Here is a 49,390-nt window from a genome sequence, read left to right as displayed (position 1 = left end):
ATCAACAATACAAAAAATTTCTGTAAAATCGTACATGGTAGTTAGAGCCTTTGGGTTGTGTCGTAACTTTCTAAATGGCTCTAACTACCTTTTTTTCAAGGGCTTTTCTTATCCGTAATTCGGGTTACTATAATGATTGTAAAATTATGTAATTAAAATGTGTCATATTATTAATGCATTGACCAATTAAAAAAATTTTGCGTCTCTCTTTAAATATGAAACTGGGTTGTTTTTATGAATTTAATAGAAACAGTTTTTGACTTTAAAGCGCTTTCAATGCAGCAGCAATCGTATTTTTTTGAAAAAATTTATCAATTCGATCAAAAAATCTTTCCAAATTCGAGTTTAGAAGAATTTAAAGCCTTTGTTTATGACCCCGATGCAATCGCAGTCACGGTTATTCAATATCATGATCGAGATCAAGTGGTTGGGCAAAATGTTATTCCTTTTATTTTGATTCATTATAATGAACAGCCTATGCATGTGGTCAATTCTCGAGCGGGTTTTTTGTCTGAATATCAAAAACAAAATTTGACGATTCCAAGTGCAGTCAAAGCCATGTTGAATCGACGCTTAAAAAATCCATTTATTCCATTGTGGTTTGTGATTAGCATTAATCAACCGAAGATTTATTCTTTGTTTGCTTCGCGTTCTAAAAGTTTTTTCCCAAGAGTCGGGAAAACTATGCCTAAGGAATATCATGAAGTTTTGCAGCTTATGGCGGCACGGTATCCTGAAATTCAAAAGCGCGGTGAAGGCGTATATGTGCATGAAACTCATTCTCCAGCACGAAGTTTTGAGCAACTGATGCATTTGAGAATTCCGCAAGATGTACATTCCAATTTCTTTTTGCAGCACGCGCCTGATTATTTTGATGGTTGGGGCATTATGTGTATTTGTAAATTAGACGGTAAAACTTTATCTGAAACGGCACTCAATTTAGCACTAAACAGAAAAGTGGATTAGGTGCTTATCACATCGAAAAACTGTAATCCTCTGTACGTATCCTGTTGACTCTATACTGCAGTAGATGATGAATTTGGGCAGTGATGGGGTGTAACCATCATCTTCACCAAAGTTTTATTGAGTGAAATAATGATCTTGATGTTTGCAGTTGCGACAAAATAAGGACACATAATTTTCTGCGTCATAATCGACAGTCAGTTCATCCGATCCGCAGTGCATACAGCGTTTAAGTGAATAAAATTTAAGTCGTGCTTCAATTTTTCGCCAAGAACGCCACACAGGTTGAAAGAAAATCCTTTCGTCATAACCCAAAAAGCGGAAGAATAAAATTTCGCTCATATAGCTGAAAGGCAAATTAGGCGGGCGTGGCAGGGTAGAGGTCTCCCATTTTTCAGCCACTGACCGTTCTCGGTATTGCTGCACAGTCTTTTTCAGTAAATTGGTATTAATAAAGTTTTCATTACGCGGTTTGAGTGCTTTTTGTTGGTATAAAAATTCCAAAGCAGTTTGCACCAAGTAATAAATTTGCCCAACCGCCAAGACATCTAAAAGTCGGTAGCAAAAGCTCTGAAAACTATGGTTGCCCGCAATTTGTATTCCCCAAGTCCGACAATAAAATTGCATAAACTGCACAATCTCTTGATACAGCAATAAATACAGCGCATCTTTGACTTCATCTGCTGTTTTGAACGGTGTGCCCATACTCAGATTTTCATAAAACCAATAACGTAATTGTTGTGCAATGCTGAATAAGCTTGGTTCAGAATAACCATCTAAACGGACATTGATATAATATTGCTGCGCATTTTCCGCAAAATCTTTGGCAATTAATATTTGCTCTTTTAGCAAATGTTTGATCATGCCGTGCTGGAAAAAATAGTTGGGGGTAATATTTAAATACTTGATTTTTTCCCAATCTATAAATTCTTCATGTGGAATATGTTCCTGTGCATGCTGATCTAAAATACTCAATAAAAATAATTTATCTATAAAACGCAGCTGATTTAATTCGCGTTCAGGTGCATCCTGTTTTTTGAATTTTTGTTGTTCTTGCAAGCGGGTTTCCGCCATGATTTTTTTGCGTTGTTGGGTACAGCTTGCGCAATGACAGTTTTGTTGTTGGCTATTTTGAAAGATGCGATGTTCACAATGACTACATTGGTGAAAATTTAATTCCTGCTCATATTGTTCTGCTTCTACCCAATACATAGATGCCTGACACAAAGGGCATAATGTGCTTTCATCTAATTGTTTTTGCAGAATTTGTAGCATTGTGAAATAGAAGCTCAAGTAAATCGTGATATGTCATTATACATGGCTTGTGTACTGAAAAGTGGAAGCTTCTGTGCTTTTGATCATCATCAAAATTAGCCTGTGTTGGTCGTATTTGAAGTGAAGTTGCATATCAAAATATTAAATTTACGCGTAATAGCAATACAGGTATTGATTTAAACAGTCTGCTTTTATGTTACTTGTACAGGATTAATCCGGATAGGATTGAAAAGCTTGGGTTGAGCGCCCATATAAATCAGCATTGTTGAATAAGACTGAAATAGATTGTGCGCAGACAGATGTTGAAAGTTGTCGTATGATCATTGCAACTTTACAAAAACAAGCGCATCGCCACAAAGAATGAGGACAAGATGAATATTGCAGCAAATCCTATGGTTGAAGCCAGCCAAACTATCTATTTAAAAGACTATCAAAAACCTTCATTCTTGGTAGATGCTGTAGAGCTAGATATTCAAGTCTATGCAGATTACACCCAAGTGGGTGCAACATTGAAAATGCAGCGTCAGACTGCAGGCGATTTGGTGTTATTGGGCCGTGATTTAGAATTGAAATCTATTATTTTGAATGGCACGGAATTATCGGAAAGTGACTATCAATTAGATAGTGAGCAGCTTCGCATTGCAAATGCACCTGATCAAGTCACGTTAGAAACCATCGTGATCATTCATCCTGAAAGCAATACGCAACTTGAAGGCTTATATCAGGCAAGTTCTGATTTATTTGTTACCCAAAACGAGCCTGAAGGTTTCCGTAAAATTACCTTCTATCCTGACCGCCCAGACGTATTGTCGGTATTTACCACACGTGTTGAAGCCGATAAAAAATATCCTGTGTTATTGGCAAACGGCAACTTGTTAGAAACAGGTGAAGCAGGCGAAGGTCGTCATTATGCGATTTGGCAAGACCCGACCAAAAAGCCAAGCTATTTATTTGCTTGTGTGATTGGCGATTTGGCAGTCATGAAAGACCATTATGTGACATCTGAAGGGCGTAATGTTGCACTGGAAATTTATGCAGAAGAAAAAGACATTCCAAAATGCAAAATTGCTATGCAAGCGTTAAAACATTCGATGCGTTGGGATGAAGAACACTATGGTCTGCCGTATGATTTAGATAATTATATGATTGTGGCGACCAGTGCCTTCAATATGGGCGCAATGGAAAATAAAGGTCTGAATATTTTCAATACGTCATGTGTATTGGCCGATGAAGAATACACCACAGATGCCGCAATTATGCGCGTACAGTCCGTGATTGCGCATGAATATTTTCATAACTGGACAGGTAACCGTATTACTTGCCGCGATTGGTTCCAGTTGTGTTTAAAAGAAGGTTTAACGGTGTTCCGTGACCAATCTTTCTCTGAAGATTTACAGTCTGCCGCAGTACAGCGTATTGATGATGTGGCGGTGCTCAAAGCACATCAATTCCCCGAAGATTCTGGCCCGTTATCGCACCCACCACGTCCAGATCATTTTGTAGAAATTAATAACTTCTATACCGCAACAGTCTATGAAAAAGGTGCGGAAATTAACCGCATGATGTCGACTTTACTCGGTAAAGAAAAATTCCGTAAAGGTAGTGATGAATATTTCCGTCGTCATGATGGACAAGCAGTCACGGTTGAAGATTGGGTCAATGCTTTAAGCGCAGGTTCAGGTGTTGATTTATCTAATTTCCTGACTTGGTACAATCAACCAGGCACACCAAAGCTTGAAGTGCAGGGCGAATACGATGCGGCTGCGCAGGTTTATCGTTTAAATTTAAAACAAAGTCTGAAAAGCAATGCCAAATATCCAAACTTAAAAGCATTGCCTATTCCTGTTGCATTGGCATTGTTCAATGCAGAAACAGGCGAGCAATATATTTTGCAGTCTGAAGCTTTGGTTGAAAACTCAGTAAAAGATGGTGTGTATTTGTTTGATCAGGCACAAGCAAGTATTGAATTTAGCGGTATAACTGCGCATCCCGTTGTTTCTTTATTGCGTAATTTTTCTGCACCTGTGAATTTAGAATTTAACTATTCTAATGATGAATTGGCATTTTTAATGCAGCACGAAACCAATGGCTTTAACCAGTGGCAGGCGACTCAGACTCTATTGGAACGTATTTTATTGGAAGAACATGCAGCAGATACTTATTTGCAAGCCATGAAAAATACAGTACCTGCTTTAATTGAAAAAGATCCTTTGTTGGCATCACGTATTTTTGATGTACCTTCTGAAGGCTATTTGGGCAGCCGTATTGATCAAAATTATCAACCTGAAAAAATTCAGCAACAACGCAATGCGCTGTTAGATACATTGGCGCGCGAACTTGGTGCATTCTGCAAAGAAACCTATTTAAGCCTTGATCCAGACATGCAGCAAGATTTCTCTCAGGCAATGGGTGTACGTGCTTTAAAGAATATCATGTTGGCGTTAATGGCACGTCAGGGCGATGCCGAAGCGTTTGAGCTGGCAAAGCAGCAATACCAAACAACTCGAAATATGTCTGAGCGTTTAGGGGCATTGCGTGTCTTGGTGTGGAATGATGCACCGCAAGCCAAAGCTGCTTTGGAAGATTTTTATACACGTTTTAAAGATGAAGCTTTAGCACTTGATCAATGGTTTATGGTTCAAGTTTCACATCCAAAAGCGACAGCTGAAACCATTCAGGCTTTAACTGCACATCCTGATTATGATTTGGGTACACCTAACCGTATTCGTTCAGTCAGTGGTGGTTTAAATAGCAACCCTGTGAATACATGGAGTTTTGGTGTTCAGCATTTTATTGACTTAGCCAAGTATTTAGATGAGAAAAACCCAATTGTAGGTTCGCGTTTATTGCAGGTGTTGTCGCGTTGGTACACTTTGGCAGAGCCACAACGTAACCAAGTGCAAGCAGCGTTGCTAAATTTGCAGTCTGTGGTGAAATCTAAAAACGTGGTTGAAACCCTAAATAGTATGTTAGAGGTTTAAGTTAAAAAACTAAAAGCCATTTCATCAATTCGTTGAAATGGCTTTTTTGTGGCTGGAATACATTAAAATAATCTAGCTTAGTCACAGCGAATTTGATATTCATTTTTATAGTTGGTGTAAGTTTCATTTAATTCAGCAAGTAATTTTTTCTCGTTATATTGCCGATCTTCAGGTTTAGAATTTTTAAGTACAATTGGCATATATTCATGTTTGTAAATCTGCGTATATTCTTCACAAATAATATGTTTGCGCTCATCTGCAGAATAGTTATCTAAATCGCGAAGCAAAATTTCATTCATTTTGGTATTGATGAGATCGAGTTCATCAAACATGCTTGGGGCTTGATCTGACGGTTGGGATGGGGAACAGCCGAAAGTGATAAAGCTACATATCAGAACGTAAACCCACTGCTTCACATTGACCCCAATGATAAAAAATCAAATTTATATTATAGCCTTAAAAGCGTAAAATTTAAGTGAATAGTCAGTTTTATTGGCAGTGAAATCAATTGAATGACAGTGTGTCGATTTTGTGTATTTAGACAATATGGCTGACTTGGGAAATGCAGTTTTATGTGTTAGTTTTGATGAAAATGAATGTTTTTCTGCGCTGAATTTCTGCAGATGAGTATCTAAAAAATCACGAAAAATTGAGGCATGAAATGGCTAAACATTATGACTATTTGGTAATTGGGGCAGGAAGTGGTGGTATTGCTTCGGCCTATCGCGCGGCGCAATATGGTAAAAAATGTGCATTAATTGAAGTTGCAGATTTGGGCGGGACTTGTGTCAATGTGGGGTGTGTGCCTAAAAAAGTGATGTGGTATTCTGCGCAAATCGCCGATGCTATTCAAAAATACGGCCCAGATTATGGTTTTAATACTGAATTAAAATCGCATGATTGGAATACGTTAATTCAAAATCGTCAAGCTTATATTCAGCGTATCCATGCATCGTATCAATCAGGTTTAGCTAAAAACAATGTTGATGTGATTCAGGGCTTTGCTCGTTTTGTAAATGAAAAAACAGTTGAAGTAAATCAGCAGCAATACACTGCAGATCACATTTTAATAGCCACAGGAACTGAGCCAACACGTCCAGATATTGAAGGGGCAGAGCTAGGAATTGATTCAAACGGTTTCTTTGAATTGCAACAATTACCAAAACGCACGGCAATTGTCGGTTCGGGTTATATTGCCGTAGAGTTAGCAGGTGTTTTAAATGGGTTGGGTTCAGAAGTTGGATTGTTTATTCGTAAACAATTGCCGCTGCGTAGTTTAGATCAATTTTTAGGTGAAACATTACTTGAATGTATGCGTGATGAACATATCCAAGTGCATACGCAAGCCATTCCAAAGAAAGTCACTCGCCAAGCGGATCAGTCTTTGTTATTACATCTTGAAGATGGTTCACAGCATGAGGTCGATTGTCTGATTTGGGCAGTTGGACGTAAACCAAATACACAAGCATTGAACTTGGCTGCTGCAAATGTGCAGATTGATGAAAAAGGATATATCGCAGTAGATCAATTCCAAAATACCAGCCAAGCAGGTATTTATGCGGTGGGCGATATTATTGGAAAAATTGAGCTGACACCCGTTGCTGTTGCCGCAGGACGTAAATTGTCTGAACGTTTATTCAATCACAAACCAAATGAATATTTAGATTATCAAAATGTTGCCACGGTGGTCTTTAGTCATCCGCCTATTGGTACGGTGGGTTTAAGTGAAGCGCAAGCCATTGAACAGTTTGGGCAAGATCAGGTCAAAGTCTATCAATCTTCTTTTACCTCAATGTACACGGCTGTAACTCAGCATCGTCAAGTGTCTAAAATGAAATTGGTCTGCGTTGGTGATGAACAGAAAGTCGTGGGCGTGCATGGTATTGGCTATGGCATGGATGAAATTTTGCAAGGTTTTGCAGTCGCGGTCAAAATGGGCGCGACCAAGCAAGATTTTGACAATACTGTCGCAATTCATCCAACTGCTGCAGAAGAATTTGTGACTATGCGCTAATGGAGTAGCGTAGTCGCACACAAAGAGTATGGGTTAAAAAAATCCATACTCTTTTTTATTTTTGAAATTTGTAGATAAAAAATCAGAAGATAAACGTCAGAAAGATAAAGTTTGTTATCGTTATTTAGTTAGCCTAATAAGAAACCCACCGAAGTGGGCTTGTGCGATCAAACACCATCCATTGTGTCTGGGGTAGATTATCTCACGAAAATGATTAAGGTTTGATTAAGAAATTTTTGTTTTATTAAGTTTATCTTTACAACTTTGTAGTCCATGCTGCAAAGACTTTAAATCTATGTTATAATATAACTTGTACAATAAAAATATCTCTATTCTCTCGTAGTTATTCATCATCATGCTGTGCTGCATTTATTTTCTATGCACTGCAAATTAAGTGTGATGAATGTTGTTGTATTAAAAACTATGCTCAAAATTTTAATTTGAGCTTGATTTGTAAGTTATAAATGAATTGGTGTAAATATTGAAAAAAATGCAAACAATGCTTGCGAAAGCAGTGAATGGTCGCGAAATTATGGTGTCTTTGGTGGCATCAAAGAAAAAGCAAAATACCCGTGATGGTTTTAAATGGGTCGAAGTCGGAAAACATGTGTTGTTGGAATGTGGTCAGGAAATTGAACTGAATTTAGATGGTCGCAGTTTTTATACCGATACGCATGAAATGTTCCGTTTACCGCATCGGGTTAATTAAGTTTTGGTCTGAAATGAATATTCAACCTAGCTAAACTGGATTGCATAATATGTAATTTAGAAAAGCTTTTAAAAGTTTTATCCAGAAAAATCCCGTTCATTGGCGAACGGGATTTTTTTATTTTATCTTTTACTGTGGCAGAGCACAGTTGGTAATGAATTAAACCTTAACAATCAAAACAGGAACAGGAGACTGAGTCAGTACGTTTTGGGCAACGCTACCGAGCATCATCTTTTTCACTCCAGTACGGCCATGCGAACCCATAATAATCAGGTCAGCACCAATTTCATTGGCAATTTGTACAATCCCTTCAGAGGCTGCAACACCGCGGATAATTTTGGTATCTACCGAAATACCTTCACGGCTAAAGGATTGCTGAATTTCAGCCAAACGATTTTGTGCATTTTGTTCAGCCTGCATGAAATAATCGGTAATTGCTGGTGCAACTTTGTAGAAGTCCACGCCTACAAAAGGATCAACTGCAATTACACTCATAATAGTAACAGGGCAATTTAGATCTTTTGCCAATGAAAGTGCTTGTTCGGCTGCAGCATAAGACATAGGTGACTCATCTACTGGAACAAGTAAGTGTTTATAAGTTGTCATGGCAAATCCTTATTAAAAATTTATGATGAAAATATGGCTTAAAATAGTGATTAAGCTTTAACTACAAGCACAGGTAATTCTGTATGACGTAATACGTCTGTGGCAAAGCTACCCAATAATAATTTTTGGAAACCTTTACGACCATGTGAACCCATCACAATCACATCGGCATTTAAGTCTTTCGCAGTTTTGATTACACCTTCAGCAGATACCAAACCCTCAACCACGCGAGTTTCTGCATTTACACCCACTGCTTTCGCAATTTCATCTGCTTCTTTTAATGCCTTTTGTGCATTGGCTGTCGCTTGCACAAAGTATTCTTTCATAATGGCAGATGAATAATTATAGTAAAAGTCAGAATCAGTAAATGGGTCTTCCGCAACAAGGCTAATTAAGGTGAGTTTACTGTTAAATACTTTGGCAATTTCAGCTGCATGTTTGACCGCTGAAAAAGAAATTTGTGAACCATCTACAGGGACTAAAATATTTTGGTACGACATGCGGGTAACTCCAGAAATTATGATTATTCGCCTTACACTTTATTGATAGCATATAGTCTATATAGGTTCAATTTAAAATCTGAAAAAAGATTGATAATTCATTTAATTACCCGCCAAATTTGCTGAAAGAAAAGATAAGCTGAAGATGATGAATTTACTCAACTCAACGGCAAAGCTATACGATAAAATAAGATGCTAAATTTGCAAAAATAAATAGACCTTCATAATTTAATTTTAAATTACTTGGGTTTGAATTGGGCGTATGAATCTTGAGGGAAATGTGGTTTGAAAATAATTTGGATGTTGCTGTGTTTTATGTTGTTAAGTGCTTGTCAAACCACGCAGCAGAACAGTCGAATCATTGCTAGTGCATTTAATCTCACCACAGGCTTGCAGCAGAAAATCATGGATCGCTATGCACCCAAAAATATACAAGTGCAACATGATATTGTGTATGCAACGCAGCCTAATTTGAGTTTTGACTTGTATCAAAACAGTCAATTGCAAGATTTAGCCGCACGCCCGACAATTGTCTGGATTCATGGTGGTGGCTGGATTGCGGGCTCAAAAGCACATGCACGTGGCTATTTTAAATTATTAGCCGCGCAGGGCTTTAATGTAATTGCAGTACAATATCAATTCGCCCCGCATGCAACTTATCCTACTCAGTTGCAACAAATTGATCAGGCTTTAAATTACATCACGCAACATGCAGAAAAGTATCAGCTTAATCCACAACAATTATATTTGGCAGGTGATTCTGCAGGGGCGAATTTAGCTAGCCATTATGCCGAATTATTGAGTAATCCTGCATTTGCACAGCAGTCTAATTTACAACCGACTATTCAGCACAAACAACTTAAAGGGCTGATTTTGCACTGCGGGATTTATGATCTAAAAGCGTTTGTTGAAACTGCGCCAGATGAAATGAATATCGTAGAGTGGGGTGTTTATAATTTGGTGCAGGCTTACACGGGAGATCGGAAACAGGACAGTGAATTTCTGAAGAATATTTCGCCTATTCAACATTTAACGGCAAACTATCCTGCGGTATTTATCAGTGGTGGTAACAAAGACTTTTTAACAGAAACTCAATCTATGCCGATGCTGCATGCTTTACAGCAACAGCAGATTCCTGTGACGACAGCATTTTATCCAGATACAAAAGCATGGTTAATTCACGAATATCAATTTTTTATGCACCAAAAAGAAAGCCAGCAAACTTTTGCTAAAACAGTAGAATTTATCCGAAGCACAGCAGACCCTAATGTATCGCGCATACAATAAATCAATACGATGCTTCAGAAAAAGTGTTTTTTAACTGCTTAAGTTATTTAGCTTTTGCTTTGTTTAAACTTTAAAACTGCCAAAACCACACAACCAAAAATCAGTCCCCAAAATGCAGAACCAATACCAAAAAACTGCACCCCAGAAGCACTAAATAAAAAGGTCAATAAAGCGGCTTCACGCTCTGCAACGTGCTGAAAGGCGAGGGCGATGTTGTGTCCAATAGTGCCAAGCAGTGCAATTCCTGCCAAAGCAGTAATAAAAACAGCTGGGAATGACATTAACAAACTGGTGAGCGTTGCAGCAAAGATCCCCATCAAGATATAAAACAAACCGCAGCTAATTCCCGCAATATAGCGCTTACTGGCATCGGGATGCGATTGATCATCTAAGCTAATCGCAGCACTGATGGATGCGATATTGACACTAAAACATCCAAATGGTGCAAAAATAGCTTGTGCTGTGCCTGTCCAACCAATTAAGTGACGTACATTTGGGTTAAAACCATAGCTTTTGATCATGGCAAGACCGGGTAAATATTGCGATGCCATATTAATGACAAACAAAGGCAGGGCTAAACCTAAAATAGCAGACCAACTTAATTCAGGTTGCATCCAAACTGGTTGTGCAATACTCCATTGCACACTCGGCATTTGAAATTGCAAGAAGATTGGGCATAGTGCGACCCCAATCAATACAGTTAAAACAATGCTATAACGCGGGCTAAATCGTTTTGCCAATACATAGGCTGCCAATAAAGACAAAATAAATGCCCATGCTTCTTGCAGACTGGTAAATAAGGCAATCCCAAATTTAAGCAGCACACCTGCCAACATGGCGCTGGTTAAGCTTTGTGGAATATAAGTCAGTACCTTTTCAAAAATACCCAAAAAGCCAAGCACTGCTGTGAGTACGCCACAAAACAAAAATGCGCCAATTGCTTCGTGTAAGCTATAACCGCTGCCCGTGGCGATAATCAGTGCCAAGCCTGCGGTAGACCATGAGGTCGCCACAGGATATTTAAATTTCCAAGATAAAATCAGCCCGCTTAGACCAATACCTAAACTCAACGCCCAAAACCAAGAGCTGATTTGCTCAGCACTTGCGCCTAAAATTTGTGCTGCCTGAATGACTAAAACCGCGGAAACACTAATACCGACCAAGAAGGTAATAAAACCTGCAAATACTGCAGGCACAGAGAAGTCATTTAAAAGTTTTTGCATGCTTTCTTAGACATATTTTCTATAATTTATGAACAGATCATACACATTTGAACAAATAGTCAAAAGTGTTTTTTATACTTTTTTTATAGCGTTGAGCTTGCCAGTCTAAAGCCAAAACCGCAGAACAAAATACCAATGCTTGCAACGCAAATGGCTGCAATTTTATAGCGTTGATTGAAATAACTGGCTAATTTGACTCCTGAAAAAATCAAGATAGATAAATAACCCATGCTAATGATTTGTAGGACGATGGCTAAAACAGCAAAGCTCAGCATCGGGTAGGTGTAATCAGGATTGACGAATTGCACAAAAAAAGACAAATAAAACAAAATTGCTTTTGGGTTAATAACGCTAATCATTAAAGCAGTTCGGTAGGGATGAACCCGTTCAGTTGTATTGCTCGTTGCTGTTGTAGAAAGATTGGCGTGCGAAGTTCTGGTTTGTGGAAACCATGTTTTATAGGCTGCAATCAGTAGTTTAATACCTAAATAGCCTAAGTAGAGCGCACCAACTACTTTTAATAAGGTGAATAGCCATGGAAAAGCATGCAATAATGAGGCTGCCCCTAAAATGGTGCACACAATTAAAATCAGATCACCCGTAAATACACCGAAAGCAGCTGCATAGCCTGTGCGTATCCCAAAGCGTGAAGCCACTGACATGACATAGAGTGAGTTTGGGCCAGGCAAGAGCACAATTAAGGTTGTGCCAATTATAAAAGTGCTGAGGTCACTAATACCAAACACGCAAACTCACCTAAATAAAAACCGATGTTGCAGTATAACAACATCGGTTTTGTGGCTTAGTAAAAATTTTGGAATTTTACTGGGATAGGTTAAAGCTTAAGCTTTAATCTCTGCATCTAAGCCGAAAGACTGGCGTAATAGGGTGGCAAGTTGCTCACGCGCTTTAATAAAGCCATCAATGCCGCCTTGTAACAATTGGAACGCCATCAAATCTGCCTCAAGTTGCGCTTTGAATTGTTCCTTTTCAATTGCTGCCAGTGGTTCAGCTTGAACTTGAATGCCATTGGTCGATAACGCTGCAGCGACTTCTCGTTCATCAGCTTCAAGTTCTGCCAATAAATTTGGTGCAACGGTCAATAAATCACAACCAGCTAAAGCCAAAACCTGATCTATACTACGGAAACTCGCGCCCATAATTTCAGTTTGTACTTGATGCTGTTTATAGAATTGATAAATTTTCTTCACCGAAAGTACACCCGGATCTTTTTCAATAGGGTAGTACATGACATTTTCAGCTTTTTTATACCAATCTAAAATACGACCCACAAATGGTGAAATCAACGTCACTTTGGCATCTGCACAAGCATGTGCCTGATGTAAACCAAACAATAAGGTTAAATTGGTGTGAATGCCTTCGGCTTCCAACACTTTCGCCGCTTGAATGCCTTCCCATGTCGATGCAATCTTAATCAAAATGCGGTCTGAATGAACACCATAAGCTTGGTACAGTGCTAAAAGTTCTTTGGCTTTGGCAATGGTCGCATCAGTGTCATAAGACAAAGAAGCATCCACCTCAGTCGAAACACGACCTTCAATCAGCTTTAAAATTTCTACACCAAATTTGACCGTTAAAATATCAATGCTGCGCTCAACCAATAGATCATTTGTATAACCTTCAGCTTTGGCTTGCTCAAATGCAGCTTCAATCAACGCTTTATTTTCAGGTTGATTTGCAGCCGCCGTAATAAGTGATGGGTTGGTGGTCGCATCCAAAGGACGAAACTTTTCAATCGCAGCCAAGTCACTACTATCTGCAACAATGGTGGTTAAGTTTTTTAGTTGATTTAAGGCTGTCTGTGTCATTCGAGATCTAGTTCTTAGGTTATTGCTTATACATTCAGTTATATCACAAACAGCTTTTAACCCAAGTACCAAGTAAGAGGGTTTGTGGATTATTTACCAGTTTTTCTCAGATTTCGGACGTGATTAATCAAAAAATGAGCAGCAGCGCCCAATTGATGTTCTCGGCTCCAGACCAAATCGACAAAATATTCAAATTTTGGGGTGAAATCTAGCAGCTGTAAAATTTTTAATTCGTGTTGTAGTTCAGGATGTTCATTCAGCATTTCCAAGGGCAAGACACCCCAGCCTAAACCCTGCTTAATCATACTGCAGGCAGAATGATGATTATCGGTACGCCAATAGTGCTTAGAAAATAGCAACTCGGGTTTAATCTGCCGATCACGGCTCGCCACTACAATTTGCCGATTTTGTAAAATCTGTTCAAAACTGACTTGATCAGATTCAGCCAGCGGTGAATGTCGGGCAGCGACAGGCACTAAAATTTCACGTTTTAATTCCACAAATTGTTCACTGCTTTGTAATTGTTCGCGTTCAAACATAAAGGCCAAGTCCGCTGCTTGAGTCATGAGTAAATGCAGTGCATCTTCTTGTGGCGCAGAGAAAATATTGATCTGCAATTCAGGAAATTGCTGTTCTAGCAGCACAATATAATCTGTCCAGCGAGTGTGTAGTAATTCAGATACCACCACAATATTTAAGTGTGCTTCCAGCCCAGAACTGAGTGCAAAAGCATGCTGTTTCCACTGCTTCATTTCTATGAGCAGTTGTTTACTTTTTTCGTAAAGACTCTGTGCTTGTGGGGTAGGCAGAGGTTCACGCCCAACCCGTTCAAACAGTTTTAAGTCTAAATCAATTTCTAAATTGGCAATTGACATACTAATTGCCGAAGGCACCTTGCCCAATTGGCGTGCAGCTGCAGAAAAAGAACCCGTTTCCATGACGGTGATAAAAATAATCAGCTGATCTTGATTGATATTCATGACAGAGGTTGGCTTTTATCTTTCAATATTATTGATGGATTCTAACTCGATTGGTCAATTAAATGAAAATAAAATAAGCGGGGAAGGATAAGTATTTGAGTAAGCAGATGTTGATTTCCAAAAGAAGATGGGTACATGCCCTGAGTTATGAAGTGATTTTATTGGTCATCATTGCTTTGGCATTAAGTTATGTGTTTGAAATGCCAATGCAAGTGACAGGTGGTCTAGGCATTGCGATGGCGGTGACTTCGGTGCTGTGGAATATGCTGTTTAATCATTATTTTGAAAAGTTTGAAGCGCAACACCAATTACGCAGAACTTTTAAAATCCGCGTTTTACATGCAATCGGTTTTGAAGGTGGCTTAATGCTCGCCACTATTCCCATGGTGGCGTATGCCTTAGAAATATCCCTGCTGCAGGCAATTTTGATTGATTTGCTGATGACGCTCAGCATTTTGCTCTATACCTTTATTTTTCAATATTGTTATGACCATATTGAAGCGAAACTGGGTTATGCCCCGCAACATTCAGTCAGATAAAGCGCTAGTAGCTAATTAAAAGTTGGCTGCTATAAATTTAGGGTTATAAAAAAGCCACCTGAATGAATCAAGTGGCTTTTATCTCTATCTAAATTAGAACTAGGCAGAATTATTTTTCAATAATGGCTGTTACACCTTGACCGCCTGCTGCACAGATTGACACCAATACGCGACCTGAACCTTTTTGATTCAGAAGTTTCGCCGCAGTGGCAATAATACGTCCGCCTGTTGCTGCAAATGGGTGACCTGCTGCCAAAGATGAACCTTTGACGTTCAGCTTGCTACGATCAATTGATCCTAAAGGTGCATCTAAACCTAAACGCTCTTTACAGAAGTTCGGATCTTCCCATGCTTTTAAGGTCGACAAGACTTGTGAAGCAAATGCTTCGTGAATTTCGTAATAGTCGAAGTCTTGTAATGTTAAACCAGCACGTTCAAGCATACGTGGGACAGCGTATGCAGGTGCCATCAACAAACCTTCTTTTTTGCCTACAAAATCAACTGCTGCAGTTTCTTGGAAAGTCAAATATGCCAAGACTTCGTGACCATTGGCTTTTGCCCATTCTTCAGAGGCAAGTAATACGCAAGATGCACCATCGGTTAGTGGAGTCGAGTTACCCGCCGTCATAGTGCGCGCGTCGCCTTTACCAAAAGCAGGTTTTAACTTCGCTAGTTTTTCTACAGTAGAATCTGCACGTAAGTTATTGTCACGTTCTAAACCTAAGAATGGCGTGATGAGATCATCAAAGAAACCTTCGTCATAGGCAGCTGCCATTTTTTGGTGAGATGAAGCTGCTAACTCATCCTGCGCTTCACGAGAGATGCCCCATTCCAACGTAGTAATGGCTTGGTGGTCGCCCATTGATAAACCTGTGCGTGGTTCACCGTTACGTGGCGCATCCATTAAATCTTTAATATTGATTTTGGTTAATGCTTTTAAGCGGTCTTTACCTGTCTTTGCAATATTCAATTCGAGCAATGCTTTACGCAAACCATCACCAAAAGCGATTGGTGCGTCAGAAGTCGTATCTACACCGCCTGCAACACCAACCTCGATTTGACCAAGTGCAATTTTATTCGCAACTAAAAAAGCAGCCTGCAAGCCAGTACCACATGCTTGTTGTATATCGTAAGCAGGTGTTTCAGGAGCAAGCGCAGTATTAAGTACGCACTCACGGGTCATGTTAAAGTCACGGCTGTGTTTGAGCACTGCACCTGCCACTACTTCACCCAAACGCTGACCTTGTAAGTTGAAGCGTTCAACAAGACCATTTAATGCTGCTGTAAACATATCTGTATTAGATGCAGTAAAGTAAGCGCCATTAGAACGTGCGAATGGAATACGGTTACCACCGATAATAGCAACGCGGCGAACAGTGTTTTGGCTCATAATTTTATCCTGTTGAACAGAGGTATTGGTATTAGATGGTGCTTTTGTTTGCGTTGAAGCAGTTGTTTTAGCACGGCTAGTCGTGCGGGTACGTGTAGTTTTTGTCGTACTCGTGTTGGAACGGGTTGCAGTGTTGCTACTTTTGCTTGTACGTTTAGCAGTTGATGTATTTGACACAGAATCCGTTGCAGAATTTTCCACTGCTGGATTTTCTTGAGTTGTTTTGCTCATAAGGCTTTTCCAAGCATGTTAAGGGTCTACTTGATGCGTACATTAGCACAATAGTATGACAGCTGAATTGACTACAATGACATTGCAGAATGCATTCAGGTCAAGACATCTCATAATTAACTCAAGTATGATTTAGCACAAACGGGTAACGCTATTGAAATGTGGGCATTTGGCATCATATTGATGTTAAAAGATATCGTGTAATCCATCAAAAAATGAATTTATGAGAGATAATAATCATGACTGATCAATACCAAACATTTGCAAAATCTCCTATTGGTAAATTTGTCATTAAAAATTTGGGTTTACCATCCCCAACTTTTTTAGATCGTTTCGAGTCTGCAACACCAGTGGTAAAAGGTGCAGTACTTTTAGGTGCAGCCCCTGCAAGTGATTTGTCTGCATCAATTGCACAAGTTTTAGCCAATGTACATGCCAACAGTTATGCAGGTAACAATGCAGAATTGCAACAAGCTGCGGCAAAAGTGGGCTTAAATTTAGGTGCGTTCAATTCGGGCGATAAAGAATCTAAATTTAAAGTGGTGGTGTTTGATGCTTCAGGTATTGAAAACTCAGAACAATTAAAAGCGCTTTATGATTTCTTTAACCCAATCGCACGTCAAATTCAGGCTTCTGGTCGCGTGGTGGTGATTGGTACTACACCAGAAACTGCAGGCAGTGTAAAAAAAGCCATTGCACAACGCGCTTTGGAAGGTTTTGTAAAATCGGTAGGCAAAGAATTTAAAAAAGGCATTGCGGCTAACTTAATTTATGTCGATCAAGGTGCTGCAGCAAACTTAGAATCTACGTTACGTTTTGCCATTTCACCACGTTCAGCTTATGTGTCAGGTCAGGTGATCCGTGTCTCGAATGCTGCAACTGTAGAGGTAGATTGGGCAAAACCATTGGCAGGTAAAACTGCTGTAGTGACAGGTGCAAGCCGTGGTATTGGTGAAGCAATTGCGCATGTATTGGCACGTGATGGTGCGCACGTTATTTGCCTAGACGTACCGCAACAACAAGCTGATTTAGACCGTGTTGCTGCTGAAATTGGTGGTTCAACCTTAGCAATTGACATTACTGCTGCAGATGCAGGCGAGCAAATTAAAACAGCTGCCGCTGCACAAGGCGGTTTAGACATTATTGTGCATAACGCAGGGATTACACGTGACAAAACTTTGGCAAATATGAAACCAGAGCTTTGGGATTTAGTCATTAACATCAACTTGTCTGCAATTGAGCGTGTCAACGATTACTTATTGGCAAATGATGGTTTAAATGCTAATGGGCGTATTATTTGTGTATCTTCTATTTCAGGTATTGCAGGCAACTTAGGTCAAACCAACTATGCAGCATCCAAAGCAGGTGTGATTGGCGTAGTGAAATTTACCGCCCCTGTGTTAAACAACGGGATCACGATTAATGCCGTTGCACCTGGCTTTATTGAAACGCAAATGACCGCGGCAATTCCTTTTGCTATTCGTGAAGCTGGTCGTCGTATGAACTCTATGAGCCAAGGTGGTTTACCTGTAGATGTTGCGGAAACCATTGCTTACTTTGCTTCATCAGCATCGACAGGTATTAACGGCAACGTGGTACGTGTTTGTGGTCAAAGCTTGTTAGGGGCTTAACACTAAATCCTCTACCTATTAGAGAGGATTTAGGAGGGGGAAAGGGTATATTATTAACCCTCTCTCTAGCTCTCTCCCTGAGGGAGAGAGCACTCCATTAAATAAATTAGAAAAACTTCTCAAAGGTTCAGTATGAATACTCGCCATTTTAGTCAACTTCCAAAACCCTATTTAGCCTATCCAAAAGTGATTCAGGGCTTAATTTTTAAAAAGCCAAAAGGTGAAAAAGTTCTGCCGCAAGTTGAATATGTGGTGGATTCATTCAAGGTCGATCAAAAGCACTTAAAAGCCTATAATGCAGTGACAGGTTTTAAAAATAACGGCTATATTCCTGCAATTTATTTGGCTGTATTGTCACAAAGTCTGCAAATGCACATGATGACCCAAGAAGCATTTCCATTTGCAATTTTGGGCTTGGTGCATATTCGCAACCAAGTCAAACAAAGCCGTAAAGTTGGATTGAATGAACAACTGACCTTGTCGTGTAAATTTGGTGAATTGCAACCACATGATAAAGGCGTACAGTTTGATTTTATTACCACCGTTAAAGTAGGCAATGAGGTGGTGATGGAAGGTTTGACCACGTATTTAGCACGTCAAAAAACCACCACTAAAGCTGCTGCAAAGCCTGCAGAAAGCAAAGCGCTAAACTATGCCGTTCAAGCTGAATGGGATATTTCTGAAAATACAGGTCGCCGTTATGCTTTAACGTCTGGCGATTTTAACTTAATTCATATCCACGCGATTACTGCAAAAGCATTTGGCTTTAAACAAGCGATTGCGCACGGCATGTGGAGCAAAGCCAAAGCCTTATCTAGTTTAACTTTGCCAGATGCTTATGAAGTCGATGTGTGGTTTAAGTTACCTATGTATTTGCCATCTAAAGTTGAGTTTTTAACTGCAACGGACGCTAAAAATACAGATTTTTTAATTCGTAACAGTAAAAACCAAAAACCGCATGTGACAGGTGTTGTCACCGCGCTTTAATTCAGTGATCGAAAGCCCAGATTATTTAAATTTGGGCTTTTTATTTGCGCTAAACTTTTATTAACAAGAAAAACGAGATAAACAGGACGATGCAACATTTAAAGGATTATATTTTTGCTGAAAATGAAAATTATCGTGGATGGGTTGCGCCTGAGTTTCATGATTTAGCGATGCAATTTAGCCGTTTGCAAAATGCACGTAGCCAACAGGGCGGAGCTGCTTTAGCGGTGTACTTTCAAGGTCAGAAAGTCGTCGATATTTACACAGGTAAAAAGTCGCCAGATGAAGACTGGCAAGCCGATACCTTATCGGTATGTTATTCCACAGGCAAAGGTGTATTAGCGACACTGGCACATATTTTGGTCAGTCAAGGACTGGTCGATTACGATACTCCCATTTATATATACTGGCCTGAATTCGCCCAAAATGGCAAAGCATTGATGACCTTAAGGCATGTGCTGAGTCATCAAAGTGGTTTATATGACATCCGTAATATCATTGCCGATGCGACTGAAATGGCAGATTGGTCGCACATGCTGAATGTGCTGGCTCAAGCCAAGCCTCGTTTTGATGTGGCAAGTGAGGCGGCATATCAACCTTTAACTTTTGGTTGGCTGGTCGGTGGGATTTTAGAAAAAGCTACAGGTCGAACATTGGCTGAATTGATGCAGCAATACTTGGTTGAACCTTTGGCTTTGGATGGGGCGTATTTTGGTGTGCCTGCATCTGAGCTTTCGCGTGTCGCACGACCATTTAAAACTGCTGTGACATCAGCGCAAACAGATGCATCATCTACAAATAAACAGACAGCTAAAGTTAAAAACCAAGCTAAATCGAGCAAACGTCCTGTATCAATATTCGATAAAGTCATTGCATGGAGTGGGCAAAATCCGCAAGATTTTCAGGATGGCATGATTCCCAAAGGCATGAAAAATTTTAGTTTTTTTAGTGATACAGGCTTACAAGCCGTGATTCCTGCTGCCAATGGTGTATTTACTGCCCAAAGTTTGGCACGTATTTATGCCATGTTGGCGCAGGGTGGATCATGGCAGGGTCAGCAATTGCTTCAGCCTGAAGTTTTTCAGCAATTAAGCCAAGTGCAATATGTGCAGCGTGATCGAGTTATGCCTATCCCGATGCATTGGCGATTAGGCTATCACCGTGTATTAAGTTTGGGTAAGCGCTCTCACGGTTTTGGACACATGGGTTTTAATGGTTCAGGCGCGTGGTGTGATCCTGACCGTCAACTCAGTTTTGCCTATACCCATAATTTTGCTGCAGGTTCTTTAATTGGTGATTATCGACTTTGGGGACTGAGTCAGGAAGCCATTCGCTGTGCAGATCGGCAATTGCAAGGGCGTAAAGGCTGGTTTTAGGCGTGATTGTACGTTCACTCTTTGCCAAAAAAACAGTATGCTTAGACCTGTAAAAAGGAGCATTCATGTATCAGGTACTTGCGCGTAAATATCGTCCTCGTAATTTTAATGAATTGGTGGGACAAAACCATGTATCACGGGCATTGACCAGTGCTTTGGAACGTGGGCGTTTGCACCATGCTTATCTTTTTACGGGAACACGTGGTGTAGGTAAAACTACCATTGCGCGTATTTTGGCCAAATGCCTGAACTGTGAAACAGGCGTGACATCTACCCCATGTGAAGTGTGTCCGACCTGTACTGCGGTCAATGAAGGTCGTTTTATTGATTTAATCGAAATTGATGCGGCGTCACGTACTAAGGTTGAAGACACACGTGAGTTGCTTGATAACGTACCTTATGCACCGACTCAGGGGCGTTTTAAGGTTTATCTGATTGACGAAGTGCACATGCTGTCTACGCATTCGTTCAATGCTTTGCTAAAAACTTTGGAAGAACCGCCTGAGCATGTGAAGTTTCTGTTTGCGACCACAGACCCACAAAAACTCCCTATTACTGTGATTTCGCGCTGTTTGCAATTTACTTTGCGTCCATTGCAGGTCGATGAAATTACCAGTCATTTAACGGATATTTTAGCCAAAGAACAGATTGTTGCAGAGCAAGATGCAATTTGGCAGATTGCTGAATCTGCGCAAGGTTCTTTGCGTGATGCGATGTCTTTGACAGACCAAGCCATTGCTTATGGTCAGGGTGAAATTCATCATCAAGATGTCAAAGACATGCTGGGCTTGATTGATCGCACCATTATCTATGATTTGATTTTAGCGATTCATCAAAATCAACAGCAGCGTGTGAGTCAGTTGTTATTACAATTTAGACAGCAAGCTTTAGATGTGTCTTTGGTGTTGGATCAGTTAATTTCGACACTGCATGAATTGGCAATCATGCAATATCTGCCAGATTTAAACCTAAAATACAGTGCTGAAATTAATCAAAAAATTCAGCAGCTTGCGGGTCTGATCTCTGCACAAGATTTACAGTTGTATTATCAAATTGCTTGTAAAGGACGCGCCGATTTACAAATTGCCGTAACCCAAGAACAAGGCTTTGAAATGTGTGTACTGCGTTTACTGGCATTTCGACCTTTGCAAGCCAATGAAGTGTTGGTTGCTGCGCCACAAAATACTGCACAAACAGCGGCTTCCCAGCCAGTTGCTCAAATGGAGCAAACTCCACAAGCTGTGGCAACTCAAAATACAGCACAAGCGGAACAGCATGTAACTGAATTAGATGCGGTTGCAACACCTGATCTTGATGGATTTGACTATGAGGATGACGATTATTCAGATCACACCACGACACAAACCAGTGTTGCAGAACCTTCTTCAGATGATTTTTTAGATGAGGATGAGCCTGAAGCTTTAACACATCAAGATCAACAGTCGATTCAAGCGCAACAACCGACTCCGCAAGCGCTACACTCAACAGCTGCGATTTCACCAGAATCTATGTCAGAACCTGCAGTGAATGAAGAAACTGCAATACAGGCTGAGGATAAGCAATCTGAATCTATCGTGTTTGATCCAAATGCAGATGCACAATTGTTTGGTTTAGATGAAGATGCCTCATCGGTAAGCACTACATCTGATGTGCAAAGTCATGATGATTTTTTACTGGAAAGTTTTGATGCCGTTGCACCGTTAGGTGATCTTGCTGCATCAGCCGAAACATCGCTAGTTTCATCTACACTACAATCGAATAATGCTTCACCGTCAATTACACAAAATGTAAGTAATGCAGAAACCGCTTTATTTGATTTAGCAGCGACTGAAGTCGAACCGAATGTTGCCAGTGCGACAGCACAACCGCAGCAAACCATAGCATCTAATGCCGATGATCAATTAATGCCGCAGGATATTCTGCGTTTACAGCCGCAAGTTTTAGAAGGTGAGTGGACTTTAGACAAGTGGGAATATTGGTTTAGACACAGCGAGTTGTCACCTGCCGTGCAAGAATTGGCGCAGCATGGCGTAATGACGGGGCAGATTAATGCTGAATCGGTTTTTCATATTCCTGAGCAATATCAGCAGTTATTGACTCAACTGCAACATGCTTTAGAAAGTGCTTTAAAAGAACAGTGGAGTAAAACTCTGTTTAAAGTGCAATATGAAAATGTGGATGACACGACACCGTACATTTTGCAGCAACAGCGCAAACAACGCGCTTATCAACGGGCTGAAAATTTATTGCATCAAGAACCGATTGTGAAAGATATTTTGCAAAACTTTGATGGCGAATTACATAACATTCAGTTGAAATAACCTGTTGTTAGCTTTTGTTTGCAGAATTTTAAGGCTGGGTCAAACCAGCCTTATTTTTTGCTAAGCGCAAGCTGAATCTGTGCTTTTATATGGTTGTAATGCTTCGCGGATGGAGTCAGGAATCGGGCAGTTTTGGCGTGTAATTCGATCTACAAATACATGCACCACTTGTCCTTGTGCAGCGGCAAGATTTTGATTGTTTTTAAAAATTGCCAAATCATAAATTAAGGATGAGTTTCCAATTTTTTGAATAGCAACACCTACTTCAATCATTTCAGGATAGGACAATTCCTGCAAAAAATGACAGGTGGAATTGACCACTAAACCAATACAGGGTGATCGTTTGGGTTCAAAGCCTGCTTTTTGCATCAGTAGGGCATTGGCTGCGCTGTCAAAATAGCTGTAATAAGTGACATTATTGACATGTCCATACATATCGTTGTCTGCCCAGCGAGTTTGGATGGGAAAGAAAAAAGCGTATTGCTCACGGGTTTTGGTGTCAGGTTTCACAAGTTTACCTATATTTTTATCGACGTGGTGTCATGCTTTAATGGGTGGAAATCATCCCAAATAAATGTAGAAAGTTAAATACAGAACGTTAAGCGTAAATGTTAGGCATAAATGGCTTGGTAAATCTGTAACGCATCCTGCATTTGCATTGCTCTCGGGTTGTTTTGCAATAAACGGCTTTGCAGCATCGCATCTTCTGCCAGTTGTGGCAGCATGTTTTCTGCTATGCCTAGGGCATTGAGTTTTAACACCAAGCCACTTTGATCTAAATGATTTTGTAAATGATCAATAAACAAATCACATAATCCATCTGTGCAGCCTTTACTGCGTGGGTCTAACCAACACATCAGTTCTGCATAATACTGTTTGGCTGCAGGCGCATTAAATTTTAAAACTTCGGTTAGTACCAATGCATTGCTATGCCCATGTGAAATATGGAAATGTCCGCCTAAAGGATAGGCAAGCGCATGTACCGCAGCCACAGGAGCATTGGCAAAGGCTTGTCCTGCCAGCATTGAACCAAACAGCATGTTTTGCCGTGCTTGCATATTGCTGCCATCTTCAAGCACTAATTTTAAGTTTTGATCAAGTAAACGCAGCGCATGTTTTGCCAGAAAATCTGAATACGCATTTTTTTTGATTTTAGAAGTATAGGCTTCAATGGCATGTACCATCGCATCTATACCTGTGGCTGCGGTAATCTGTGCAGGTAGATGACGGGTAAAATTGGCATCTAAAATGGCAACATCGGCATATAAAATAGGAGAAACAATGCCTGTTTTACTGGTTGCACCTGTGGTGACAATGGAAATAGGTGTGACTTCTGAACCTGTGCCTGCTGTAGTGGAAACTAGAATGAGCGGTAAACGTGGTGCTTTCGCATTGCCGACACCGTACAAGTCTGACAGTTGTTGAGTTTGTGCAGGATGACTCAGCACGGCAATAATTTTGGCGACATCCATCGCACTACCCCCACCAAAACCTAATACAACATCAATATTTTGCTGTTTGGCAAAATCAACTGCTTCTAACACAATCTGTTCTGCGGGGTCGGCTTGCACATTCGAGTAAATGGCATAGTCCAGTTGCAGTTGCTTTAAAATTTCTAAAATAGGTTGATGTAATTGTTGTTGTAAAATGCCAGCATCGGTGACCAATAACAAACGCTTATAATTTTTTTCGGTTAAAACCGTTTTTAGTTCAGAAATTGAACCCAATCCAGAAATAATGTTGCCAACTGTTTGAAATTGAAAATGCTGCATCGTCTTTATTCCTAATTTTTATACTTAATTCAACATTATTGTAGGGTCGCGATATAGGATTCATATCATAAATAACTTAACATAAGACTCTTAAAAATAAAGTAGCTTTGAGGTTGTTTATGTCATCCAAAACGCCATATAAGGTGTTATGTGTTTGTTTGGGAAATATTTGCCGCTCTCCAACGGCAGAAATTGTACTTCGACATTTTTGTGATGAACAACAACTCAATGTGTTGGTAGATTCTGCTGGAACCAGTAATTATCATCCAGGCAAAGCCCCAGATTTACGCAGCCAAAAACATGCGTTCAAACGTGGTTATGACTTATCTACATTGCGCGCGCGTCAGTTACGTATACAAGACTTTGTCGAGTTTGATTTGATTTTGGCGATGGATTTTGAAAACTTAAGCAATATTCAATCTTTAATGCGCCGTGCTGAAGCTGAACTGGGCAGTTTGCGCGCTGAAATAGCCTTAATGAGCGAACACGATCCGCATTATACGCAGCAAGAATTACCCGATCCATATTATGGCGAAGCCGATGGTTTTGAGCGGGTGCTCGATCAATGCGAGTCGAGTAGTCGCGCATGGGTGAAAGTTTTACAACAACAATTTGAATTGAAGGTTTAAGTCATGCACATTCACTACAACATGCAACTCAAACCTTTCAATACGCTCAATTTAGATGCAACTGCGTCGCATTATGTCAAAATTGAAAATATTCAAGATGTACAGGATGCTTTGGCATTTGCCCAGAAAGAACAATTAAATGTGCTGATTTTATCGGGTGGTAGCAATATGTTATTGCCTGAACATATTCATGCCTTGGTCATGCACATGGATATTCAGGGCATCGAAAAATGCGCTGAAGATGATGCAAGTGTCACCCTAAAAGTTGGGGCAGGACAAGTCTGGCATGAGTTTGTGTTGTGGAGTACGGAACAAAAGTTATATGGTCTGCAAAATCTGGCTTTAATTCCAGGTTTGGTCGGCGCTTCACCTGTGCAAAATATTGGTGCTTATGGCGTTGAAGTCGGTGAGTTTATTGAATCTGTGCAGGTCTATGATCGTGAATGCCAACAATTCAGCTCAATTGTTGCTGCAGATTGTCAGTTTGCCTATCGACACAGTATTTTTAAAGATCATCCCAACCGTTACATCATTACCCATGTGACTTTTAAACTGTTAAAACAGGCTGCGTTAAAATTAAATTATGGCGACTTAAAAGCTGCTGTAGGCGATGAGCAAACTGCTGAAAATCTGCAGCAACAAGTCATTCAAATTCGCCAAAGTAAGCTGCCTAATCCTGCAGAATATCCAAATGTAGGTAGTTTCTTTAAAAATCCTGTGATTTCGACTCAGCAATTTGACCAAATTGCAGCACAATTTCCAAATTTACCCCATTACCCACAGCCGAATGCGCAAGTTAAAATTGCAGCAGGCTGGTTGATTGATCAAGCTGGCTGGAAGGGAAAACAACTGGGTGTGGTGGGTATGTTTCATAAACAAGCGTTGGTTTTAGTCAATTATGCCGATGCCACTTTGGCAGATGTGCAACACACCTATCGTGCTGTGCAGCAAGATGTTTTGAGTCGTTTTGGTATTTCACTAGAACCTGAACCTGTGTTATTTGATGAAACAGGTTTGATTCGTGCACATCAACCGGTAGGTTAAGTGAAGATGAAACAGAATCATTGGATGCTCAGATTGGTACAAATTGCTGCCGTGCTATTTGTATTGTTTGCAGCGTTCATGATTTTTATCTATTCACCTTTTTATTCTACTTTGGTGGTCAAAACGCTGAACACTTTGGTACCTGTAGAAGTGAATCAAGTGGCAGCAAAAAGTCAGCAAATGGCGGCTTTTAGTGATCAAGACAGCTTGGAACCCGGTTCAGATTTATGGATTGCCCGACAAGCTTATTTGAAGCTGATGGAGCAAGAGATTCAATCTGAAAATTCGAAAAATTTAACTTTAATTCAGGCTCGTTATAAAGCCTTACAAGCGCTTATTTTAGAAGAACAAACGCAAAAAAAATTAGCATCTGAGCAAGAGTTGCCGCAAGTCCCATTGTTGGTGTCTAATGCAGCTTCTGAAGCAGTTGTAGAAGACCCATCCGAAAATGTAAAAGCCTTGCTCAATTTGGATAGTCATGAAAATCAGGTACTCATGGAACAATACTTGGAGTTTTTAAGCACTCATAAAATTGCCGAAACCGAAAGTGAGCCTGTAGATGAAGAAATCTTTAAAGATATTGCTTTAATTCAGCAACAAAATATTCCAAAAATACCTGCAAACTCTAAACCTTATGCGATTGTGGTTTTAGGTGGTGGCTTAACTTTAGATGATAATGGCAAAGATATTGTGGTCAATGACTACACACGTTTACGTTTAGAAACGACCCTAGCGGTGGTAAAACAATATCAATTGCCGATTGTACTGAGTGGTGTAGAAGCACCTTATATGCAGCGTTGGTTAAAAAAATATGATGTCGAAGCAAAATTATTAGAAGATCGCAGCATGAATACTTGTGAAAATTCACGTTTTAGTTCTTTATTATTACAAAAAAAAGGGGGGGCGCCGACAGTGATTTTGATTACAGACCGTTATCACATGCCACGCACCCGCCGTTTATTTGCTTTGAATGGAATTGAAACGATTCCAGTCGAGGCTCCCATGCCGACTCAACTGACTGCATGGCGTCCAAGTGAACAAAACTATGATCATAGCCGCCGTGCCAATTATGAAATGCTTGCCACCATTCGGGATGTCTTGATTGGTTCTAGCGCATGTCGCGAGGTGCCATAATGCCTGATATTCCATTTTTAAACCCAAGCGTGTTGAAGCAATTAGATTTGCCAGTGCCGAGTCGGGAAACCACACCACAAATTCTACAACCTTTAAATTTGAATCGTGGTTTTGAACCGAGTGTTGAGTTACAAGCCTATCGACAGCTTTATGGTTTTCATTTGTTGGACTGTGAACATTGGCAAGGCTATGTGCAAATGCCGTTGTTTAAATTGCATGTGCAAATTTTTCAACCCGATTTAAGCAAAACCAAATTTGATCAGGTGCAGGGCACGGTATTTCTACTGCATGGCTATTTGGAACATAGCGGGATTTATCAACCTATCGTCAAAGAATTATTAGAGCAGGGCTTTAGTGTTTTGACTTATGATTTGCCCGGACATGGATTGAGTGATGGTTATCCTGCCAACATCAAAAATTTTGATCATTATCAGCAAGTATTACATGCGGTTTATCAATATGTAAAAAATGCCGATCAATTGCCAAAACCGTGGTTGGGCATTGGGCAAAGTACAGGTGGTGCAATTTGGATGCATCACTTGTTGGAATTTGCTCAGCGCCGTGAAAATCCATTTGTAGAGCGTGTGTTGTTGTTATCGCCTTTGATTCGTCCTGCAAAATCGGCATGGTGGCATAACTCTGTTGGTTTGGGCATTATCCGTCGGATTAAGCGTGAAGTGCCGCGACATTTCCGACGCAATAATCATAATCCTGAATTTTTACGCTTTGTGCGTTTAAAAGACCCGCTGCAACCTAGAATGATGGGCATGGATTGGATTTTAGCCATGTCTAAATGGATGTTGGAGATGGAAGAACGTCCAGCTTGCCGTATTCCTGTTTGGTTGGCACAAGGGGCGCAAGATCAAACCGTAGATTGGCGCTACAACATTGAGTTTATTCGGCGTAAATTCCGCCTGCAAACCTTACTCATGTTAGAAGAAGGCTCGCATCAATTAATCAATGAACGTGCGGATATTCGTGCGGCTTTAACAGGGCTGATTCCTGCATTTTTACATGCACATAGCTCTAAGACTTATTATTAATTTATCAACCATCTTTTAAATACGGCTCTACATTTGCTTTGATGCTGTTCTCGGCATCAAAGCATATTTATGCTGCGCTGCTCATTAAAATGTGAAGCGATTTCTAAAATAAAATAGTACTTCACATTTATTTTTTATTTCATGCTCGAGTTTCATGTTTCAGTGCTATGCTCATGTTTATAAAATAAGCTAAATTTGAAAAACTCCTTAATTCTAGGGATAGTGTTTACATCAAAACGATTGATATATTTACAAACATAATCAAGGGGATGAATGATGGCAGAAATGGAAGCGATATTACCCGTACCGGTTTTAATTGTTGAAGATGAGCCTATTATTCAGTCACGTCTTAGAAAAATTTTGCATGATATTGGCTATCAAGATGACATGCTATTTTTCGTGAGTCATCTTAAAGCTGCAATGACGTGTATAGAAGATCATCCGATTGCTTTAGCTTTAGTCGATTTAGGCTTGCCCGATGGCAATGGTAAAGAACTAATCGAACAATTACATTTTAGAGATCCAAGCGCATTAATTTTGGTGATTTCTGCATGGAGCACCCAAGACAGCTTATTTTCTGCAATTCAAGCAGGTGCAACAGGCTATGTGCTTAAAGAACGTGATGATGCTGAAATTATTATCGCAATACGCAGCATTTTAAGAGGTGGTGCACCGATAGACCCATTTATCGCCCGTGAAATTTTATCGCAAATTTCACATCAAAAAGTACCCGTGCTGACCGAAGATTTATCAGATCGCGCCGATGCTCAAGCATTCAACTCACATTATGAACAGCTCACCAATCGTGAATTAGAAATTTTAAATCTGGTGGCGCAGGGCTTAAGTAACCGTGAAATTGCTGAGCAATTATTTGTGTCGCGTTATACCGTTGAAAGTCATATTAAACATATCTATCGGAAGTTGTCGGTCACTAAACGCACTAAGGCTGTCAGTACCGCTAGAACTTTAGGTCTTTTATGATTCAAAGGCTTTGGCAGTGTGGTTTGGGTGTGTTGTTATTGTTCTGTGCGTGGCAAAGCTATGCGCAGCAAGTGGTGTACCCAATTAATCAGTACTGCAATGTGCATGTACTTTCAATCAGCTCTGCCAAAACAGCATCACATAATAAAAAACCTGAAACGGGTTGGGAAAATGTTCAACTGCCCGACGTTTGGGATGATCGCTGGAAAAATTATAATGGTGGGGCGTGGTACAAAATAGAGTGGGAGTGGTTTTGTGAGCGTGATCATCGTTTAAATCAACCCATCGTTTTTGCACTGAATTTTTTAAATAGTGCAGGGGCAGTTTATCTGAATCAAGATTTACTTTGGGCAAGTCAACATTTAGAAGAGCCTTTGTCAAAAAACTGGAATATGCCACGTTACTGGATTTTACCTATTTCAGGCTTAAAACAAGGTAAAAATCAAATATTGGTCTATGTAAATGGATATGCATTTCAAAATGCGGGTATAGGAAAAATAAGTTTTAATAATGTGCATAACAATATTGAACAGCACCAGCAAAGTATATGGAATAAACGTACTTTATTTGAAATTAATGCGATTTTATCTGCCACTTTAGGCATTTTATGTTTGGTTATTTGGCTGTTTTTACGCCGTGATCAGAGTTTTGGTTGGTTCGCGTTGAGTTGCATGTTCTGGTTATTATTTATTTCTCATTTTTTAACCACAGAAACCTTTCCATACCCAAGTGTATTGGTGGCATCTCAAGCCAATTTAAGCTTTTTTATCCTCTATGTTTTAGCTTTTAGTCTGTATTTAATTAGGTTTGTCAATCAACGCTTGCCAATATTGGAAGAAAGTATTTTTATTCTGAGTTTAGCGGTAATCGTTTGTGTGTTTTTAACACCCTTAGATTATGTCAAACTGGTATTTGGGATTGTCTTTTTAAGTTATGCCAGCTTACTAGTCGTGGTTTATTTTTATTTGGCGTATTTAGCGTATAAATCCCCAAAAACAGAAGTATATCTGCTGCTATTTTGTTTAACCTTGATTGGCTTTTTTGCGGGTGTAGATGTATTTCGTTTAAGTAATGCGGCAACGGCAAGTTTATATCAGCCATTATCACCGTATACCTCGCCAGTAATTACTTTATTTATTGCGATTATTTTAGGCATACGCCTAAAAAGAAATATTCAAAAAATTGAGAAATTTAATCAAGATTTAGAGCTTAAAGTTTTTGAAGTCAGTGATGATTTAAAACGCAGTATGTCAGAAAAGCATTATTTAGAATTGGAAAATGTGCGTTTGCAAGAGCGGATTCATCTATCGCATGATTTGCATGATGGTTTGGGTGCATCTTTGGTACGTTCCATGATTATGGTCGACCAAAGCGAACAGAACATGAGTAATCAGCAGTTCTTATCTATGCTGAAATTACTGCGTGATGATTTACGTCAAATTATTGATAGTGGTTCTTCCATTGGTTCTAAAGTGCCTGAAAATCCTAAAATTTGGGTTGCGCCAGTACGTCATCGTTTTAGTCAATTGATGGATGAAATGGATATTCATTCCAAGTGGGATTTTCCAAATGAATGGGTGATTGAGCCGAATTCGTTACAGTGCTTAACTTTGATGCGGGTATTAGAAGAAAGTTTAACCAATGTGATTAAACACAGCCAAGCCAAGCATGTATCCGTCAGTATGCAATTTGTACCGCCTAAGCAATTGGTACTTAAAATTCAGGATGATGGTGTAGGTTTTGAAGCCAATAGCGTGCTTGAACATGGCATGAGTATTGGGATGCGCAGTATGAAAATGCGTTTAGAACGGGTTGGAGGGCAATTAAAATTAAATTCGACACCTGGCTATACGTTAATTCAGGCAGTTTTAACTTTAGATCCCGCTTATCTAAATTCCCCAAGATGAATTGATCATCTTGAGGGGGCTGAAACGAATATTTTAAGCGTCTTCAGCAGGTAACAACATTAAAATGGATTCATTGAGCAGTTGTACCAAATCTTCCAAAATATTTGCGTCGTAAAGGTTTTCATCGAGCAGCACGCGTTCACCATTGGCAATTTTTTGCAGCGTAGGGATAGATGCTTCTGCGACACAAATCGCTTCACCATTCGCCCAAAATAAAACTTCATCTAGCTGATTTGCATAAAGTAGGCGAGAGGCGGGTTCCAACATGATTTGATAACCCTGATCTAGCGCATCTTCTAAATCGCCTACACCTATTTCATCTACTTCAGGAATATTTTCAGGATATTTCGGTTCAGACATTAAGCTTAAAATCGCATCATCCAACACCGATGAGTTTTGTAAACGCGCCCACAATTCTGCTTTCAGATAATCCAATTCTGTCGCAGTCATTTCGCCAATTTGGGTACTTTTTTTACGAACAAGGTCTTGTAGTGGCGTGCGTAACATTTCATCGGCAGAGAATTTATCGCTCACTCGATCCATCATTTCACTAATATTCGGCATGCGGAAACCGAACGAGAACGTCAGACAATCATCTTCCGCCACGCCATAATGTGCCAAACCCGGTGGCACATAGAGTAAATCGCCAGGTGCAAGAACTTCATCAAAATTGACCTGCATTTCAGGCAATAATTTTAACGGTTGTCCTGCGACAAATTCAGTTTCAGCATCACACATTTGCCCAAGTTGCCAACGACGATGTCCATAGCCTTGTAGCAAAAACACATCGTAGAAATCAAAATGCTGACCTACAGAGCCGCCTTTAGGGGCATAAGACACCATTATGTCATCACGTCGCCATTGCGGAATAAAAGGAAATTTTTTCCAAAGTTCAGCGAGATCAAAAGAGTAATGATCAACGGCTTGTACCAATAGCGTCCACAACTTTGGCATTTTTTGAAAATCAGCCTTAATGAGCGGTGATGATTTCACAGTCCATTGATTTGGATCGCGATCTTTTTGTTTGATTAAACGGGCAGTCACATCTTCTTCAAGTGCCAGTTCCATTACATCACTAGGTTCAAGTAGGTTGGCAATTTCTGGGAGTGCATTGCGTACCAAAAGTGGTTTTTTTTGCCAATATTCACTTAGGAATTGTTCTGCGGTAATTCCGCCCAAAACATCTAAAGGTTGCGACATAAAATAGCCTAAGCAAGTTTTATCAATAATCTCAATATTGTCTGATTTGTCGCTGCAAAGGGCAAGGTGATTTATAGTCTTTATAAATATTCACGGCTGTTAAATTACACAGTTTTAAACTTAAGGAACCTGAATATTCAGCATTCTTAACATGCGGCATAACTGAATCATCGGCAGACCCATCAAGGTAGTTTGGTCATTGCCTTGCATGGCTTCAAACAGACTAATACCTAAACCTTCGCACATAAAACTACCTGCACAGTGTAGCGGTTGTTCCTTTGCAACATATCGTGCAATTTCATTGTCAGTTAAGCTGCGGAATTTAACTGTGTAGTGTTCTACAACCGTTTGTTCAAAGCCTGTAGATTGCTGCTGCACACTCAGCGCAGTGCTGAAATAAACCGTTTGACCTGAATTGGCTTGTAATTGTTGTATAGCTTTTTCTGAAGTGAGCGGTTTACCTATAAAAATATCTGGCTGCTGTTCACGCCATGCCACTTGATCTGAACCAATCACAATTGCATCAGGATATTGCTGCGCAATACAGTGTGCTTTTTCAAAAGCCAAGCGTCGCGCCAAATTATCTGCATGCAATTCACCCTGTGCAGATTCATCAATATCAGGTGAAATTGACTTATACGCCAAATGCAGACGATTCATCAATTGCTGACGAGTTTGACTGCCAGACGCTAAAATAATTTCAGGATGTTGCATCAGATCATCACACCGCATAATCCATCAAAATATCTAAAGGCACATAAGACAATACTGACTGATGACAGGCTTGAATTTTAATTGGTGGTGCTTGACCTGCCTGATAGGCTTCAACCCAACGGGTGACGCAAATACACCAGAAATCACCCGGTTGTAAGCCGTTAAAACCAACTTCTGGTACTGGCGTGATTAAATCATTGCCAATTTTTTGTGAGAAATTTAAAAAATCAGAGGTCATTTGTGCACAAACGGTGTGCTGACCTAAATCGGTTGGGGCGGTATGACAAAAACCGTTACGAAAATATCCAGTAATAGGATCAAAGCAACAACTGGCGAGAGATTCGCCCAAAACATTTAAACGATTGATATTTGGATCAGGATGAATAGACATAAGTGCGAGAAAGATGGTGGCTTTTCTCTATCATAATCAAAACTTTTGCTTTAAACAGCAATTCTACAAAAGTTGCTAACCTTTTTCTGCATAATCATTTAAAATCGTGGCGTTTTGATATCAATAAAGTGAGCTATACATGAACTTTCAGCGTATGACTGACCTCGATTTAGCAGGTAAGCGTGTCCTTATTCGTGAAGATTTAAACGTACCTGTTAAAAATGGTGTGATCACCAGCGATGCACGTTTACGTGCGGCATTGCCAACGATTCAAGCTGCTGTTGCCAAAGGTGCAGCAGTGATGGTGTATTCTCACTTAGGTCGTCCTGTTGAAGGTGAGCCAAAAGCTGAACAATCTTTAGCACCTGTAGCTGCGTATTTAACCCAAGCATTAGGTCAAGATGTTCAACTGATCACTGACTATTTAGATGGTGTAGACGTTGCTCCTGGTCAAGTCGTTTTATTGGAAAACTGCCGTTTTAACCACGGTGAAAAGAAAAACAACCCAGAACTTGCCGCTAAATATGCAGCATTGTGTGATGTATTTGTGATGGATGCATTTGGTACCGCGCACCGTGCAGAAGCCTCTACTGAAGGCGTTGCACGTTTAGCACCAGTGGCAGCAGCAGGCCCATTATTGGCTGCGGAATTAGATGCTTTGGGTCGTGCCTTAAAAACACCTGAAAAACCAATGGTGGCGATTGTTGCAGGTTCTAAAGTATCGACTAAGTTAGATGTATTGACTTCATTGTCTGATATTTGCGATCAATTAATTGTAGGCGGTGGTATTGCCAATACTTTCCTTGCTGCAGCAGGCTATAACGTGGGCAAATCATTATGTGAAAATGATTTGATTGACACTGCCAAAGCAATTGCCGCAAAAGTTTCTGTACCACTGCCAACCGATGTTGTAGTTGCAGATGCCGCTGAAATTAATTTTGAAGATTTCTTGGGTTCATTGGCAGCAGCGAAAGCAACTGTGAAAAAAGTTGAAGATGTTGCAGACAACGATATGATTTTAGACGTAGGCCCAGAAACTGCAAAAGCATTTGCTGAAATTTTAAAAACTTCAAAAACAATTCTTTGGAATGGCCCAGTGGGTGTATTTGAAGTTGATCAATTTGGTGAAGGTACGAAAGCACTTTCATTGGCGATTGCAGAATCTGCAGGTTTCTCTATTGCAGGCGGTGGTGACACTTTAGCTGCAATTGACAAGTATGAAGTTGCAGACAAAATCGGCTATATCTCTACAGGTGGAGGTGCATTCCTTGAATTTGTAGAAGGTAAAACCTTACCTGCAGTTGCGGTATTATTAGAACGCGCTTAAATCTAGAAAATTTATCAATAATTTTTAAAAAGGTTGACTTCGGTCAACTTTTTTATATTTATGTCATGCCGTAGTCATCAAAATGTCATAAATATGCAATAAACTGTAGTAAATGAATGACCTAACTGTAGGAAATGACGATGATTCAAAAACTAACACTTGCTGCTTTAATTGCTGCATCTTTAGCCTTGACTGCTTGTGCAAAAAAAGAAAGCGCACCTGCGACTGAAACTGATGCATCTTCTGCAGTTGTAGATAACGCTCAAGTTACACCAGAACAACAAGCTGCAATCGACGCAATTGACCAACCAATCTTGGATGAAGGCAACACCGATATTCCTGAAGACGTTGCAAATGCACCTGCTGACGTTGCGACTGCAGACACAGAAGTTGCTGCTTCTGAAGCGCAATAAGTGCTGAAAAACGACAAATTGTAGTAATTTGTTTAAAAGTCCCTGCTTTTGCAGGGACTTTTTTTTGAAAAAGGAGATTTGTTGCTGAATTGAAACAAATCACAGGGTAGAATAACCAACATTATTTGGGAGGATATTATGGCTCTTATTTCATTGCGCCAGCTCTTGGATCATGCCGGTGAACATGCTTACGGCGTTCCAGCGTTTAACGTCAACAACTTAGAACAAATGCGCGCAATTATGTTAGCCGCAGATGCAACCAATTCACCTGTAATTGTTCAAGCTTCGGCAGGTGCGCGTAAATATGCAGGTGCGCCATTCTTGCGTCACCTGATTTTGGCTGCAATTGAAGAGTGGCCACATATTCCAGTGGTTATGCACCAAGACCATGGTACAAGCCCTGATGTATGTCAGCGTTCGATCCAACTAGGCTTTTCATCAGTAATGATGGATGGTTCTTTGGGTGAAGATGGTAAAACACCAACGTCGTATGAATACAACGTCGAAGTGACGCGTCGTACTGTGCAAATGGCGCATGCGTGTGGTGTATCGGTTGAAGGTGAGATTGGCTGTTTAGGTAGTCTTGAAACAGGTATGGCAGGTGAAGAAGATGGCGTGGGCGCAGAAGGCGTACTTGACCACTCTCAATTGTTAACATCTGTTGAAGAAGCACGTAGCTTCGTTGCAGATACTAATGTGGATGCTTTAGCGATTGCTGTTGGTACTTCGCACGGTGCATACAAGTTTACTCGTCCACCTACAGGCGATATTCTTGCAATTGACCGTATTAAAGAAATTCATGCTGCGTTGCCAAATACACACCTTGTAATGCACGGCTCTAGCTCTGTACCACAAGAATGGTTGGCGGTGATTAACCAATACGGCGGTGACATCAAAGAAACTTATGGTGTACCTGTTGAGCAATTGGTTGAAGCAATTAAGCATGGTGTGCGTAAAATCAACATCGATACAGATTTACGTTTAGCTTCTACTGGTGCAATGCGCCGTATGATGGCAGAACAACCAAGCGAATTTGACCCACGTAAATTCTTCGCAAAAACTGTAGATGCAATGAAACAAATTTGTATAGACCGTTATGAAGCATTTGGTACTGCAGGTAATGCAGACAAAATTCGCCCAATTTCTTTAGAGAAAATGGTTGAACGCTATAAGTAATTCTTAATTTGATTAAGAACTCGAAAGCCCACAGTCCTTGTGGGCTTTTTACTGATGAATCCACAACTTCCAATCAAGAACAAAAACAATCCTCGAGCGTGTCATGGAACTGATTGTAGCCGCAGCCTTTTGTAGTGTACTGGTCTCTATTTTATTAAAAGTCTGCAAAATGCAGGGTTTTAACCCTATGCAGATGATCACATGGAATTATGTCAGTGCCAGTGTGTTGTGTTTTTACTGGTTTAAACCCAACTTGGGCACGATCTCAATTCAACATACGCCGTGGTGGCTCATTATTAGTTTGGGTGTGTTGTTGCCGAGTGTCTTTTTAGCATTAGCAAAATCGTTAGACAGCGCAGGTATTTTAAAAACTGAAATTGCACAGCGTTTGTCAGTGGTTTTGTCTTTGGCAGCCGCTTATTTTATTTTTCAGGAAAATTTTAGCCAACTGAAAATTGTGGGAATCGCGCTTGGGATTATCGCAGTCTTATGTATTTTGTATTCGCATCGTGCTGCAGGGCAGTCTGCTAAAGCGCAACAAGGCATCTTATATTTGAGCTGTGTTTGGCTGGGTTATGCACTGATTGATGTTTTGCTTAAATACACCACAGGTTTAGGACTGCAATTTGCAGTTGCACTGAATTTGATGTTTGTATGTGCTTTTGTTTTGGCGATGGCTTATATCTTAATCCGCGATAAAAGCATGGGCAGTATGCAAAATATCAGTGCAGGTTTAATTTTGGGTGCACTGAATTTTGCCAATATTGCCTTGTATGTCAAAGCTCACATGCTGCTCAAAGACAGCCCTGCAGTGGTATTTGCAGGGATGAATATTTTAGTGGTGCTATTTGGCGTGATCAGTGGTGTATTGTTCTTTAAAGAAAAGCTGAAAAGCACGACCACTATTGGGCTAGGCTTGGCATTGCTTAGTGTGCTTTGCCTCGCTTATGCCATGACGGTTTAAGATAACTCAACATAAAGCGAAAAGGATGTCGCAATAAATCTGCAGTTTCTGCAAGACCATGCAGCATTGTGGTTCTATCGCAGATCGGGCAGCGCAGGGTTGGATAGCTTGGTTTGGCTTGATATAAATACAGTTTTTTACAACGTCGGCATTCTAGTTTTAGCGGCATTAAATTGAGCATCATACACCTCATTTTTATTTTTGATAGAGATTGAGTACAGATTGCAAATATAGATAAAGCAAAATTCAGACCAAAAAATAGGGACAAATTTTGTCCCTAGTGTTATCGCATGTTTGTTTTACAGTTGCGTGAAAATCTCACGTTTATCAAGGCGTGATTTTGGCAGTTTGGCATTAAAATCTTGTTCACTACGATAGCCTAAACACAATAAAACCGAAGGAATCAGTCCTTGCTCAGTTAGTTGCAGTTCTTGAGTTAAAATTGCTTCATCAAAACCACCAATTGGCGTTGCGTCAATTCCTTCAATGCCTGCAGCCAAAAGCATTTGTCCGAGTGCAATAAAGGTTTGATTTTCTGCCCAACGCTGAATATCGCCTTTTTCATTGCGGTAGTAATCGACATAACCTGTGCGGCTGTCTTTCTGACCTTGTTTAGCGGCTTCATCTTTAAAGCGTCCACTAGCAGCATCCTGATTAAGCAGGTTTTCTAAATGTAATTCGCTAATGTCAGCTTTGGTGCAAAATAAAATGGTATGCGAAGCATCTAAAACTTTAGGGGCATTATAGGCGTACTTTCCAACTAAAGCTTTAGCAATACGTTGTTTGGCTTCAGGGCGATCTGCAATAAAAAAATGCCACGGCTGAATATTAATGGAAGATGGTGCTAAACGCAGAATTTCTAATAAACGCTCAAATTGTTCTGCAGGAATAGTGCGACTCGCATCATAGGCTTTGGTCGTATAACGAGTTTGTGCAACGTTGAGCAAATCCATGAATCATCTCCATTTAAAGACTATATTTGGGGCAGGTGTGCGCCAAAAGCTTAACATGCCTCGCTATGCTAACGGAATGAATCCATGTGCTATTTATGCGGTTAAGATGAGATGAGCACGACATAAACATCTTTAAACTTAGTGTTAAATTCAATCATGCAAGACGTTTTCACTATTGGTTGTTTATAGCAAATAGGCGTTAAATATAAAGTTGCAAATGGTGCATCCCGAAGGTGTATGGATGGAATATATCAATTATTTTAAGCGTAAATTAAAAACTCAGCAGCAAATTGGCTTATGGGTAGGTTTAGCAGATGCGTATGGCACTGAAATTGCCGCCAATGCAGGCTATGACTGGCTTTTAATTGATGGGGAACATGCACCGAGTGATTTAAGAACCACTTTGTCACAATTACAAAGTATTGCGGCTTATCCCTCTCAAGCGGTGGTGCGCCCGCCGATTGGCAGTGTGCAACTCATTAAACAACTGTTGGATATTGGCGTACAAACTTTGCTGATTCCTATGGTTGAAAGCGTTGAACACGCTGAGTTGATGGTCAAAGCGGTACGTTATCCACCTGAAGGTATTCGCGGCGTAGGCGCAGCTTTAGCACGTGCAACTCGCTGGAACAGTATTCCAAATTATTACGCGACAGCGCATGAAAATATTTGTTTGCTCATTCAAATTGAATCGGTCACAGGTTTAGAAAATCTGGATGCTATTTTACAAGTCGATGGGATTGATGGGGTGTTTATTGGTGCGGTGGATTTATCTGCCACGATGGGTTATGAAGGCAATCCGAACCATCCAGAAGTACAAGCCGCTGTGGTCGATGCGATTCAACGGATTCGTGCAGCAGGCAAAGCAGCAGGGATTTTATCGACCCAACATGAAGTGACACAAAAGTATTTGGATTTAGGCACAGAATTTGTGGCAGTTGGGGTAGATACCAGTGTGTTGATGACTTCGCTGCGTGAGTTGTTGGCTAAATATAAAGCTGATGCCGAAGTGATTAAAACGGAAGGTGGGTATTAATCTGCTAGCTGAAGAGATTTTGGCTAAAGAGGTTTTAGTTAGCTATGTTTAGCTAAGTACCTTTAGTGTTGTATCTATTATTTTTATGTAAAGATGTTGCGCTTAATAGTTCCAATGACTCAGTTGCCAAGTTGCTAAGGCTTGATTTGGTTCAACTACTAAAATTTGTGCAGCATCTGCGCGCCAATCGCCTAATACAATTCTAGGTTTGCCGTGTTCATTGTGAATATTTGGACGATGCGTATGCCCATGAATTAACACATCTGCATGCTGCAAGGCTTGTGACACAGCATCTGCATTTACGTCCATGACGTCATAACTTTTGACTTGATTGGCTTGCTGACTTTTTTTGCGGAAACCTTGTGCAAGTTTTTGCCGAAAAGCCAAAGGTGTTTTCTTTAAAATCCCTAAAATGATGGGATTGCGAATGATTTTACGGAATTTTTGATAGGACACATCATCGGTACACAGTGCATCGCCATGTTCTAAACGTACCTGTTGAGAACAAATATGCAGCGTGTACACATCGGGCAGGAGTTGTCCTGAAAATTGATCTAGAAATTTCTGACCTAAAGCGAAATCACGATTGCCGACAATAAAGTAAATTTGATTACCTGCTTGGCTAAATTGCTTTAGACGTGTAACAACTTCATCGAGCCACGCTGCGGTGTAATCATCACCAATCCATGCATTAAACCAGTCGCCTAAAATATACAGTTGGGTGTTTTTATTTTGATAAGCATCTAGCAAATCTAAAAACCCCCGAACAAGTCGAGGGTGATTTGGTGACAAGTGTAAATCTGCGATAAACAGATAGGTCACGAATTATTCCTTGGAATCTCCCTCAATCCCTCTTTTAAAAGAGGGAATTCTCCTCCCTAAACGAATTTTAAAGCACAGCTTTAAAATGATGTGTGTAAGGGAGGTCGGGTAGGATTCTTATTCAGCAATGATTTTTGCAGATTCAATCACCACATTTTCTAGTGGAACATCTGCGTGATAACCACGGTTGCCAGTACGCACGCCTTTAATAGCATCTACAACGTCCATACCTTCAACAACTTTACCAAACACGGCATAACCCCAACCTTGTGCAGTTTTGCCTGTGTGGTTCAAGAAAGAGTTATTTTTTACGTTAATGAAGAACTGTGCAGAAGCAGAGTGAGGTGCTTGGGTACGAGCCATTGCAATTGTACCAACATCGTTGCTTAAGCCGTTGTCAGCTTCGTTTTCAATCGCATCACGTGTTGCTTTTTCTTTGAAGTTTTCATCCATGCCACCGCCTTGGATCATGAAACCATCAATAACACGGTGGAAAATTACGCCGTCATAAAAACCATCACGAACGTATTCTAAGAAGTTAGCAACTGTAATTGGTGCTTTTTCAGCGTTCAATTCTAAAACAATACGACCTTTATTGGTGTTTAATTCGACTTGAGGAAAACTCATTGTGTAATCTCCTAAACATGGACACGAATGCCATGGGTTTTTTGGTTGAGAGAAGCATAAGCAAACTGTAAACTACAAGGCAAGTAAAAACGTTATTTTCTTTGTTAAAAACAAGGAAAAGCGTTCTAATGGGTGATGTATGCTTCACTACTGAAGTTTCTGTAACCTAGTTTATCCAATTTTATTTTAGAAGTGATTTTATTGCTATGAAGCCAAATGATGTTGTTGCATCTCTGCCAAACACCCCGACACCAAGTTCAAATGCCTCTGTCGATGCTGTGCAGCAAGAACAACAGCCGGGCTTGGACTTTATACGTCAAGTCATTACCGATGATATTGCGGCGGGTCGCACTCAGCAGGTGGTGACACGTTTTCCACCTGAGCCGAATGGTTATTTGCATATTGGTCACGTGAAAGCAATTTGCTTGAACTTTGGCATCGCACAAGAATATCAAGGGGTGTGTAACTTACGTTTTGATGACACCAACCCAGATGCAGAAGAACAAGAATATGTTGATGGTATTGCCAATGACGTGAAATGGCTGGGTTTTGAGTGGAATGGCGAACCACGCTATGCATCAAGCTATTTCGATCAATTATATACATGGGCAATTCAGCTGATCGAACAAGGCGATGCTTATGTCGATTTGCAAACCCCTGATGAGATTAAGCTCAATCGTGGTTCTTTTGTAGAGCTGGGTAAAAATTCGCCATATCGTGATACGCCAGTAGCAGAAAACTTGGCTTTATTTGAAAAAATGCGCAATGGTGAATTAGGCGAAGGTCAGGCAGTACTCCGTGCCAAAATTGATATGGCTTCACCAAACGTACACATGCGTGATCCGATTTTGTATCGTGTTTTACATTCATCGCATCACCAAACGGGCGATAAATGGAAAATGTACCCAATGTATGATTATGCGCATCCATTATCAGATGCCATTGAAGGCATTACTCATTCACTATGTACTTTAGAATTCCAAGACCATCGTCCATTCTATGATTGGGTGGTGGAAAAGGTGAAATCCGAGGCTGTGCCGCGTCAGTATGAATCTAGCCGTTTGAATATTGATTACACCATCACATCTAAGCGTAAATTGCGTAAATTGGTTGAAGGCGGTTTTGTGAATGGTTGGGATGACCCACGTATGCCAACAGTGGTAGGTATGCGTCGTCGTGGCTTTACACCAGAAGGTTTGCGTGATTTCTGTAAGCGTGTAGGTGTGTCTAAGTCGGATGGTATTGTGGATGTTGCAATGCTTGAATATTGCATCCGTCAATCTTTGGAAAATACTGCAGCACGTGGTATGGCGGTGTTAAATCCACTTAAAGTGACTTTGACTAACTTGCCAGAAGCATTAGATTTGGTCCATGCACGTCATCCAAATGTAGATATGGGTGAACGTATCATTCCACTGACTTCTGAAATTTACATTGACCGTAAAGACTTTGAAGAAGTGCCGCCTAAAGGCTTTAAGCGTTTAGTGCCTGAAGGAGAAGTACGTTTACGTCATGCTTATGTAATCAAGTGTGATGAAGTGATTAAAGATGCTAACGGCGAAGTCATTGAGCTGAAATGTTCAATTGACCCTGAAACTTTGGGCAAAAACCCAGAAGGTCGTAAAGTAAAAGGCGTGATTCACTGGGTCTCTGCAAGTAAAGGCGTTGCGGCAGAAGTTCGCTTATATGATCGCTTATTTACCGAATCTGACCCAGAAGTGGGCGATGATTTCTTGGCGAATCTAAACCCTGAATCATTGACGGTGGTACAAGCCATTGTTGAACCTGCATTGGCAAAAGCACAACCTGAAGATCGTTTCCAATTTGAACGAGAAGGTTATTTTGTTGCAGATCAGTATGATCACAGTGAGGAAAAACCAGTGTTTAACCGTATTTTAGACTTAAAAGACAGCTTTAAGCCAGGCAAGTAACACCTTATTTAGCTTTTAGCTTGCAACTTAAAAGCCCAACTTGATCAATTCAGGTTGGGCTTTTGATTTTGTCTATTTAAGATTTATAGAATATTTTGTGAGATATACAGTGTCGCTAAAATGACTGCGATTAGCGGTTTTTATGCTGTTCCTGCTTCATCAGGATTTGCGGTAACTGCATTTTGGCTTTATCGCGTAGTTTCTTCTTAATATAGAGCACTAAAGCAAAGCAAGTGGTGGTCAGGGTCAGCATCATACTGTTCATATAACTCATCAATGAACTGACATAACCAATGGTGGTTAAACGATCCATCATCTTAAATACTTGCGGGCTGCTTTCCACACCTGTAATTGCCCAAGTGCATAAATGTTCACAGTTATTCATAATCAGATGATAATTGTTTTCATGCATTCTGGAGCGCATACGGCGTACCACTTTGCGGCCTTTATACTTGGGCGCATGATACGACTGCACAATAATATTTTTGCCGTGACTAAACTTTTCAATACTGGTCATTTCAATCGGGTGTTTTTTAAAAAGATGTGCAAAACCCGAATAGTGAATCACGCGACCACGCCCGGCATAGATACCATGATGGCTATAGCCGAAGTGTTTCACAATTAAATGTGCCCCTAAAGGAAATCGTGTTTTCTGCTTGAGCATCGTACGCTTGACCAATAAAGTAACATGAGTAGAGAAAAGAAATCAGGTTTTATAGTGTACTGCGTCTGAAGCAAATATGCGATAACCCATTCAGTTATATGCACAATTTGTAACATAGCAGGTATGGAGATGATAATGTTTTGTTCTCGGTGGAAGTGCTTATTGCTCTGTTATTTATTCTGCACGCCTACTGCACAAGCGGAAATTCGCGCATGGACGGTTAACAACAGTAAAATCAATGCAGATGTGGTGGAAGTGACACAGTTGTCACAGTTAGGCTTATATCTGAAAGATCGGCAAGGGAAACCATATCTGCAAATTTCACAACTACAAAAAAATCTACAGTCTTGTGAAAACATGCAATTTGCCATGAATGCAGGCATGTTTCATCCAGATTATTCGCCTGTGGGTTTGTATGTGGAACAAGGACGACAACTTAAAAAGCTGAACCGACAGCAACAGGGATGGGGGAATTTTTTAATTCAGCCCAATGGTGTACTGGCGTGGAATCATCAATGGGTGTTTTTAGGAACAACCCAACAATATGCCAATCAAGCGTTCAAAGCGCAGTATGCGACACAGTCTGGCCCAATGTTAGTTATTAATCGCCAGTTAAATTCACGTTTTTTGGCAGACAGTACTTCTTATAAAATTAGAAATGGGGTTGGGTTAAAAGACCAAAGCCTGTACTTTGTGATTAGCAAGACGCCCGTAACTTTTCATCAATTTGCCACCTTTTTTAAAGATGAGCTGCAAACGCCAAATGCCTTGTATTTAGATGGTTCGATTTCTACAGCGTATATTCCGCAATTACAACGTCATACTCATCCACATCGCAATTTAGGTCCAATTTTAGCTTATATAGATCATCAAGGCTGTAAACCCTAACATTGGAATTTGGTTTTGGCTTGGCTGAATTTATTGTCCAATAAAACCTAAGGCTGTGCCTTGCATCCTGCAGATTTTGACTGCTTCTTCGCTTTTCATTTGTTTGACTTCATTTTCAAATTGCTTTTTTTGTTGTTTAAGTTGCTCATCTGAAATACCCATGTTTTTAGCAAAACTTTCCATTTTCTCCCAAGTTTCGGCACATTCTTTCGGCATTGGGCTACAGGCTGTTAAACTTAGGCTGAGTAGGGCAAGACAGCTAAGGCTAGTTTTTTTCATTGTCATTTTCTCTGTTTGAATAATTCGAATTTATTGGTGTAATGATTATGTGTAGAAATATTAGCGCATGATTATGAAGATATGATTGACTGCGTTTGAAAAGATTAGCGTTTTTGTGCAAGTTCAAGCACGTGTCGAGATTTATAAAATTTATCGTTCTAATATATATGCAGCCATTAAAAAAGGCACTTAGTTCAACTAAATGCCTTTTTTATCATATTCCATTACTGGAATGGTAGATGCTGGAGTTCATTCAACTCTTTGCGGCTATAACCTCGCGAAGCGAGAACCTTCTTAATCCCGATAATGACATCTTCATCTGTGGCTTTGGTTAAAGCTTCGAGAAGTTGTTCATTTGTCTTGCAAGAGCAATCATTTTCAACACAAGCAATTTGATTTTTATGCTCGTTTTGCTGTTCTGTAGAGAACAACTTTTGCCAAAAACTCATAGAGCCTTCATTCACAACCTAACATAGATCGAAATATAGCCAATATAAAAAATAAATCAAGTCGACCTAAGTGATAAAAGCAGCAATCGAGTTGCAGAATTTTCGATGATATTGCATTTTTTTAACGAAATTATGACAGTTAAAGGGCTTGTAATGCTTTAACTGATTCATTTACATCATAATATTTACAAGTGCTAAAAAGGAGAACTTGTAAATATTGAAGAATAATGCAACAAATTGTTTAAATCTTTTCCAGTAAAACACCCGACTCAACATGATGGGTGTATGGGAATTGATCAAACAGTGCAAATTGCGTCACTTTATGGTTTTGACACAAGGTTTTTAAATTGTCATGCAATGTGTCTGGGTTGCACGAAATATAAATAATACGCTTAAAACGCTGTAGGAGTTTTAAGGTTGCATCATCAATTCCTGCGCGTGGCGGATCGACAAAGACCGTATCAAAATCATAACTTGCAAGATCAATGTTCGCTTCTTGCAAGCGGCGGAATTCACGCTCACCGTTATAGGCTTGAGTAAACTCTTCAGCCGATAAGCGTGCTACTTGAATATTCTCAATCTGGTTTTGTTCAATATTCCACTGCGCTGCATATACCGAAGATTTAGCCAGTTCTGTGGCAAGTACACGACGGAAACGAGTCGATAGCGGCAGGGTAAAGTTACCATTACCACAATAAAGTTCTAATAAATCTTGCTCAGAATATTCGGCAACCGTACATGCCCATTCCAGCATTTTTTGGCAAACTTGCGCGTTTGGCTGGGTAAAGCTGCTTTCAATTTGCTTATAGGTATAAGTGCGCTCAAAAACCTGTAATTGTTCAACTACATACTCATCGGATAGCACGAATTTTTGCCCACGGCTGCGTCCAATCAGTTTAATGTTTAATGCTTTGCTCAAAGCTTGGGCTGCAGGCTCCCAATCAGATTCAAGTTTGCGGTGATAAAGCAGTGAAACCAACATTTCGCCACTTAAAGTCGCTAAAAAATGCACTTCAAATAAACGAGCCGATAATACGGGATCGGCTTTCAGGGCGGCTAACAGCTTTGGCATTAATAAGTTAATGCTGCGGTCTGCAATCGGAAACTCATCTACACGAATAACTTTTTTCTGCTTATCTTCACTGCGTTCAAACATGGCATAAAACAGATCATCTTCAATATGCCAAATTCGGAACTCTGCCCGCATACGGTAGTTGTGTTCTGGTGAGGCAAATACTTGCAAGGCAGGCGGGTTATATTCGGCAAATTGGGCAGAAATACGGGCAACTTTTGCATCAAGTTGTTGCTGATAAGATGAGGTCATATGCAGTAAACATCACAAACACAGAGAAAGAGCGATGGTAACAAAGTTTTAAAGAGATACCTAAAACTATTATGAAAATGATGCAATCCTGCAAGATGTCAAAATAGCCTAAGCATGTTGATGACATCTTACAAGTGGAAAAATTTAGATACTGTAATTACTTTAAACTTGATGTAATTGATCGAACAATTGCTGCATGCCCTCAGTGGCAGTTTTGGAAATCCGTTGAAATTGAGCAGGAAGTTGGGCTTGCATGGCTTTTGGGTCAATATAATAAGCCTGACAATTTGCAGGAATTTCGTGTACTAATCCAGCAACAGGGTACACCACCAAACTTGTACCAATCACAATAAAAATATCGGCATCTTGAATCAAATCCAGTGCTTCTTCATAGGCAGGAACTGCTTCGCCAAACCAGACCACATGCGGACGTAAAGGATAGCCTTGTGGGCAAAGATCCTGTTGCAAGTTCAGCGAGTCACCTTCAATTGGAAAAAATTCTGTCGTGTATTGTGCATGAGGCCCTGAGCTTTTGGCTAAACGAATATTGCCGTGTAAATGCAAAACTTCTGAACTGCCTGCACGTTCATGCAAATCATCAATATTTTGGGTGATCACTTGTACATCAAAATCATCTTCAAGTTCAGCAATTAAGCGATGCGCCAAGTTAGGCTGCGCATTAAGAATGTTTTTACGACGTTCATTATAAAAGCGTTGGACTAATTCAGGATTCCTTGCCCATGCTTCAGGACTTGCGACATCCTCCACGCGATGTTTTTCCCATAAGCCATCACCATCTCTAAAGGTGTTGATTCCACTTTCTGCGCTCATACCTGCACCCGAAAAAACCACTAATTTACGCATGTTTTATTCTCTTGATGGATGGTTAGATTTGAGTATAAGTGCCGAAAATAGAAACACAAATCTACAGCTCATTTTTTCAGAATTTTAAGTATCTAAATATGTGAAAGTTTAGTGCTGTCTATAACTTTGCTGAATAATTGAATCAAAGTTCACTTTTTATTGCTTGTTATTTCATTTTAATGATAGAACATAAAGTAAAGTAGTATGACGCTGCAAAATCAAATATTGATGAACCAGAACCTATAATAATGTGCAGAGGATGCCATGTCACAACACAATCCATCGCCAAATCACACGCCTGCAACTCACAGTGAAAAAGTGAAATTTGATTGGAAAGATCCTTTTTTGCTTGAACAGCAATTGACTGAAACCGAACGTATGATTCGTGATAGTGCCTATGCTTATTGTCAGGAAAAATTACTGCCGCGGGTACGTGATCAGTTTAGACATGAAACGGTAGATCGCAGCATCTTCCGTGAAATGGGTGAGCTTGGTTTGTTAGGCTCAACCATACCTGAACAATATGGCGGTGCAGGTTTAAATTATGTGAGTTATGGATTAATTTCACGTGAAATTGAACGGGTCGATTCAGGCTATCGTTCTATGGCAAGTGTACAAAGCTCATTGGTGATGGTGCCAATTTATGAGTTTGGCAGTGAAGCACAAAAACAGAAATATTTACCCAAACTTGCTTCGGGTGAATGGGTGGGATGTTTCGGTCTGACTGAACCTGATTTTGGCTCCGACCCTGGCAGTATGAACAGCAGAGCACATAAAGTTGCAGGCGGTTATCGTTTACACGGTGCGAAAATGTGGATTACCAATAGTCCAATTGCCGATGTATTTGTGGTGTGGGCAAAAGAAGTTTCGGCAGATGGGCAAGTGGGTGATATTCGCGGTTTTATTTTAGAAAAAGGTTGGGATGGACTTTCTGCACCAATCATTCAAGGCAAGGTTGGTTTACGCGCTTCAATCACAGGTGAAATTGTCATGGACAATGTTTTTGTGCCTGAAGAAAATATGTTACCTGAAGTGCGTGGTTTAAAAGGGCCGTTCACTTGTTTAAATAGTGCACGTTATGGCATTGCTTGGGGTGCTATGGGTGCGGCTGAGTTTTGTTGGCATACTGCGCATCAATATACGATGGATCGGATTCAGTTCGGACGTCCTTTGGCGGCCAATCAGCTCATTCAAAAGAAACTTGCCGATATGCAAACCGAAATCGCGCTGGGTTTACAAATTGCTTTACGTTTTGGTCGTATGAAAGATGAGGGTATTGCTTCACTCGAAGGTACTTCGCTGATTAAACGCAACAACTGTGGCAAGGCCTTAGAGATTGCTCGTATGGCGCGCGATATGCTTGGTGGGAATGGTATCAGTGATGAATATGGCGTGGCGCGGCATTTGGTCAATTTGGAAGTCGTGAATACCTATGAAGGGACGCACGATGTGCATGCGCTAATTTTAGGTCGTGCGCAAACGGGTATCGCGGCTTTTGCCAATTAAATCTAGATCTAAACTAAATCTAGGTCTAATGATGCTACGGTGGAAAATATTGCAAACCACATTTTCCACCGTTTTACTTTAGCTGTTTAGTTTTAAAAATTGGCTAATTTCCTGATTAAATTTCAACGGTTCGGTCAGTAAAGGGGTATGCCCAGATTGGTGAAATATGACTTGTTTCGCATTCGGCATAGCTTCTACCACTTGACGTTGTCCTTCTGCCGCATACAAGGTCGATTGTGCGCCTGTAAAAAAGACTGTCGGACAACCCAGTTGAGTTAAAGCCTCACGATAATCTTCCTGATGGTGTAAATAATTGTCGATATACCAGCGTAAATAATCTAAACGCTGTGTAGGTAAAATATAGCGTTGTAAAACAGGACGTTTAGAGATGGATCCGGAAATTTGAACAACTCCTATAAGTGATACTCTGCTCCTCAAATGATGTTATAAACATCAATATATGGAGTATTTTATGGCACGTAGACCAAGAAGAAATCATTCAAACGACTT

Annotated in this window: 47 protein-coding genes and 1 pseudogene; 24 read left to right on the top strand and 24 right to left on the bottom strand. The window is 40.2% G+C overall.

Features of this window, described 5'->3' with window-relative positions; genetic code table 11:
• Positions 1-234: 234 nt before the first annotated feature.
• Entirely contained in the window at positions 235-966 is a 732-nt protein-coding gene (locus FTV52_RS10795) for a hypothetical protein (RefSeq protein WP_004973230.1), read from the top strand.
• 114 nt (positions 967-1,080) lie between these two features.
• Here FTV52_RS10795 and FTV52_RS10790 read toward each other — a convergent pair whose 3' ends face one another.
• Entirely contained in the window at positions 1,081-2,238 is a 1,158-nt protein-coding gene (locus tag FTV52_RS10790) for a hypothetical protein (protein WP_004973232.1), read from the bottom strand.
• A gap of 371 nt (positions 2,239-2,609) precedes the next feature.
• On the opposite strand from FTV52_RS10790, the gene pepN reads away from it, so the two are divergent.
• Positions 2,610-5,219 (top strand): aminopeptidase N, encoded by a 2,610-nt coding sequence (pepN, locus tag FTV52_RS10785; protein WP_179990796.1) that lies wholly within the window; start codon positions 2,610-2,612, stop codon positions 5,217-5,219.
• Positions 5,220-5,296: 77 nt separating this feature from the next.
• Here pepN and FTV52_RS10780 read toward each other — a convergent pair whose 3' ends face one another.
• The gene (locus tag FTV52_RS10780; protein WP_004973239.1) at positions 5,297-5,551 is read right to left on the bottom strand and encodes a hypothetical protein; all 255 of its coding nucleotides are present in this window, start codon (positions 5,549-5,551) and stop codon (positions 5,297-5,299) included.
• Positions 5,552-5,880: 329 nt separating this feature from the next.
• Between FTV52_RS10780 and gorA the strand changes: the two genes are divergently transcribed.
• Both gorA and FTV52_RS10770 read left to right on the top strand, forming a co-directional pair.
• Complete coding sequence (gene gorA, locus FTV52_RS10775; RefSeq protein WP_179990795.1) at positions 5,881-7,233, top strand: glutathione-disulfide reductase; 1,353 nt, start codon at positions 5,881-5,883, stop codon at positions 7,231-7,233.
• Positions 7,234-7,723: 490 nt separating this feature from the next.
• Complete coding sequence (locus tag FTV52_RS10770) at positions 7,724-7,942, top strand: hypothetical protein (protein WP_004973244.1); 219 nt, start codon at positions 7,724-7,726, stop codon at positions 7,940-7,942.
• A 159-nt stretch (positions 7,943-8,101) separates the two neighbouring features.
• Here FTV52_RS10770 and FTV52_RS10765 read toward each other — a convergent pair whose 3' ends face one another.
• Complete coding sequence (locus FTV52_RS10765; RefSeq protein ID WP_004973247.1) at positions 8,102-8,548, bottom strand: universal stress protein; 447 nt, start codon at positions 8,546-8,548, stop codon at positions 8,102-8,104.
• A gap of 50 nt (positions 8,549-8,598) precedes the next feature.
• Complete coding sequence (locus tag FTV52_RS10760) at positions 8,599-9,048, bottom strand: universal stress protein (RefSeq protein ID WP_004973248.1); 450 nt, start codon at positions 9,046-9,048, stop codon at positions 8,599-8,601.
• Between the two features lie 315 nt (positions 9,049-9,363).
• Here FTV52_RS10760 and FTV52_RS10755 point away from each other — a divergent pair, with 315 nt between their 5' ends.
• On the top strand, positions 9,364-10,335 hold the full coding sequence (locus FTV52_RS10755) for an alpha/beta hydrolase (protein WP_179990798.1): 972 nt from the start codon (positions 9,364-9,366) through the stop codon (positions 10,333-10,335).
• Between the two features lie 47 nt (positions 10,336-10,382).
• On the opposite strand, the gene FTV52_RS10750 is transcribed toward FTV52_RS10755, so the two are convergent.
• The 4 genes from FTV52_RS10750 to FTV52_RS10735 all read right to left on the bottom strand — a co-directional run bounded on the left by FTV52_RS10750 (position 10,383) and on the right by FTV52_RS10735 (position 14,367).
• On the bottom strand, positions 10,383-11,558 hold the full coding sequence (locus FTV52_RS10750; RefSeq protein WP_179990794.1) for a benzoate/H(+) symporter BenE family transporter: 1,176 nt from the start codon (positions 11,556-11,558) through the stop codon (positions 10,383-10,385).
• Between the two features lie 83 nt (positions 11,559-11,641).
• On the bottom strand, positions 11,642-12,304 hold the full coding sequence (leuE, locus tag FTV52_RS10745) for a leucine efflux protein LeuE (protein ID WP_004973255.1): 663 nt from the start codon (positions 12,302-12,304) through the stop codon (positions 11,642-11,644).
• Between the two features lie 96 nt (positions 12,305-12,400).
• Complete coding sequence (tal, locus tag FTV52_RS10740) at positions 12,401-13,387, bottom strand: transaldolase (RefSeq protein ID WP_136144603.1); 987 nt, start codon at positions 13,385-13,387, stop codon at positions 12,401-12,403.
• An 89-nt stretch (positions 13,388-13,476) separates the two neighbouring features.
• Positions 13,477-14,367 (bottom strand): LysR family transcriptional regulator, encoded by an 891-nt coding sequence (locus FTV52_RS10735; protein WP_179990793.1) that lies wholly within the window; start codon positions 14,365-14,367, stop codon positions 13,477-13,479.
• Between the two features lie 107 nt (positions 14,368-14,474).
• On the opposite strand from FTV52_RS10735, the gene aceI reads away from it, so the two are divergent.
• On the top strand, positions 14,475-14,906 hold the full coding sequence (aceI, locus tag FTV52_RS10730) for a chlorhexidine efflux PACE transporter AceI (protein ID WP_004973261.1): 432 nt from the start codon (positions 14,475-14,477) through the stop codon (positions 14,904-14,906).
• Between the two features lie 109 nt (positions 14,907-15,015).
• Here the strand turns inward: aceI and FTV52_RS10725 are convergent, their stop codons facing one another.
• On the bottom strand, positions 15,016-16,527 hold the full coding sequence (locus tag FTV52_RS10725; protein ID WP_104852102.1) for an acetyl-CoA C-acetyltransferase: 1,512 nt from the start codon (positions 16,525-16,527) through the stop codon (positions 15,016-15,018).
• Positions 16,528-16,766: 239 nt separating this feature from the next.
• Here FTV52_RS10725 and FTV52_RS10720 point away from each other — a divergent pair, with 239 nt between their 5' ends.
• From FTV52_RS10720 to dnaX, 4 genes are all read left to right on the top strand, one after another.
• Positions 16,767-18,158 (top strand): 3-oxoacyl-ACP reductase, encoded by a 1,392-nt coding sequence (locus tag FTV52_RS10720; protein ID WP_179990792.1) that lies wholly within the window; start codon positions 16,767-16,769, stop codon positions 18,156-18,158.
• Between the two features lie 132 nt (positions 18,159-18,290).
• Positions 18,291-19,145: a MaoC/PaaZ C-terminal domain-containing protein gene (locus FTV52_RS10715; protein WP_131260931.1), complete on the top strand. Its 855-nt coding sequence runs from the start codon at positions 18,291-18,293 to the stop codon at positions 19,143-19,145.
• Positions 19,146-19,234: 89 nt separating this feature from the next.
• Positions 19,235-20,521, top strand: coding sequence for a serine hydrolase (locus tag FTV52_RS10710; protein WP_179990791.1), 1,287 nt, complete (start codon positions 19,235-19,237; stop codon positions 20,519-20,521).
• A 65-nt stretch (positions 20,522-20,586) separates the two neighbouring features.
• A complete protein-coding gene (dnaX, locus tag FTV52_RS10705; RefSeq protein ID WP_004973273.1) occupies positions 20,587-22,842 on the top strand; it encodes a DNA polymerase III subunit gamma/tau in 2,256 nt (751 codons plus the stop codon).
• Positions 22,843-22,902: 60 nt separating this feature from the next.
• Here dnaX and FTV52_RS10700 read toward each other — a convergent pair whose 3' ends face one another.
• Positions 22,903-23,352 carry a thioesterase family protein gene (locus tag FTV52_RS10700; RefSeq protein WP_004973275.1) on the bottom strand — a complete coding sequence of 150 codons (450 nt, stop codon included), beginning with the start codon at positions 23,350-23,352 and terminating at the stop codon, positions 22,903-22,905.
• Positions 23,353-23,453: 101 nt separating this feature from the next.
• Entirely contained in the window at positions 23,454-24,614 is a 1,161-nt protein-coding gene (locus FTV52_RS10695; protein ID WP_004973276.1) for an iron-containing alcohol dehydrogenase, read from the bottom strand.
• 119 nt (positions 24,615-24,733) lie between these two features.
• Here FTV52_RS10695 and FTV52_RS10690 point away from each other — a divergent pair, with 119 nt between their 5' ends.
• From FTV52_RS10690 to FTV52_RS10665, 6 genes are all read left to right on the top strand, one after another.
• On the top strand, positions 24,734-25,243 hold the full coding sequence (locus FTV52_RS10690) for a low molecular weight protein-tyrosine-phosphatase (RefSeq protein WP_004973278.1): 510 nt from the start codon (positions 24,734-24,736) through the stop codon (positions 25,241-25,243).
• Positions 25,244-25,246: 3 nt separating this feature from the next.
• A complete protein-coding gene (murB, locus tag FTV52_RS10685) occupies positions 25,247-26,287 on the top strand; it encodes a UDP-N-acetylmuramate dehydrogenase (protein WP_004973280.1) in 1,041 nt (346 codons plus the stop codon).
• 6 nt (positions 26,288-26,293) lie between these two features.
• Positions 26,294-27,421, top strand: a complete 1,128-nt coding sequence (locus FTV52_RS10680) for a YdcF family protein (RefSeq protein WP_004973281.1) — start codon at positions 26,294-26,296, stop codon at positions 27,419-27,421.
• Positions 27,421-28,464, top strand: a complete 1,044-nt coding sequence (locus FTV52_RS10675; protein ID WP_096900878.1) for an alpha/beta hydrolase — start codon at positions 27,421-27,423, stop codon at positions 28,462-28,464. Before FTV52_RS10680 ends, FTV52_RS10675 begins: the two co-directional genes overlap by 1 nt.
• Positions 28,465-28,740: 276 nt before the next feature.
• On the top strand, positions 28,741-29,445 hold the full coding sequence (locus FTV52_RS10670; protein ID WP_004973283.1) for a response regulator transcription factor: 705 nt from the start codon (positions 28,741-28,743) through the stop codon (positions 29,443-29,445).
• Entirely contained in the window at positions 29,442-31,352 is a 1,911-nt protein-coding gene (locus tag FTV52_RS10665; protein ID WP_167846047.1) for an ATP-binding protein, read from the top strand. The genes FTV52_RS10670 and FTV52_RS10665 overlap by 4 nt, the downstream gene beginning before the upstream one ends.
• A gap of 33 nt (positions 31,353-31,385) precedes the next feature.
• Here FTV52_RS10665 and FTV52_RS10660 read toward each other — a convergent pair whose 3' ends face one another.
• The 3 genes from FTV52_RS10660 to FTV52_RS10650 all read right to left on the bottom strand — a co-directional run bounded on the left by FTV52_RS10660 (position 31,386) and on the right by FTV52_RS10650 (position 33,657).
• The gene (locus tag FTV52_RS10660; RefSeq protein ID WP_004973287.1) at positions 31,386-32,552 is read right to left on the bottom strand and encodes a cupin domain-containing protein; all 1,167 of its coding nucleotides are present in this window, start codon (positions 32,550-32,552) and stop codon (positions 31,386-31,388) included.
• Between the two features lie 120 nt (positions 32,553-32,672).
• Positions 32,673-33,266 (bottom strand): nucleoside triphosphate pyrophosphatase, encoded by a 594-nt coding sequence (locus FTV52_RS10655; protein WP_026438423.1) that lies wholly within the window; start codon positions 33,264-33,266, stop codon positions 32,673-32,675.
• A gap of 7 nt (positions 33,267-33,273) precedes the next feature.
• Positions 33,274-33,657, bottom strand: a complete 384-nt coding sequence (locus FTV52_RS10650; RefSeq protein WP_004973294.1) for a DUF2237 family protein — start codon at positions 33,655-33,657, stop codon at positions 33,274-33,276.
• 139 nt (positions 33,658-33,796) lie between these two features.
• Between FTV52_RS10650 and FTV52_RS10645 the strand changes: the two genes are divergently transcribed.
• The 4 genes from FTV52_RS10645 to FTV52_RS10630 all read left to right on the top strand — a co-directional run bounded on the left by FTV52_RS10645 (position 33,797) and on the right by FTV52_RS10630 (position 37,537).
• Positions 33,797-34,984 carry a phosphoglycerate kinase gene (locus tag FTV52_RS10645; protein ID WP_004973295.1) on the top strand — a complete coding sequence of 396 codons (1,188 nt, stop codon included), beginning with the start codon at positions 33,797-33,799 and terminating at the stop codon, positions 34,982-34,984.
• A gap of 140 nt (positions 34,985-35,124) precedes the next feature.
• A complete protein-coding gene (locus FTV52_RS10640; RefSeq protein WP_131260911.1) occupies positions 35,125-35,397 on the top strand; it encodes a hypothetical protein in 273 nt (90 codons plus the stop codon).
• Positions 35,398-35,535: 138 nt separating this feature from the next.
• Positions 35,536-36,573: a class II fructose-bisphosphate aldolase gene (gene fba / locus FTV52_RS10635; RefSeq protein ID WP_004973298.1), complete on the top strand. Its 1,038-nt coding sequence runs from the start codon at positions 35,536-35,538 to the stop codon at positions 36,571-36,573.
• Between the two features lie 103 nt (positions 36,574-36,676).
• Positions 36,677-37,537: a DMT family transporter gene (locus FTV52_RS10630; RefSeq protein ID WP_179990790.1), complete on the top strand. Its 861-nt coding sequence runs from the start codon at positions 36,677-36,679 to the stop codon at positions 37,535-37,537.
• Here the strand turns inward: FTV52_RS10630 and FTV52_RS10625 are convergent.
• Together FTV52_RS10625 and nfsB are read right to left on the bottom strand one after the other, a co-directional pair.
• Positions 37,500-37,721 (bottom strand): hypothetical protein, encoded by a 222-nt coding sequence (locus tag FTV52_RS10625; RefSeq protein ID WP_081402487.1) that lies wholly within the window; start codon positions 37,719-37,721, stop codon positions 37,500-37,502. The two genes, FTV52_RS10630 and FTV52_RS10625, sit on opposite strands and share 38 nt — an antisense overlap.
• A 115-nt stretch (positions 37,722-37,836) precedes the next feature.
• Positions 37,837-38,490, bottom strand: a complete 654-nt coding sequence (nfsB, locus tag FTV52_RS10620) for an oxygen-insensitive NAD(P)H nitroreductase (protein WP_004973304.1) — start codon at positions 38,488-38,490, stop codon at positions 37,837-37,839.
• A gap of 241 nt (positions 38,491-38,731) precedes the next feature.
• Here nfsB and hpaI point away from each other — a divergent pair, with 241 nt between their 5' ends.
• A complete protein-coding gene (hpaI, locus tag FTV52_RS10615) occupies positions 38,732-39,526 on the top strand; it encodes a 4-hydroxy-2-oxoheptanedioate aldolase (protein WP_096900940.1) in 795 nt (264 codons plus the stop codon).
• Between the two features lie 102 nt (positions 39,527-39,628).
• Here hpaI and FTV52_RS10610 read toward each other — a convergent pair whose 3' ends face one another.
• Together FTV52_RS10610 and FTV52_RS10605 are read right to left on the bottom strand one after the other, a co-directional pair.
• Entirely contained in the window at positions 39,629-40,348 is a 720-nt protein-coding gene (locus tag FTV52_RS10610) for a UDP-2,3-diacylglucosamine diphosphatase (protein ID WP_179990789.1), read from the bottom strand.
• A 117-nt stretch (positions 40,349-40,465) separates the two neighbouring features.
• Positions 40,466-40,975 carry a peptidylprolyl isomerase gene (locus tag FTV52_RS10605; RefSeq protein ID WP_004973310.1) on the bottom strand — a complete coding sequence of 170 codons (510 nt, stop codon included), beginning with the start codon at positions 40,973-40,975 and terminating at the stop codon, positions 40,466-40,468.
• Between the two features lie 206 nt (positions 40,976-41,181).
• Between FTV52_RS10605 and FTV52_RS10600 the strand changes: the two genes are divergently transcribed.
• Entirely contained in the window at positions 41,182-42,906 is a 1,725-nt protein-coding gene (locus tag FTV52_RS10600) for a glutamine--tRNA ligase/YqeY domain fusion protein (protein ID WP_179990788.1), read from the top strand.
• 130 nt (positions 42,907-43,036) lie between these two features.
• On the opposite strand, the gene FTV52_RS10595 is transcribed toward FTV52_RS10600, so the two are convergent.
• Positions 43,037-43,570, bottom strand: a complete 534-nt coding sequence (locus FTV52_RS10595; RefSeq protein WP_096900868.1) for a lecithin retinol acyltransferase family protein — start codon at positions 43,568-43,570, stop codon at positions 43,037-43,039.
• 135 nt (positions 43,571-43,705) lie between these two features.
• On the opposite strand from FTV52_RS10595, the gene FTV52_RS10590 reads away from it, so the two are divergent.
• Positions 43,706-44,458: a phosphodiester glycosidase family protein gene (locus FTV52_RS10590; RefSeq protein WP_257221727.1), complete on the top strand. Its 753-nt coding sequence runs from the start codon at positions 43,706-43,708 to the stop codon at positions 44,456-44,458.
• Positions 44,459-44,488: 30 nt separating this feature from the next.
• Here FTV52_RS10590 and FTV52_RS10585 read toward each other — a convergent pair whose 3' ends face one another.
• From FTV52_RS10585 to FTV52_RS10570, 4 genes are all read right to left on the bottom strand, one after another.
• Complete coding sequence (locus tag FTV52_RS10585; protein ID WP_004973320.1) at positions 44,489-44,737, bottom strand: hypothetical protein; 249 nt, start codon at positions 44,735-44,737, stop codon at positions 44,489-44,491.
• A 224-nt stretch (positions 44,738-44,961) separates the two neighbouring features.
• Positions 44,962-45,186 carry a hypothetical protein gene (locus FTV52_RS10580; RefSeq protein WP_004973321.1) on the bottom strand — a complete coding sequence of 75 codons (225 nt, stop codon included), beginning with the start codon at positions 45,184-45,186 and terminating at the stop codon, positions 44,962-44,964.
• Positions 45,187-45,427: 241 nt separating this feature from the next.
• Entirely contained in the window at positions 45,428-46,510 is a 1,083-nt protein-coding gene (gene trmA / locus FTV52_RS10575) for a tRNA (uridine(54)-C5)-methyltransferase TrmA (RefSeq protein ID WP_179990787.1), read from the bottom strand.
• A 162-nt stretch (positions 46,511-46,672) separates the two neighbouring features.
• A complete protein-coding gene (locus FTV52_RS10570) occupies positions 46,673-47,374 on the bottom strand; it encodes an NAD-dependent deacylase (RefSeq protein ID WP_004973326.1) in 702 nt (233 codons plus the stop codon).
• Positions 47,375-47,638: 264 nt separating this feature from the next.
• Here FTV52_RS10570 and FTV52_RS10565 point away from each other — a divergent pair, with 264 nt between their 5' ends.
• Positions 47,639-48,880, top strand: coding sequence for an acyl-CoA dehydrogenase (locus tag FTV52_RS10565; protein WP_131260895.1), 1,242 nt, complete (start codon positions 47,639-47,641; stop codon positions 48,878-48,880).
• Between the two features lie 78 nt (positions 48,881-48,958).
• Here the strand turns inward: FTV52_RS10565 and FTV52_RS10560 are convergent.
• Positions 48,959-49,264: pseudogene (locus FTV52_RS10560) on the bottom strand (alpha/beta fold hydrolase); the annotation flags it as partial.
• Positions 49,265-49,390: the final 126 nt, after the last annotated feature.

Source organism: Acinetobacter sp. YH1901141 (assembly GCF_013416935.1).
Classification (GTDB): domain Bacteria; phylum Pseudomonadota; class Gammaproteobacteria; order Pseudomonadales; family Moraxellaceae; genus Acinetobacter; species Acinetobacter towneri.
Note: the sequence above shows the minus strand (reverse complement) of the source record. Positions and strands in the feature narration are given on the sequence as shown.

Bases quoted from the DNA above. Each gene is read 5' to 3' on its own strand.
- FTV52_RS10715 (WP_131260931.1), top strand. From the start codon at position 18,291: ATGAATACTCGCCATTTTAGTCAACTTCCAAAACCCTATTTAGCCTAT.
- murB (WP_004973280.1), top strand. From the start codon at position 25,247: ATGCACATTCACTACAACATGCAACTCAAACCTTTCAATACGCTCAAT.
- FTV52_RS10695 (WP_004973276.1), bottom strand. From the start codon at position 24,614: ATGCAGCATTTTCAATTTCAAACAGTTGGCAACATTATTTCTGGATTG.
- FTV52_RS10565 (WP_131260895.1), top strand. From the start codon at position 47,639: ATGTCACAACACAATCCATCGCCAAATCACACGCCTGCAACTCACAGT.
- FTV52_RS10600 (WP_179990788.1), top strand. From the start codon at position 41,182: ATGAAGCCAAATGATGTTGTTGCATCTCTGCCAAACACCCCGACACCA.
- FTV52_RS10640 (WP_131260911.1), top strand. From the start codon at position 35,125: ATGATTCAAAAACTAACACTTGCTGCTTTAATTGCTGCATCTTTAGCC.
- FTV52_RS10645 (WP_004973295.1), top strand. From the start codon at position 33,797: ATGAACTTTCAGCGTATGACTGACCTCGATTTAGCAGGTAAGCGTGTC.
- hpaI (WP_096900940.1), top strand. From the start codon at position 38,732: ATGGAATATATCAATTATTTTAAGCGTAAATTAAAAACTCAGCAGCAA.
- nfsB (WP_004973304.1), bottom strand. From the start codon at position 38,490: ATGGATTTGCTCAACGTTGCACAAACTCGTTATACGACCAAAGCCTAT.
- FTV52_RS10595 (WP_096900868.1), bottom strand. From the start codon at position 43,570: ATGCTCAAGCAGAAAACACGATTTCCTTTAGGGGCACATTTAATTGTG.
- FTV52_RS10735 (WP_179990793.1), bottom strand. From the start codon at position 14,367: ATGAATATCAATCAAGATCAGCTGATTATTTTTATCACCGTCATGGAA.
- FTV52_RS10625 (WP_081402487.1), bottom strand. From the start codon at position 37,721: ATGATGCTCAATTTAATGCCGCTAAAACTAGAATGCCGACGTTGTAAA.
- FTV52_RS10590 (WP_257221727.1), top strand. From the start codon at position 43,706: ATGTTTTGTTCTCGGTGGAAGTGCTTATTGCTCTGTTATTTATTCTGC.
- FTV52_RS10670 (WP_004973283.1), top strand. From the start codon at position 28,741: ATGGCAGAAATGGAAGCGATATTACCCGTACCGGTTTTAATTGTTGAA.
- FTV52_RS10580 (WP_004973321.1), bottom strand. From the start codon at position 45,186: ATGAGTTTTTGGCAAAAGTTGTTCTCTACAGAACAGCAAAACGAGCAT.
- FTV52_RS10795 (WP_004973230.1), top strand. From the start codon at position 235: ATGAATTTAATAGAAACAGTTTTTGACTTTAAAGCGCTTTCAATGCAG.
- FTV52_RS10765 (WP_004973247.1), bottom strand. From the start codon at position 8,548: ATGACAACTTATAAACACTTACTTGTTCCAGTAGATGAGTCACCTATG.
- dnaX (WP_004973273.1), top strand. From the start codon at position 20,587: ATGTATCAGGTACTTGCGCGTAAATATCGTCCTCGTAATTTTAATGAA.
- FTV52_RS10770 (WP_004973244.1), top strand. From the start codon at position 7,724: ATGCAAACAATGCTTGCGAAAGCAGTGAATGGTCGCGAAATTATGGTG.
- FTV52_RS10710 (WP_179990791.1), top strand. From the start codon at position 19,235: ATGCAACATTTAAAGGATTATATTTTTGCTGAAAATGAAAATTATCGT.
- tal (WP_136144603.1), bottom strand. From the start codon at position 13,387: ATGACACAGACAGCCTTAAATCAACTAAAAAACTTAACCACCATTGTT.
- FTV52_RS10780 (WP_004973239.1), bottom strand. From the start codon at position 5,551: ATGTTTGATGAACTCGATCTCATCAATACCAAAATGAATGAAATTTTG.
- FTV52_RS10690 (WP_004973278.1), top strand. From the start codon at position 24,734: ATGTCATCCAAAACGCCATATAAGGTGTTATGTGTTTGTTTGGGAAAT.
- FTV52_RS10750 (WP_179990794.1), bottom strand. From the start codon at position 11,558: ATGCAAAAACTTTTAAATGACTTCTCTGTGCCTGCAGTATTTGCAGGT.
- FTV52_RS10655 (WP_026438423.1), bottom strand. From the start codon at position 33,266: ATGCAACATCCTGAAATTATTTTAGCGTCTGGCAGTCAAACTCGTCAG.
- FTV52_RS10725 (WP_104852102.1), bottom strand. From the start codon at position 16,527: ATGAGCAAAACAACTCAAGAAAATCCAGCAGTGGAAAATTCTGCAACG.
- FTV52_RS10790 (WP_004973232.1), bottom strand. From the start codon at position 2,238: ATGCTACAAATTCTGCAAAAACAATTAGATGAAAGCACATTATGCCCT.
- gorA (WP_179990795.1), top strand. From the start codon at position 5,881: ATGGCTAAACATTATGACTATTTGGTAATTGGGGCAGGAAGTGGTGGT.
- FTV52_RS10720 (WP_179990792.1), top strand. From the start codon at position 16,767: ATGACTGATCAATACCAAACATTTGCAAAATCTCCTATTGGTAAATTT.
- FTV52_RS10660 (WP_004973287.1), bottom strand. From the start codon at position 32,552: ATGTCGCAACCTTTAGATGTTTTGGGCGGAATTACCGCAGAACAATTC.
- fba (WP_004973298.1), top strand. From the start codon at position 35,536: ATGGCTCTTATTTCATTGCGCCAGCTCTTGGATCATGCCGGTGAACAT.
- FTV52_RS10570 (WP_004973326.1), bottom strand. From the start codon at position 47,374: ATGCGTAAATTAGTGGTTTTTTCGGGTGCAGGTATGAGCGCAGAAAGT.
- FTV52_RS10680 (WP_004973281.1), top strand. From the start codon at position 26,294: ATGAAACAGAATCATTGGATGCTCAGATTGGTACAAATTGCTGCCGTG.
- FTV52_RS10760 (WP_004973248.1), bottom strand. From the start codon at position 9,048: ATGTCGTACCAAAATATTTTAGTCCCTGTAGATGGTTCACAAATTTCT.
- aceI (WP_004973261.1), top strand. From the start codon at position 14,475: ATGTTGATTTCCAAAAGAAGATGGGTACATGCCCTGAGTTATGAAGTG.
- FTV52_RS10755 (WP_179990798.1), top strand. From the start codon at position 9,364: ATGTTGTTAAGTGCTTGTCAAACCACGCAGCAGAACAGTCGAATCATT.
- FTV52_RS10675 (WP_096900878.1), top strand. From the start codon at position 27,421: ATGCCTGATATTCCATTTTTAAACCCAAGCGTGTTGAAGCAATTAGAT.
- FTV52_RS10585 (WP_004973320.1), bottom strand. From the start codon at position 44,737: ATGAAAAAAACTAGCCTTAGCTGTCTTGCCCTACTCAGCCTAAGTTTA.
- FTV52_RS10630 (WP_179990790.1), top strand. From the start codon at position 36,677: ATGGAACTGATTGTAGCCGCAGCCTTTTGTAGTGTACTGGTCTCTATT.
- trmA (WP_179990787.1), bottom strand. From the start codon at position 46,510: ATGACCTCATCTTATCAGCAACAACTTGATGCAAAAGTTGCCCGTATT.
- pepN (WP_179990796.1), top strand. From the start codon at position 2,610: ATGAATATTGCAGCAAATCCTATGGTTGAAGCCAGCCAAACTATCTAT.
- FTV52_RS10665 (WP_167846047.1), top strand. From the start codon at position 29,442: ATGATTCAAAGGCTTTGGCAGTGTGGTTTGGGTGTGTTGTTATTGTTC.
- FTV52_RS10605 (WP_004973310.1), bottom strand. From the start codon at position 40,975: ATGAGTTTTCCTCAAGTCGAATTAAACACCAATAAAGGTCGTATTGTT.
- FTV52_RS10650 (WP_004973294.1), bottom strand. From the start codon at position 33,657: ATGTCTATTCATCCTGATCCAAATATCAATCGTTTAAATGTTTTGGGC.